Source organism: bacterium (assembly GCA_020440705.1).
Lineage (GTDB): Bacteria > Krumholzibacteriota > Krumholzibacteriia > LZORAL124-64-63 > LZORAL124-64-63 > JAGRNP01.
In genome coordinates this window covers 1-51,802 of the sequence record JAGRNP010000015.1, presented here as the reverse complement: position 1 = coordinate 51,802, position 51,802 = coordinate 1, and the positions used below count along the sequence as shown (strand labels likewise).

43 protein-coding genes are annotated in these 51,802 nt (G+C 70.4%); 15 read left to right on the top strand and 28 right to left on the bottom strand.

Features of this window, described 5'->3' with window-relative positions; genetic code table 11:
• Positions 1-107: 107 nt before the first annotated feature.
• The 5 genes from KDM41_04210 to KDM41_04190 all read right to left on the bottom strand — a co-directional run bounded on the left by KDM41_04210 (position 108) and on the right by KDM41_04190 (position 9,263).
• Complete coding sequence (locus KDM41_04210) at positions 108-1,565, bottom strand: aminoacyl-histidine dipeptidase (GenBank protein MCB1182615.1); 1,458 nt, start codon at positions 1,563-1,565, stop codon at positions 108-110.
• Between the two features lie 98 nt (positions 1,566-1,663).
• On the bottom strand, positions 1,664-3,454 hold the full coding sequence (locus KDM41_04205) for a hypothetical protein (protein MCB1182614.1): 1,791 nt from the start codon (positions 3,452-3,454) through the stop codon (positions 1,664-1,666).
• A 79-nt stretch (positions 3,455-3,533) separates the two neighbouring features.
• Entirely contained in the window at positions 3,534-5,615 is a 2,082-nt protein-coding gene (locus KDM41_04200; protein ID MCB1182613.1) for a hypothetical protein, read from the bottom strand.
• 83 nt (positions 5,616-5,698) lie between these two features.
• On the bottom strand, positions 5,699-8,443 hold the full coding sequence (locus KDM41_04195; protein MCB1182612.1) for an insulinase family protein: 2,745 nt from the start codon (positions 8,441-8,443) through the stop codon (positions 5,699-5,701).
• 49 nt (positions 8,444-8,492) lie between these two features.
• Positions 8,493-9,263 carry a triose-phosphate isomerase gene (locus KDM41_04190; GenBank protein ID MCB1182611.1) on the bottom strand — a complete coding sequence of 257 codons (771 nt, stop codon included), beginning with the start codon at positions 9,261-9,263 and terminating at the stop codon, positions 8,493-8,495.
• A gap of 91 nt (positions 9,264-9,354) precedes the next feature.
• On the opposite strand from KDM41_04190, the gene KDM41_04185 reads away from it, so the two are divergent.
• Both KDM41_04185 and KDM41_04180 read left to right on the top strand, forming a co-directional pair.
• Entirely contained in the window at positions 9,355-9,576 is a 222-nt protein-coding gene (locus KDM41_04185; GenBank protein ID MCB1182610.1) for a zinc ribbon domain-containing protein, read from the top strand.
• A gap of 95 nt (positions 9,577-9,671) precedes the next feature.
• The gene (locus KDM41_04180) at positions 9,672-10,550 is read left to right on the top strand and encodes a nuclear transport factor 2 family protein (GenBank protein MCB1182609.1); all 879 of its coding nucleotides are present in this window, start codon (positions 9,672-9,674) and stop codon (positions 10,548-10,550) included.
• Positions 10,551-10,566: 16 nt separating this feature from the next.
• On the opposite strand, the gene KDM41_04175 is transcribed toward KDM41_04180, so the two are convergent.
• Positions 10,567-11,316 (bottom strand): protein kinase, encoded by a 750-nt coding sequence (locus KDM41_04175; protein ID MCB1182608.1) that lies wholly within the window; start codon positions 11,314-11,316, stop codon positions 10,567-10,569.
• 230 nt (positions 11,317-11,546) lie between these two features.
• Between KDM41_04175 and dksA the strand changes: the two genes are divergently transcribed.
• Both dksA and KDM41_04165 read left to right on the top strand, forming a co-directional pair.
• The gene (gene dksA, locus KDM41_04170) at positions 11,547-11,972 is read left to right on the top strand and encodes an RNA polymerase-binding protein DksA (protein MCB1182607.1); all 426 of its coding nucleotides are present in this window, start codon (positions 11,547-11,549) and stop codon (positions 11,970-11,972) included.
• Positions 11,973-12,087: 115 nt separating this feature from the next.
• The gene (locus KDM41_04165) at positions 12,088-12,597 is read left to right on the top strand and encodes a hypothetical protein (protein MCB1182606.1); all 510 of its coding nucleotides are present in this window, start codon (positions 12,088-12,090) and stop codon (positions 12,595-12,597) included.
• A gap of 94 nt (positions 12,598-12,691) precedes the next feature.
• Here the strand turns inward: KDM41_04165 and KDM41_04160 are convergent, their stop codons facing one another.
• Together KDM41_04160 and KDM41_04155 are read right to left on the bottom strand one after the other, a co-directional pair.
• Complete coding sequence (locus tag KDM41_04160) at positions 12,692-13,318, bottom strand: hypothetical protein (protein ID MCB1182605.1); 627 nt, start codon at positions 13,316-13,318, stop codon at positions 12,692-12,694.
• A 154-nt stretch (positions 13,319-13,472) separates the two neighbouring features.
• Positions 13,473-14,060, bottom strand: a complete 588-nt coding sequence (locus tag KDM41_04155) for a Crp/Fnr family transcriptional regulator (protein MCB1182604.1) — start codon at positions 14,058-14,060, stop codon at positions 13,473-13,475.
• Positions 14,061-14,620: 560 nt separating this feature from the next.
• Here KDM41_04155 and KDM41_04150 point away from each other — a divergent pair.
• The gene (locus KDM41_04150) at positions 14,621-17,218 is read left to right on the top strand and encodes a protein kinase (GenBank protein ID MCB1182603.1); all 2,598 of its coding nucleotides are present in this window, start codon (positions 14,621-14,623) and stop codon (positions 17,216-17,218) included.
• A 139-nt stretch (positions 17,219-17,357) separates the two neighbouring features.
• The gene (locus KDM41_04145; protein MCB1182602.1) at positions 17,358-18,500 is read left to right on the top strand and encodes a hypothetical protein; all 1,143 of its coding nucleotides are present in this window, start codon (positions 17,358-17,360) and stop codon (positions 18,498-18,500) included.
• A 26-nt stretch (positions 18,501-18,526) separates the two neighbouring features.
• On the opposite strand, the gene KDM41_04140 is transcribed toward KDM41_04145, so the two are convergent.
• From KDM41_04140 to KDM41_04100, 9 genes are all read right to left on the bottom strand, one after another.
• A complete protein-coding gene (locus tag KDM41_04140; GenBank protein ID MCB1182601.1) occupies positions 18,527-19,423 on the bottom strand; it encodes a purine-nucleoside phosphorylase in 897 nt (298 codons plus the stop codon).
• The gene (gene add, locus KDM41_04135; protein MCB1182600.1) at positions 19,420-20,538 is read right to left on the bottom strand and encodes an adenosine deaminase; all 1,119 of its coding nucleotides are present in this window, start codon (positions 20,536-20,538) and stop codon (positions 19,420-19,422) included. Before add ends, KDM41_04140 begins: the two co-directional genes overlap by 4 nt.
• Position 20,539: 1 nt before the next feature.
• Positions 20,540-21,238: a deoxynucleoside kinase gene (locus tag KDM41_04130; protein ID MCB1182599.1), complete on the bottom strand. Its 699-nt coding sequence runs from the start codon at positions 21,236-21,238 to the stop codon at positions 20,540-20,542.
• Positions 21,235-22,029, bottom strand: a complete 795-nt coding sequence (locus KDM41_04125) for an ADP-ribosylglycohydrolase family protein (protein MCB1182598.1) — start codon at positions 22,027-22,029, stop codon at positions 21,235-21,237. Before KDM41_04125 ends, KDM41_04130 begins: the two co-directional genes overlap by 4 nt.
• A 92-nt stretch (positions 22,030-22,121) precedes the next feature.
• Entirely contained in the window at positions 22,122-23,297 is a 1,176-nt protein-coding gene (locus KDM41_04120; protein ID MCB1182597.1) for a hypothetical protein, read from the bottom strand.
• On the bottom strand, positions 23,294-24,352 hold the full coding sequence (locus KDM41_04115) for a PorV/PorQ family protein (GenBank protein ID MCB1182596.1): 1,059 nt from the start codon (positions 24,350-24,352) through the stop codon (positions 23,294-23,296). The genes KDM41_04120 and KDM41_04115 overlap by 4 nt, the downstream gene beginning before the upstream one ends.
• On the bottom strand, positions 24,349-27,261 hold the full coding sequence (locus tag KDM41_04110; protein ID MCB1182595.1) for a TonB-dependent receptor: 2,913 nt from the start codon (positions 27,259-27,261) through the stop codon (positions 24,349-24,351). Before KDM41_04110 ends, KDM41_04115 begins: the two co-directional genes overlap by 4 nt.
• Positions 27,258-28,799: a hypothetical protein gene (locus tag KDM41_04105; GenBank protein ID MCB1182594.1), complete on the bottom strand. Its 1,542-nt coding sequence runs from the start codon at positions 28,797-28,799 to the stop codon at positions 27,258-27,260. The genes KDM41_04110 and KDM41_04105 overlap by 4 nt, the downstream gene beginning before the upstream one ends.
• Before the next feature lie 17 nt (positions 28,800-28,816).
• Entirely contained in the window at positions 28,817-30,802 is a 1,986-nt protein-coding gene (locus KDM41_04100) for a hypothetical protein (GenBank protein ID MCB1182593.1), read from the bottom strand.
• A 434-nt stretch (positions 30,803-31,236) separates the two neighbouring features.
• On the opposite strand from KDM41_04100, the gene pabB reads away from it, so the two are divergent.
• The 6 genes from pabB (at position 31,237) to KDM41_04070 (ending at position 39,839) form a co-directional block, all read left to right on the top strand.
• Complete coding sequence (gene pabB / locus KDM41_04095; GenBank protein MCB1182592.1) at positions 31,237-32,613, top strand: aminodeoxychorismate synthase component I; 1,377 nt, start codon at positions 31,237-31,239, stop codon at positions 32,611-32,613.
• 5 nt (positions 32,614-32,618) lie between these two features.
• A complete protein-coding gene (locus tag KDM41_04090; protein ID MCB1182591.1) occupies positions 32,619-33,236 on the top strand; it encodes an aminodeoxychorismate/anthranilate synthase component II in 618 nt (205 codons plus the stop codon).
• A gap of 250 nt (positions 33,237-33,486) precedes the next feature.
• A complete protein-coding gene (locus tag KDM41_04085) occupies positions 33,487-35,418 on the top strand; it encodes a TonB-dependent receptor (GenBank protein MCB1182590.1) in 1,932 nt (643 codons plus the stop codon).
• Between the two features lie 158 nt (positions 35,419-35,576).
• Complete coding sequence (locus tag KDM41_04080; protein ID MCB1182589.1) at positions 35,577-36,059, top strand: YfiR family protein; 483 nt, start codon at positions 35,577-35,579, stop codon at positions 36,057-36,059.
• A 41-nt stretch (positions 36,060-36,100) separates the two neighbouring features.
• Positions 36,101-38,368, top strand: a complete 2,268-nt coding sequence (locus KDM41_04075) for a response regulator (protein MCB1182588.1) — start codon at positions 36,101-36,103, stop codon at positions 38,366-38,368.
• A 184-nt stretch (positions 38,369-38,552) separates the two neighbouring features.
• Complete coding sequence (locus KDM41_04070; GenBank protein MCB1182587.1) at positions 38,553-39,839, top strand: hypothetical protein; 1,287 nt, start codon at positions 38,553-38,555, stop codon at positions 39,837-39,839.
• A gap of 218 nt (positions 39,840-40,057) precedes the next feature.
• Here the strand turns inward: KDM41_04070 and KDM41_04065 are convergent, their stop codons facing one another.
• Genes KDM41_04065 through KDM41_04055 form a run of 3 tightly spaced genes read right to left on the bottom strand, consistent with a single transcriptional unit; the run spans position 40,058 to position 42,246 of the window.
• Complete coding sequence (locus KDM41_04065) at positions 40,058-41,266, bottom strand: M48 family metalloprotease (GenBank protein MCB1182586.1); 1,209 nt, start codon at positions 41,264-41,266, stop codon at positions 40,058-40,060.
• A 24-nt stretch (positions 41,267-41,290) separates the two neighbouring features.
• Positions 41,291-41,863 carry a LemA family protein gene (locus KDM41_04060; protein MCB1182585.1) on the bottom strand — a complete coding sequence of 191 codons (573 nt, stop codon included), beginning with the start codon at positions 41,861-41,863 and terminating at the stop codon, positions 41,291-41,293.
• The gene (locus KDM41_04055) at positions 41,857-42,246 is read right to left on the bottom strand and encodes a zf-TFIIB domain-containing protein (protein MCB1182584.1); all 390 of its coding nucleotides are present in this window, start codon (positions 42,244-42,246) and stop codon (positions 41,857-41,859) included. Before KDM41_04055 ends, KDM41_04060 begins: the two co-directional genes overlap by 7 nt.
• An 82-nt stretch (positions 42,247-42,328) precedes the next feature.
• On the opposite strand from KDM41_04055, the gene KDM41_04050 reads away from it, so the two are divergent.
• On the top strand, positions 42,329-43,441 hold the full coding sequence (locus KDM41_04050) for an alanine racemase (protein MCB1182583.1): 1,113 nt from the start codon (positions 42,329-42,331) through the stop codon (positions 43,439-43,441).
• Between the two features lie 30 nt (positions 43,442-43,471).
• On the opposite strand, the gene KDM41_04045 is transcribed toward KDM41_04050, so the two are convergent.
• The 4 genes from KDM41_04045 to KDM41_04030 form a co-directional block, all read right to left on the bottom strand.
• Positions 43,472-44,095, bottom strand: coding sequence for a hypothetical protein (locus KDM41_04045; protein ID MCB1182582.1), 624 nt, complete (start codon positions 44,093-44,095; stop codon positions 43,472-43,474).
• Between the two features lie 182 nt (positions 44,096-44,277).
• Positions 44,278-44,751 carry an MmcQ/YjbR family DNA-binding protein gene (locus KDM41_04040; protein MCB1182581.1) on the bottom strand — a complete coding sequence of 158 codons (474 nt, stop codon included), beginning with the start codon at positions 44,749-44,751 and terminating at the stop codon, positions 44,278-44,280.
• A 1-nt stretch (position 44,752) separates the two neighbouring features.
• Positions 44,753-44,956 carry a zinc-ribbon domain-containing protein gene (locus KDM41_04035; GenBank protein MCB1182580.1) on the bottom strand — a complete coding sequence of 68 codons (204 nt, stop codon included), beginning with the start codon at positions 44,954-44,956 and terminating at the stop codon, positions 44,753-44,755.
• Complete coding sequence (locus KDM41_04030) at positions 44,956-45,546, bottom strand: DUF3228 family protein (GenBank protein ID MCB1182579.1); 591 nt, start codon at positions 45,544-45,546, stop codon at positions 44,956-44,958. The genes KDM41_04035 and KDM41_04030 overlap by 1 nt, the downstream gene beginning before the upstream one ends.
• Positions 45,547-45,644: 98 nt before the next feature.
• On the opposite strand from KDM41_04030, the gene KDM41_04025 reads away from it, so the two are divergent.
• Together KDM41_04025 and KDM41_04020 are read left to right on the top strand one after the other, a co-directional pair.
• Positions 45,645-46,124 carry an N-acetyltransferase gene (locus KDM41_04025; protein MCB1182578.1) on the top strand — a complete coding sequence of 160 codons (480 nt, stop codon included), beginning with the start codon at positions 45,645-45,647 and terminating at the stop codon, positions 46,122-46,124.
• A complete protein-coding gene (locus KDM41_04020; protein MCB1182577.1) occupies positions 46,121-48,121 on the top strand; it encodes a TonB-dependent receptor in 2,001 nt (666 codons plus the stop codon). The genes KDM41_04025 and KDM41_04020 overlap by 4 nt, the downstream gene beginning before the upstream one ends.
• A gap of 19 nt (positions 48,122-48,140) precedes the next feature.
• Here the strand turns inward: KDM41_04020 and KDM41_04015 are convergent, their stop codons facing one another.
• The 4 genes from KDM41_04015 to KDM41_04000 all read right to left on the bottom strand — a co-directional run.
• Positions 48,141-48,461, bottom strand: coding sequence for a sulfurtransferase (locus KDM41_04015; GenBank protein ID MCB1182576.1), 321 nt, complete (start codon positions 48,459-48,461; stop codon positions 48,141-48,143).
• 451 nt (positions 48,462-48,912) lie between these two features.
• Entirely contained in the window at positions 48,913-49,410 is a 498-nt protein-coding gene (locus tag KDM41_04010) for a rubrerythrin family protein (GenBank protein ID MCB1182575.1), read from the bottom strand.
• Between the two features lie 143 nt (positions 49,411-49,553).
• Complete coding sequence (locus KDM41_04005) at positions 49,554-50,030, bottom strand: DinB family protein (GenBank protein MCB1182574.1); 477 nt, start codon at positions 50,028-50,030, stop codon at positions 49,554-49,556.
• 176 nt (positions 50,031-50,206) lie between these two features.
• Positions 50,207-51,802 (bottom strand): hypothetical protein (locus tag KDM41_04000; GenBank protein ID MCB1182573.1); only part of this gene is annotated, 1,596 nt, incomplete at its 5' end.

Sequence of the window (51,802 nt, the reverse complement as noted above, 5' to 3'; positions counted from 1 at the left end):
GATCGCCGCCGGACCTGTGGATAACTTGGGGACAAGCGCCGACTTTCGGGGAAAGGCGACGCCCGCGAGAACTCCCGCGGGCGTCGGATGCGTCCCTGGGCAGGGCCTCAGGCCCCTGCGAGATCCGCCAGCGTGGCTCCGAAGAGCTTCCAGATCTTCTGCACGCTCGAGATCTGCACCTTCTCGTCCGGGCTGTGGGCCCCGCGGATGTTGGGGCCGAAGCTGACGATGTCCAGGTCGGGGTACTTCTCGGTCAGCAGGCCGCACTCGAGGCCCGCGTGGATGGCCAGCAGTTCGGCGTCGACGCCGAAGGCCTTCCGGTAGTTCTTGCGGGTCACGGCCAGCACGTTCGACTTCATGTTCGGCTTCCAGCCGGGATAGCCCTCGGGCTGCTCCACCTCGGCGCCGGCCAGCAGGCCGATCTGGCGGTGCTGGGCCACGAGCTCGGCCAGGGAGCTCATCACCGACGAGCGGCTGCAGCACACGATCGACACCTTCGTGCCGTCGGTCTTGACCACGCCCAGGTTCGTGCTCGACTCGACGAGGCCCGCGATGTCCAGGCTCATGGCCGTCACGCCGTTGGGAATGGCCGACAGCAGGCCCAGGGTGGCGCGGCTGCTCTCCAGGCCGAACGAGCGCGGCGCCTGCACCGCGGCCACCTTCCAGGTGAAACCGTCGTCGATGCCGGCGAGCTCCTCCCGGGCGATGCGTTCGAAGCAGGCGTCGACCGTCTGCTTGAAGAGGCGGCCCTGGTCCTTCGGGATCACGACCTTGGCCTCGGCCTCGCGCGGGATGGCGTTGCGCATGCTGCCGCCGTTGATCTCGACCAGGCGCAGCTCCATCAGCTCGGACGCCTCGACCAGCGCCCGCGTGAGGATCTTGATGGCGTTGCCGCGGTGCTCGTGGATGTTCAGGCCGCTGTGGCCGCCCTTCAGGCCCATGACGGTGATCTTGCGGCCGCCGCCGTTCTTCGGGGCGCGGGCCGTCTTGTTCTTCAGCGTGTACTGCGTGTCCCGGCCGCCGGCGCAGCCGACGAAGATCGCGTCGTCCTCCTCGCTGTCGAGGTTGATCATCGTGCGCGAGGCGAAGAAGCCGGCCTGGACGCCCGCCGCGCCGGTCAGGCCGCGCTCCTCGTCGACCGTGAGCAGCACCTCGATGGGGCCGTGGGCCACGGATTTCTCGTCGGCCAGGGCCAGACCCATGGCGCAGCCGATGGCGTTGTCGGCGCCCAGGGTCGTGCCCTCGGCGGTGACCCAGTCGCCCTCGATCCGCATGCGGATGGGGTCGGCGGTGAAGTCGTGCTTCGTGGCGGCGTTCTTCTCGCACACCATGTCGACGTGGCCCTGGATGAGCACGGGGGCGGCCTGCTCCAGGCCCTTGGTCGCGGGGATCTCGATCAGGAGGTTGCCGACCGCGTCCTCGCGCCAGGCGAGGCTCCGCGCGTCGGCCCAGCCCTTCAGCATGGTCATGACGCCGGTCTCGTTGCCCGAACCGCGCGGGATGTCGTTCATCTGCTCGAAGATCTGCCAGACGGCGGCGGGCTGCAACTTGTCAAGCTTCCCCATGGGCTACTCCTTCTGGGTTCACGATCCGGGGCGTGCGGATCCGTTCGTCGCGGGTCAAGGAAGGTGGGACACGGGGCGGCCGCGGTCAAGGCGCACGACTAGTCGCCGTAGCGCAGCACGAGACCCCAGTACCCCACGCAGTGCAGGTCACCGCATGCATCGACGGTGACGGCATCCAGCTGGTCGTTCGCGCCGGTCGCCATGAAATTCCAGGCGCCGTCCTCGTAGCGCAGCACGACCCCGTTGAGGCCCACCGCGTAGGCGGGCCCGTCGGCGCCGCCGTTGACGCCGAACAGCGTGTAGGCGGTGCCGCTCTCGCCGGCCTCCCAGGGCACGTCGCCGTCGCCGGTGCCGTGCAGGATGCGTCCGCCGGCCCCCACCACGATAACCTCGCCGCCCGGACGCGACCACACGCCGTACCACGAGGTCGCTTCGCCGGTCGGCACCTGCTCCCAGGTGAGCCCGTCGAAGCGCACGACCACGCCGCCGAGGCCCACGGCGTAGACGTCGCCGGCGCCGCGGCCGTGGACGTCCGCGAGCGAGAGCGTGGTCGGACTCGGCATGCGCTCCCAGACGGTGCCGTCGAAGCGGAAGATGGCGCCGCCGCTGCCGACGGCGAAGATGTTGCCGTTGTCGGCGCCCCAGATGCCCTCGAGGTTCACCGGCTCCTGCAGCTCCCAGATGGTCCAGGGGCGCCCGCGCTGGTAGCGGGCGATGATGCCGCCCGAGCCCACGACGAAGAAGTCGTCGGCCGAGACGCCCCACACGCCGGCGTAGTCCACGTCTTCCACGTCGGGAGCGATGTCGAGCCAGCCGCCGTCCTCGCCGAGCAGCACGGCGCCGCCCTTGCCCACCGCGACCACCGTGTTGCAGTCGGGCGCGAAGACGTCGGTCAGCCAGTGGGTGCGGCCCCGGTTCACGGTCTGCCAGGCCGGACCGGCCAGGGTCATCACCAGGCCGTTGTAGCCCACCAGCACCAGCGCGCTGTCGCCGTCGTCCCACAGGCCGTACAGGTAGTCGCCCCGGGCGATGGTCGACGCCTGCCAGGAGCCGCCCACGCGGGTCAGGTAGGTGCCGTTGGCCCCCACGGCCACGGGCGGTTCGCCGGGCAGGCCGCGCACGGCCCAGAGCCGGTCGAGGGTGGCGCCGCTCTCGTCGGTCCAGGTGTTGCCGTCGAAGCGCAGGATGGTGCCGAGGCTGCCCACGGCGTAGAGGGTGTCGGGGCTCAGGCCCCACACGCTGTCCAGGGCGTTGACCGTGCCGCTGGTCATGGGCGTCCAGGCCGTGCCGTCGTAGTGGATGATGGTGCCGCCCCGCCCCACGGCGTAGACGTCATTCGGCGCGAAGCCCCACACCGAGTACAGGGTCTCGCCCACGCCGCTGTCCATGGCGGTCCAGAACTCGCCGTCGTAGTGGCTGACGGCCCCGTTCTCGCCGACGGCGAAGACGTCGTCGGGCGCGTGGCCCCACAGGCCGAGCAGATCGCCGTGGGTGCCGCCGAAGCGGGAGGTCCAGTCGGTGCCGTCGAAGTGCAGGCAGGTGCCGTTCTCGCCCACCACGATGACCTGGTCGGGCGCCGTTCCCCAGATGGCGCGCAGGCTGTGGAAGTACTCGAAGTTCCACTGGGTCCATTCGCCGTCGCGGTAGCGGCGCACCACGCCCCGCTCGCTCGCCACGAAGAAGTGGTTGGTGGCCAGGCCCCACACGGCCCGCTGGGTGTACTCCGGCGCCAGGTCCTCGGACCAGGCGAAGGTCGTCTTGCCGGGCCCGACCGGATCGTCGTCGTCGCTGCAGCCGGTGGGCAGCACGAAAACCCCGGCCAGCAGGAGGAGCAGGAGCAGGGAGCGCAGCAGCGGGCCGGGCGACGGCGTGTCGACTCGGTGGATCATGGCGCCATTCTAGCACATCCGGACGGCCGGATCGGGCGGAAATCGTGTGATCGGAGCGGGTTGACCATGGCGCGGCCCGCTATCTGGCGTTCCGGACCGCCACCAGCGGCGAATCGCCCGGACTCCAGTTGCCGCGCTCGGGACGTCCGTTCCCCGCCGGCAGCAGGAGCCAGCTGTACTTGCCGTAGTGGCTCACGCGTCCGGCCAGGCCGCCGAGGCGCGCCGGATCGCCGCACAGCACCACCAGGTGGGTGCGGGCCGGATCCTGCGGATCGGCCGCCGCGAACACGACGTCGAAGTCGGCGGCGGCGTAGCGGCGCCCGCCGAGGAAGATCTGCCCGCCGGCGATCTTCAGCTCCGCCGGCAGCAGGCCGCGCAGCACCTCCGGCGCCGGATTCAGCAGGATCGTGGCGTGATCGCCCGCGACCGGCCGGCCGTCGTCGGTCACCGCCACGTCGTCCGCCTCGGCCCAGGACGCCGCGAACTCGCGGGCCGCGGCCTGCAGCGGCGCCGCGCCGGGGCCGGCGGTGAAGACCGGCGCGTCGTCGCCGAGCACCTGGCTGATGGTCGCCTCGACCTCCGCGGCGTGCAGATGGCGGAAGATCTGGTAGTCCGGGTCGATGGCCACCGCGCGCGCGTCCCGGGCCGGCAGCTCGAAGCGGCCCCGCGGGCCGTCCAGATGCACGATGTGCTCCTCGGGTCCCGCGGCCGTGGTCACCACGATGGGCAGGTCCAGGTCGTAGGCCGGCTCGTCCTGGGTCACCTCGACGACGACCGCGTCGTCGCGGAACCCGACTTCGCCCAGCGCGAGCCGCGGCGCGCCCGTGCGCGTGAGCCACTGGGCCGCGAAGGCCCCGAGGTCGCGGTCGCCCGCCTCGCCGAAGGTCGCCATGAAATCGCTCCACGCGGCCTCGCGGAACTGGTGGTCGGCCGCGACCGAGCGCAGGGCGTTGAGGAAGTTCGCGTCGCCGAGGGCGCGCCGCACCATGTGGAAGACCATCATGCTCTTGCCGTAGCCCACGGCGCGGGTGGCGCCGCTGTGGCGCGACACGAACTCCGTCAGGGGGAAGTCCTTGGCCGGATCGCGCACGTAGGCGGCGTAGTCCTTCAGCGTGTTGCGCCGGTACTCCCGCGCCGCCTCCGCGCTCTCCAGTTCCTTGTAGTGGTAGTCGGCGCAGTAGGCGGTCAGGCCCTCGCACCAGTTGCCCCCCTCGCCGGCCACGAAGACCGAGTTGCCCCACCAGTTGTGGGCGATCTCGTGGCCGAAGCTCGTGTACGGGATGAAGGGCAGGCGCAGCACCGTGCCGCCGAGCAGGGTGTAGCTCGGCATGCCGTAGCCGGTGGGGAACCAGTTCTCCACCGTGGCGAACTTGGCGTAGGGGTAAGGCCCGATCATCTCCTCGTACATGGCGATGTAGGCCTTGGTGCGCTCCATGTAGGTCGCGCGCAGCCGGGCGTCGTCCTCGAGCAGGAAGGTCATGCTGACGACGCCGTCGCGCACCGGCTCCTCGTGCACGAAATAGCGGTTGGCGATGAGGTTGATGCCGTCGCTGGGATGGGGCGCGTACCAGCGCGTGACGAGGCGGTCGCCCTCGACCTGGTGCACGAGACGCTCGCCCTGGGTCACGGTCTCGAAGCCGACCGGCGTCGTGACGTGCAGCTCGTGGGTGGCCAGGGCGCCCTCCACGCGGGGCAGCCACTCCGCCGCGGACGACAGGTACACGCCTTCGTCCGAGATCGTGGCGGTGATCTCGTTGCCCACGTTCTCCCGCGAGAAGACGACGTCGGCGACCGACTCGAGGAAGGTGCCGCCATAGCGGATGATCATCAGGCCGCCGTTGCGCAGACCCATGCGGTCGATGACCAGGCGCTGCCAGGGACCGTCCGGGTCGTCGACCTCTTCCACCACCACGCGGGGATCGACCTTGGCGTTGTCCAGGACCGTGATGCGCTCGATGGTGAATCCGGCGCCGAGGCGCAGTTCCGTGAGGCCCGCGGGCAGGGTGACCTCGTCCTCGATGACGACCCCGTGGTTGGGCACGTCGAAGGTGACGATGGCGCGGTGGGCGAGCACGACGCCCTCGGCCCGGGCGGCGACCGCCGGCTGGGTCAGCAGGGCGAGCAGGACGAGGACGCGGACGAGGGCACGCGGACGGGACATGGCGACTCCTCGGATGGACGCGGGGCGGACAGCACGGCCGCGGCCCTCGGGCCGCGGCTCGTCCGCCCCCGCGACGGGGTGGCTCAGTTCACGATCACTTCGACCAGGGGCATCGTCGCGAGGTACTTGCCCGCGACCCGCTGCAGGTCGGAAAGAGTCAGGTCGTCGTAGGCCGTCAGGCCGTTCAGGTAGCCCGCGATGTCGCCGTCGAGCTCGGCCATGGCCAGGTAGTAGGCCTGTCCCATGCTCGACAGCCGGCGCATCATCAGGCGGCCGCGGCGGGCCGAGCGGATCTTGTCCATCTCCTCGCGGGTGATGGTCGCCGCGTCGAAGCCGGCCACGAACTCGCGGATCGCCGCCTGCCCCTCCGCCAGCCGCTCCTGGGGCGGATTCAGCCAGGCCGTGAATTCGGCCACGGGGCCGGTCACGTCGAGCGACGCACCCACGCTGTAGCTCAGCCCCCGCGTCTCCCGCAGGTCCATGGCCATGCGGTCCGAGAGGATGGCCACGGTCAATTCGAGGGCCGCCGCATCGGCCGGCGCCACGTCGAGCACCGCGCCGAGCCGGATGGCCGTCATCTGGCCGCCGACGGTGGCCGTGAGCTCCTCGCCCGCCGTGGTGGCCGGCGGCACCGGCAGGGTCGGGCCCGGGCGCGAGCGGCCGGGCAGGCCGGATTCGATGGCGGCCTTGAGCTCGGCGTGGGTCTGGGGTCCCACCACCGCGAAGACCAGGTTGTCCGGCGAGAAGGCCTTGCGGTACACCTGGCGCACCTGGTTGAAGTCGAGGGAGGCGAGGCTCTCGGGCGTGCCCTCGGGCGCCATCACCAGCGGGTGGTCGCCGTACAGCCCCTGCTCGAGCAGCCCGTTGGCCGTGGCGCGGGCGCTGGCCTTCTCCTGCTCCAGCTTCTCCACGCGCTCGTCGCGGACGCGGGCGAAGTCCTGGGCCGTGAACGAGGCGAACTGCAGCTGCTGGAGCAGCAGGGCCAGGATCTCGGGACCGTTCGCCGCGGTCGCCTCGATGCGCACGAAGCTGAAGCGTCCGGTGGTGTAGTAGTTGTCCATGGGGATGCGGTCGTCGTCGACGACCTTCACCACGGCGCCCAGGCGGCGCAGCTGTCGCGCCAGGCAGGCCCGGTCGCAGCCCGCATAGCCCTCGCCGATGAGCCGGTGGACCAGATCGACGGCGCCGGCCGCCGCGTTCTCCCGGTCGATGGCCGCGCGCCCCTTCACCGCCAGGTGGATGGCCATGAGGGGGCTGTCGGGGTTGGTCTGGCTGACGAGCACGGCGCCGTTGGCCAGTTCCGAGCGGTCGACCTGCAGGGGGGCCGGCGCAGCGGGCTTCGGCGCGGCGGGCTTGTCGGCTGCGCCCCCCTCCTTGCCGCCCATGGCCGCCGCCATGGCCGGCGGCATCTGCATGCCCGGCGGCATCCGCATGCCCGCCATGCCGCCCGCGCCACCGGCGGCACCTGCGGCCGGCTCGATGTACACGGCCTGGCACGGCGCATCGATGAGCCAGTTGGCCAGGGTGCGCGACACGTCCTCGGCGGTGACGGCGCGCAGGCCGTCCAGGAACGAGACGAAGAAGTCGATGCCGCCGAGCACGATGGGCTCGGCGGTGTAGATGCCCGTCATGCGCAGCTGCTCGCGCTCGAGCAGGGTGTGGGTCTCGCTGGTGCGCACGATGCCCAGGATGTCCTCGCCGGTGATGCCCATCTCCATCGCGCCGGTCAGGGCGTCCTGCACCAGGCGGTAGATGCCGTCGGGCCCGACGCCCTCGGGCAGGGTGAACTCGAGCACCAGCCGCCCGAAGCCCGGCGACTGCTCCCACCACGTGGCCAGTTCGGGACGCTCGGCGGCGGGCAGGTCGTCCAGGGCGGCGGTCAGGATGCCGGTGCCCTCGAGGTCGAGCAGGCTGGTCAGGACGAGGAAGGGGAAGTAGTCGGGCAGGCCGTAGCTGGGCGCGTCGAAGGCCAGGGCCAGCACGCGCTCGTCGCCGACGCGGCGGCTGGCGGAGGTGGCGTTCTCGATCGGCCGCACCGGCCGCAACGGGCTGCGCTCGACCGTGCCGGGCGCCACGCCGCCGTAGTAGGTCTCGAGCAGCGCGAGGGCCTCGTCGCGATCGAAATTCCCCGCCAGGGTCAGCACCATGTTGTTGGGCACGTACCACTTGCGGTAGAACTGGTAGACGTCGTCGCGCTCCATGTGCTCGATGGTGCTCTTGGTGCCCAGGGTGGGCAGCTCGAGGCTCGAACCCTCCCACAGCGCCTGCTCGAGGGCCTTCTCCTTGGCGTGTCCGGGCCAGTCGCGGGCCTGCACCAGCTCGCCGACGACGATGCCCTTCTCCTTCTCGAACTTGTCGGCCGGGATCAGCGAGTGGAAGAGCATCTGCGACTGCAGGTCGAGGCCGGTCTCGAGGGCGGCCGCCGGCACGACCATCATGAAGTTGGTGAAGAAGCGCGCGGTGTTGGCGTTGTTGTAGGCACCCGCCTGGTCGGCCTTGTCGTACAGCTCCTCCTGGGTGTACTTGTCGCTGCCGTTGAAGAGCAGGTGCTCGAGCATGTGGCTCATGCCGCTGGTGCGGTAGTCCTCCCAGGCCGAGCCCACCTTCACCTGGGTGTAGACGCCCACCATGGGCTGGCCCGGATTGCGCATCAGGATGACGTCCATCCCGTTCTCGAGCCGCAGGATCTCCACGTTCTCCGCCAGCGGGTGGATCGCCGGTTCCAGGGAGTCCCCCGCGAAGCCGCCGCCCCGCCCCTGCGAGAACGAGTTGCCGGCCAGCCCGGCCAGGGTGAGCACCAGCATCAATCCGCGCATCAGGTTCCGCATGCCGTCATGTCCTCTCGCGCCCCCGGGGGCGCCGTTGTTCCCGGCGGGCTCAGCCCGCGTTGGCCTCGGCCCCGTCGATGATCCCCACGAAGTCGGCGGCCTTGAGCGAGGCGCCCCCGATCAGTCCGCCGTCGACATCCGGCAGGGCGAAAAGTTCCCGGGCGTTGTCCGGCTTGCAGCTGCCCCCGTAGAGAATGCGCATGTAGTCGGCCGTGCCCGCCCCGAGCAGGTCGCCCACGATGCCCCGGCTGACCGCGTGGATCTCCTGGGCCTGGTCGGGCGTCGCAGTCTCGCCGGTGCCGATGGCCCAGACCGGCTCGTAGGCCAGCACCGTGTTGTAGGCGTCGGCCGACTCGAGCCGCGGCAGCACGCCCTCGAGCTGGGCCTTGACCACGTCGCGGGCCCGGCCCGCCTTGCGCTCGTCGAGCTTCTCGCCGTAGCAGAAGATGGCCTTCAGCCCCGCCGCATGCACCAGGTTGATCTTGCGGACGAAGAGGTCGTCGCCCTCGCCCTGGTACTGGCGGCGCTCGCTGTGCCCGATGATCACGTAGCGCGCCCCGGCCTCCTTGAGCAGGTTCGGCGAGACTTCGCCCGTGAAGGCGCCCTGGTCCTGGTCGGCGCAGTCCTGGGCGCCGCAAAGCACCGGATCGCCCTGGGCCACGGCGGCCACCGCGGGGATCGTCACGTAGGGCGGGCACACCAGCACGTCGCCGCGCAGCGTGCGGCCCTCCAGCAGGCCGGCGATGCCGCGCACGAGCTCGACGCCGGCGGCGGGTCCGAGGTTCAGCTTCCAGTTGCCGGCCACGAGATAACGGCGCATGGGACGGTCCTTTCGCGGGAAAGCGGGGAATATCGGTCGCGTACGGCGGGTATTATAAACAATCGGCTTTCGAAATACAGAAAGGATTGCCATGAACCGGAGTCACGTCGCCCAGGGCTACACCTGCCCGAAATGCCAGAACACGGCCTTCACCTCCAGCGAGATGCGCGCCACGGGCGGCTTCTTCACGAAGGTCTTCAACGTGCAGAGCAAGCGCTTCACCACCGTCAGCTGCACCCGCTGCCGCTACACCGAGCTGTACCAGGCCGACAGCAGCACGCTGGGCAACATCTTCGACTTCCTGGCGGACTAGTGCCCGCCCCCGGGCGCCGGCCCGGCGGCGCCCTGCAACCCGGACCGGATCGTTCCCGTATGCGCTCTTCCACCCCCACCCGCGGAAGGAAGACCATGCGCCGATTCGTCCTGACCAGCCTGCTGCTGCTCGCGGCCGCCGCGCCGCTGCGCGCCGCCCCCGCCCCCGCCCCCGAGCCCGTGACCGCCGAGGCCGTGGAGGCCGCCCTGCACGAGTACGTCCTGGCCAGGTACGCCGGCGATGAGGCCGCCGTGCGGGCCCGGGTGCACCCCCGCCTGGCCCGCCGCATGCTCCAGGACCGCTACTGGGGCCAGGAATCGCGGCAGTGGCTGCGCGAGTTCACGCCGGACCAGCTGCGCTTCACCGCCACCCCCCACAACCGGGCCCGGCTCGACGACCCTGCGGCGGGCCGGGCCGGGATCACCGTCTTCGACCTGGAAGCCCGCACGGCCTCGGCGGTGATGGTGATGGAGGACGCCGTCGACTACGTCCACGTGATCCACTTCGACGGCCGCTGGCTGGTGGCCGACTCGGCGCTGCTGCCCCTGGCTGAGGTCGGCGCGGCGCCCCCGGCCCCGACCCACGACGACGACGAGGCGGTGGCCCGCGTGGTGCGCGACTACGGGATCGGCTTCTACGAGAAGGACGGCGCCAAGGTGCAGGGCACCTGCCACTCCCAGCTCTCCAAACGGACGGTCGAGAGCCACGAGTCGGTGGACTTCAACTGGCTGGGCAGCATCTCCTGGGACGAGATCGCCATCCTGGGCGAGCGCTTCAACGCCCACTGGGGCTTCGACCCGGCCCGGGCCCGCTGCGAGGTCGAGGTGTACCGGGTGACCGACGGCATCGCCGCGGCCAAGCTCACCGGCTCGGTGTGGTTCGACTACCTGCACCTGATGCGGGTGAACGGGGAATGGCGGATCGTGAACATCATGTACGAGGGCCTGCCCGAGGAGCGGCAAGAGAAGGCCTGATCCGGCCCGCGCCGGCTCAGCGCGTGTGCCACTCCATCTGCTCGAGGTACTCGCGCAGCTGGCCGGCGGTGCGGTACTTGCGGTCGATGAGCGACTTCTTCAGGCCGCAGCAGATGCCCTTGATCTCGGGGGGATGGCTCGCGTAGAGCCGCGCGCCGCCCATGGCGTCGTAGAAGATGCGGATCATGTCGTGGACGTCGGTGCGCATGCCCTTGGCGCTGGACCCGCCGCGATCGTAGAGATCGAGCAGGCGCAGTTCGAAACTGAGGCCCCGCCGCCGGATGATGATGTTGTCGTCGTGGATGTCGCCGTGGTACTCGCCGCTGGCGTGGATCGGCGCCAGGCCCACCGCCAGGTCGTGCAGCAGGTGCAGCCCCTGGAAGAACCCGAGGCGCCGGCCCGGCTGGCGCTTGAGGAACGCGCTCAGGGGCTCGCCCTCCACGTAGTCGCTCACGAGCAGGTCGACCGTGCGGCCGGCGAACTCGATGCGCTCCTGGTTGTGGTACTGGATGAGGATCGGGCAGTGGCGCAGCTTGTGCAGCTTCTTGGCGTAGCGGCGCAGGGTGCGGTTGCCCGGATTGCGCTGGGGGAAGAAGAGCTTCAGCGAACGTTCGATGCGCGTGCTGCGCTCGCGCACCAGGTAGACCTCGCCCTCCCAGCCCTGGCCCAGACGCTCGACCACCACGTACTTGTCGGCAATGAGGTCGTCGGCCTCGAGGTCGAACGCGTTCAGGGGGCGGCGGGACGCGTCGTAGACTGGGCTCATGCGGGCTCCGGTTCGAACGGGTGCGGGCCTCCGGGGGGGCCCCGGCGCGGGGCTCCTCGCCGCCGTAATATGCCATCGATCGCGCCGGAAGCCACGCCAAAAAACACCGCCGCCCGAACGGCCCGGGGGGGATTGCCCCGGCGGCCGATCTGGCGTATATTCCGCCGACTTTCGGCCCGCCCAGGGCTGACCGAGAACCCGCATCCGGCGCCCGCGCCCGAGGTCGCACCATGAGTGTCAAGCTGCCCCAGGGCTACAAGCCCTCCGCCGACGAGCCGTTCATGAACGAGAAGCAGCGCGAGTACTTCCGGCGCAAGCTGGTCGCCTGGCGCGACGAGCTGCTCGAGGACTACCAGGAGACGCGCACCACCCTGAGCGGCGCCGACCGCCAGGCCGCCGACTTCGTCGACCAGGCCAACGACGAGATCGACCGCACCCTCGAGCTGCGCACCCGCGACCGCGAGCGCAAGCTCATCGCCAAGATCGACGAGGCCCTCGAGCGCCTGAAGGACGGCACCTACGGCTACTGCGCCGACACGGGCAAGCCCATCGGCCTGGCCCGCCTCGAGGCCCGCCCCACCGCGTCCCTGTCCATCGAGGCCCAGGAGGCCCACGAGCGGCGCGAGCAGATGAACATCCGGGGCATGACCGGCTGAGCCGACCGGATCGCGGAACAGATTTTCCCGGTGATTGCGCACTCGCCCCCCGGGCGGCGCATGTCCTTCCGAAGACCAAGTCGACCCTGAGCGACCCCGGAAGAAGGAGACCACCATGAAGACCCCGCGCCTGCCCGTCCTGACCGTCCTGCTGCTCCTCGGCCTGGCCCTGACCGGCTGCTCGAGCGACGACAACCCCGCCGCGCCGGCCGCCGGCGCCCACAATGCCAGCACCACCGATGGCGGCCTGCAGCTGACCGTCGGCACCGACAAGGCCAGCTACGCCTTCGGCGAGGACGTCGTCGTCACCATGGTGCTGCGCAACACGGGCAACGCCCCCATCGCCCTCGACTTCCAGCGCGGCGACCCGGCCCGCTACCCGAACCTGTCCGTGAACATCAGGAGCGACGACAACTATTCCCACTTCGTCGACGGCGACGGCACCCGGGACAAGACCAGCCTCGGCGCCGGCGAGTCGATCCGCACGACCCTGCTCTGGGAGCAGCAGATCTCGCGCTCGAACCGCCAGCCGGTCGCACGCGGCACCTACCGGGTGGTCGGCTTCATCGACTTCGACGACCGCGACCAGCTGAAGGTCGAGGATCTCTTCATCGAGTTGAAATAGGGCGGGGCAGCCGGCCCTGCGGAACCGCCCCACCGGCGGACGGGTGAAGGGGTGCACCCCCGTCCCACCGGTGGGGCCGCACGGGAGGCCGGACCTAGTTGTCCGGCGCGCCCGCTTCGATCCAACTGCGAAACATGGCCAGGGTGGAGTCCGCGAGCGCCTGGCCGGGCGGCATCTCGGACCCCACGCCCGCCGCTCCGCTCAGCTTCCGCATCAGCAGCGAGGCCCCGGGATCGCCCGGCACGACCCGGACGATCCCGTAGTTCGACGAGGTCACGCCGACGAGGTTCGATCGGCTGACCCCCACCCGCATGTCGAGCCCGCCGTTGCCGAAATCGCCATGACAGGTCACGCACTGGTCGGTCAGGACGGGCTGCAGGTCGGCGCCCACGGTGACGTACTCGTTCAGGGCGGGATCGAAGGCGCCGAGGGCGTCGTCGGCGCCGTTGCGGGCGGCGATCTCCTCGGGCACCAGGTAGGCGCTGGCGTAGAGGGACCGCATGCCGCCGCCCGTCGGATTCACGTGGCAGAGGATGCAGTCCTGGCCGTAGCGCGCGGTGTAGCGGGGCAGCGCGAGGGCGTGCCCGGCCATGAGGACCAGGCCGGCGATGAACGCCAGCAGGCCGAGGGCGGGCGCCAGGGGAATCCGGCGCAGGGCGCCGCGGACGTCGAACGGCCGCGGTTGGGGACGGCGGGTCGGGGTGGGACTCGCGCGGAACATCGGGGTCGAACCTCCCGCTCGGAACACGGTGAAGCGGCCACCCCTGCAATGTATTGATTTTGAAGATTGTTTTCAGTGACATAGTCACCGAATGGCCAGAATCGGCGGCGGGAAAACGGGGCGGCCGGGACGTGGTGTCCCGGCCGCGGATTCCCTAATGGGCGGCGAGCGCCTCGAGGGTCGCCCGATCGGCCATGGCGAGCCGACCCCGGCCCAGCACCACGGCTCCCTGGCGCTCGAACTCCTTGAGCAGGCGGCTGATGACCTCGCGGGCGCTGCCCAGTTCGGCGGCGATGGCCTCGTGGGTGACCTTCAGTTCGCGGGCCTGTCCCGGTCCGACGATGAGGTTCTGGCACAGGTATTCCGCCAGGCGCACATCGAGCTTCTTGAAGGCGATCTCCTCGACCAGGCTCATGACGTCGACGACACCGCCGGCCACCACGCCGAGCACGTAGTTGCGCAGGGCGGCCTCGGTGCCGATCCAGCCGCGGAACCGGTCGTTGGGCACGAGCAACGCCGTCACCTGCTCTTCGACGCGGGCCGAGGCGGGCGCCGGGGCCCCGGTGAGCATGGCCAGCACGTTGAGCAGGCAGAGCTGCCCCGCCCGCACCTCGTAGAGCGTGATCTCGCGGCCCGAGCTGCTCGACTTGTAGACGCGCAGGCGCCCCTTGCCCACGATGGCGATGCCGTCGAGGGGGCAGCCCTCGTGGACGAAGTACGAGCCGGCATCGAGATTCACCACGTTGCCGCCGTTGAAGAGCAGGTTGCGCAGCTCCGGGGTCGCGTCGCGGTAGAAGTCGAATTTCTCGAGGATCTCGGTCTTGGTCGTGATGTCCCGATCGCGTCCTGATGGATGGAAGGGCGCAGGCGGCGCCGAGCCCCCGCGGGCGCCGCGTCGTCCCGGGCATCATACCACAATCGATCCGGGATTCCATCGTCCAGACGCGGGATTCCCGGACCAGGCGGCTCCAAAGCGTGACATGGCGTCGCTTTTCGGCGGCAACTGTGACGAAAGTCACAGAAGACCGGGCGCGGATCACGGAACCTCGCGCGGGGGATTGGGTCCGGCGCCGGCATCGCCGGGCCCCGCGAACCCGGCGGCGATCAGGGAGCGATCGACAAAGGGAATCTCGCCCGGCAGCGGCGACCAATGGGCCGCCGCTGCGCCTTCCCGTCCCCCGGACGCCCGGCGCCCCCCGAATCCGGTTGGTCCCCCTCCCCATTCGATGGTAGCTTCGGTGACGTCACGCGGCGCACCCGCACCGGGTGCGCCACCGCGGAGATCGCAGGGAACGGGGCGCCATGAAGCTCGAGTCCGGCAGTCGGCTCAACCAGTACCGCATCGAGAAGGCCATCGGGGCCGGGGGCATGGGAGAGGTCTACCAGGCCCGCGACACGAATCTCGAGCGCGACGTGGCGGTGAAGGTGCTGCCGGCGAGCCTCGCGGACAATCCGGCCCACCTGGCACGCCTCGAGCGCGAGGCCAAGGCCGTGGCCGCCCTCTCCCACCCCAACATCATGGCCGTGTACGATTTCGGCTCGGCCGACGGGCACGCGTTCATCGTGACCGAGCTGCTGCGGGGCGGATCGCTGCGCGCGCGGCTGGCCGACGGGGCCCTGCCCCCGCGCAAGGCCACCGAGTTCGGCCGCCAGATCGCCCGCGGCCTGGCCGCCGCCCACGACAAGGGCATCGTGCACCGCGACCTCAAACCCGAGAACGTCTTCCTCGACGAGACGGGCCGGGCCAAGATCCTCGACTTCGGCCTGGCCTCGGTGGGCGCCGACCCCGAGGAGGGCTCGGCGGCCGAGCTGGCCACCATGACCAACATCACCGCCCCGGGCACGGTCATGGGCACCGCCGACTACATGGCCCCCGAGCAGGTGCGCGGGCGGCCGACGGACAACCGCTCGGACATCTTCTCCTTCGGCTCGCTGCTGTACGAGATGGTCGGCGGTCAGCGCCCCTTCCACCGCGAGACGCCGGTCGAGACCATGACCGCGGTGCTGAAGGAGGAGCCGCCGGAGCTGTCCGGGCTCGTGCCCGACGTGCCGCCGGCCCTGGCCACGATCATCCGGCGCTGCCTGGAGAAGGAGCCCGGCGAGCGCTTCCACTCGGCCCACGACCTCGCCTTCGCCCTGGAAGCCCTGTCCGGCTCGGTCGTCTCGACCGGCAGCGCCGCCGCCCTGCGCGACGTGGCGCCGCGGCGCCGGGCGGGTCCGGCGCTGATCGCGGGCCTCGTGTTGGCCGGCGTCGTCATCGGCGCGGCCGCCGGCTGGTTCGGCCGCGGGCCGGACGCGCCCGCCGTGGTCCCGGACTTCACCGGCCTCAGCTCGCGGCGCGGCGTGATCACCAACGCCCGCTTCACGAGCTCGGACGGGGCCGCCATCTACGCGGCGGCCTGGGAGAAGGAGCGGATCGATCTCTACGCCGCCACGCCGGGCTTCCCCGTGGCCCAGTCGCTCGACATGCCGGGCGCCGACCTCCTGGCCGTGTCGCCGTCGGGCAAGGTCGCGGTGATGCTCGACCGGCGGCAGGGCGTGGGCTGGGAGGCCAGCGGCACCCTGGCGATCATGCCCCCGGGCGGCGCCGCGCCGCGCCCGATCCTCGAGAACGTCATGCGGGCCGACTGGGCCCCCGACGACGTGAACCTGGCCGTCGCCCGCGAGGTCGACGGGCGCGTGCAGCTCGAGTACCCCATCGGCAAGGTGATCTTCACCACCTCGGGCTGGATCAGCTGCGTGCGGGTGCATCCTGACGGCGACCGCGTGGCCATCGCCGAGTGCCCGACCCGGGGCGACAACATCTCCTTCATCCGCGTCGTGGGCCGCGACGGCGAGGTCGAGGACCTCGGTTTCGGCGGCGTCTGGGGCGTGCTGTGGGATCCGGACGGCCGCAGGCTGTGGAGTTCGAGCGGCAACACGCTGCGGATCCACGAGCCCGGCCGCGAGGCGCGGCGGGTCTACGAGGCCCCGATCGGGCTCAGTCCGGTGGACATGGACGACCAGGGCCGCATGCTGGTGCTCACCGGCCTGAACCGCCGGGAACTGATCGGGCGGGCGCCGGGGGCCGCCGCCGAGACGAACATCAGCTGGCTCGACTGGTCCACGCCGCGCGGGATCACCCGGGACGGGCGCCTCGCGGTCTTCGAGGAGGGCAACTTCTTCGACCAGGGCGGGTACGCCATCTTCGCCCGGCCCCTGGACGGCGCGCCCGCGGTGATGCTCGGCAACGGAAGCGTGATCGCCCTTTCCCCGGACGGCAGGCATCTGTGCGTCGGGCGGTTCGCGGGCGAGGGCCGGCGGACCGTCGAGATCATGCCGGTCGGGGCGGGCGAGGTCCGCGCCGTCAAGTCGGGCGCGACGCAGTTCACCGCCGCCACCGGGACCTGGATCGGCGGTTCCGGCCCCTGGGGCCGCATCGTCACCCCCGTCACGGAGGCCGACGGCAGGCGCACGATCGCGCTGTTCGACCTCGACGCGAACGCCGACCCGGTGCCCCTGATCGGCCCGGACTTCGCCCTCTCGACCCGCCGCTTCGCCGTGGCCGCGGACGGGTCGCGTCTCGTGGTCAGCGATGCGGACGGCGGCGTGGCCTGGTTCGGGCTGGACGGCTCGGGCCCCCACCCGGTCAACGGGATCGCTCCCGACGAGGAGGTGCTGGGCTTCACGGCGGACGACCGCGAGCTCTACGTGCTCGCCGCCGCATCGCTGCCGGCTCGGGTCCACGTGGTCGACCCGGAGACCGGGGCGCGTCGGCTGCACCTGGAGATCATGCCGCTGGATCCGTCGGGCGTCTTCACCATCGACCGGGTCTTCATCACGCCCGACGGCGAGGGCTACATCTACTCCGTGCGGCGGGCCCAGGGCCGGCTGCAGATCATGGACCCGTTGCCGCGCTAGTCCGGCGGGACGGTGGACGGATCCACCCCGCATCGCCTATGCTGAAGTCCGGCGTCGCACGCGGCCTGCCGCGGAGGGAGCAGGCGCCCCCACCCCAACGGAACCGGTTCGCATGTCGCATCCGACGCCAGCCAGGATCATGCCGCATGCCTTCCCGTTGTCGGGCGCCCGCCTGCAGCGGGCATGGGCCTGCGTCGGTTGGGCGCTCCTCGCCACCACCGTGCTGCAGGCGCTGCGGGCGGGCGCGGCCTTCGCCGACGGCCACCTCTTCTCGACGGAGAAGGTCATCGGCTTCGTCGCCGACCCCTCCGTCTACACCAATTTCATCTTCGGCTGGCTGATCTTCACCTTCTACCTCTGGCTGCCCCACGGCATCGCGGCCGTGTTCCGCGGTCTGCGCGACAACGAGGTGCTGACCGACCCGCTGGGCCGTTGCGGCGCCGCCGGCGCGGACGGCGCGGGCGATGCCGACGACGCGGCGGCTGACGGGGAGGCCGGCGCGTGCGACTGGGTCGCCGCGATCATCGCGCGCTTCGACCGCCGTCGCGTCTTCCTCGGCGCCCTGGCCGCCTTCGTGATCGTGCTCGTCGCCATGGGCCTGAAGTACCGGGCCATGCCGGCCGGCATCTGGTACACCGCCGGACCGGCGGCGATCGTCGCGGCCCAGGTCTGGGCGGCGCTGCTCATGTTCTGCATCGTCTCGGTGCTGCTCGCCTGCTGGATGATGATCGTCTGCCTGCGGGACGTCTTCCGGGGCGGCGCCAACGTGCGGCCGCTGCACCCGGACGGGGTCGGCGGGCTGGCGCCCCTGGCCGAGTTCGCCCTCGGACTCGTCTACCTGATCAGCGTCGTGGGCGTCATGCTGTGCGCGGTGACGCCCTACACGCGCAGCCTCGCCGCCGGGTCGGTCCTGTCGTACACCGTCTCGGTGGACATCGTCGTGGCGGCGATCCTCTACGCCATCGCCTCCCCGCTCGTCTTCTTCCAGGTGCTCGCCACGGCGTCCAAGGCCATGAACGCCGCGAAGACGGACTGGTTGGCGCGCATCGCCGCCCGCTGGGACGCGGAGTACCCCGACAGCGTGCACCTGTTGGAGTCACCCGACGACCCGGCCCCCGCCATCGAACGCCTCAAGGCGATCCGGGAGCTGCACGACGCGACCCGCGCGTTTCCCGTCTGGCCCTTCGACCAGGCGAACATCCGCAAGTTCGTCGGCTCCTACCTGGCGCCGATCGTCATGGGCGTGTTGATCGAGTTCGTGGTGGGCGTGCTGAGCCGCTGAGGACCGGCCATGCCGGTCCGGCGCCGTCAGCCCGCCACCCGCGGCAGGAAGTCGAGCAGCAGCTTGGCCATGCGGTCGCGCACCATGGCGCCGACCTCGACCACGTCCTGGTGCGAGAGTTCGGGCTGGCCGGTCTCGCGGGCCGGGTTCGTGATGCAGCTCAGGCCCACCGGCGCCACCCCCAGCCTTTTCAGCAGCACCGTCTCCGGTGCCGTCGACATGCCGACGGCATCGCAGCCGATGCGGCGCAGCAGGCCGATCTCGGCCTTGGCCTCGTAGGCGGGGCCGGGCATGGACGCGTAGGTGCCCGCGTGCATGGGCACGCCGCAGGCGGCGGCCGCGGCCACGAGGTGGTCGGCGAGGACCGGGTCGAAGAGGTCGGGTACGCCGCCGGCGCGGCCGATCGCCGCCAGCCGGGTGTGGGTCGCCTCGTCGGTGCCCGCCGCCGGGGCGAAGGGCTGCGCGAGCAGACCGCGCAGCGGGTCGGCCAGGTGCAGGTCGATCTGGTCGCGGATGACCATCAGGTCGCCCGGCCGGTAGTAGCGGTTCAGTCCGCCGGCCGCGTTGGTCACCACGGCCACGTCGATGCCCAGGCAGGCCAGCACGGCGGTGGGCAGCAGCAGCTCGGCGGCCGGCAGGCCCTCGTAGGGGTGCAGCCGCCCCTGCATCACCACCACCGGCACGCCGCCGGCGGTGCCCTTCACCAGCCGCCCCTTGTGCTCGGCCACCGAGGTCGTCGCGTAGCCCGGGATGTCGCCGTAGGCGATGGCCTCGGCGTCGTCCACGGCATCGACGAAATTGCCCAGGCCGCTGCCCAGGACCAGCCCCACGCGTCCGGTGTAGCCCCGGTCGGCCAGGAAGGTGACGGCGGCGCCGACGCGGTCGCGCCACGCGCCGGACAGGCGCTGCAGGCGATCGTTCATGAGAAGTCCTTTCGCGGATCGGCGGCGGCGTCGAGGCCGTGGCGGATCCGCAGCGCCGCGAACTCCTCCAGCGCCGCCACGATCAGCTTCGCCCGCTCCTGGTTGGGCAGGAAGGCGCTCTTGAAGCCGTTGAGCAGCAGGTTCTCGGTCTCGAGCAGGGTCAGGTCGAAGGTGTCGACGGCCAGCCGCAGCTCGCGCGCGGGCGAGGTGCGCGCGAAGAGGGTGTTGTCCGTGTTCAGGCACACGCGCAGCCCCTCGGACAGGTAGTAGCGGAACGGGTGCTCGGCCAGGTCCGACACGATGCAGCTCTGCAGGTTGCTGCTCAGGCAAACCTCGAGCGGCACGCGATTGTCGGCCACGTAGGCCATCAGGTCGGGATCCTCCTCGAGCCGCACGCCGTGCCCGATGCGGTTGGCCCCGCAGCGGTGCAGGGCCTGGTGGATCGAGGCCGGGCCGAAGCCCTCCCCCGCATGGATGGTCACGTTCTGGTTGTTGTTCATCACGTGGTAGAACGCGGCCAGGTGGCGCTTGGCCGGATGGTCCTCCTCGGCGCCCGCCAGATCGAAGGCCACGACGCCGCGCCGGCGCCAGGCGGTGGCCAGGCGGGCGAGGTCGAGCGAATCGGCCGGATCGATGGTGCGGATCCCCGTGATGATGATGCCGCCCCGGATGCCGGTGCTCGCCTCGGCCTGCCGCAGGCCCTCGCGCACGGCGGCCACGGCGCCGTCGGCCGTCAGGCCCCGCGTGGTGTGCTTCAGCGGGCAGAAACGCACCTCGACCCAGCGCACGCCGTCGGCCGCGAAGTCCTCGGCCAGTTCCCGGGCCACGCGGACGAGGTTCGCCTCGGTCTGGAGCACGGCGACCGTGTGGTCGAAGTGGGCCAGGAAGTCGTCGACGACGCAGGCGCGCTCGGCCGGGAAGTAGCGGGCCCGCACCGCGGCCGGGTCATCGGGCATGTCCATGCCTTCGGCCCGGCCGAGCTCCATGAAGGTCTCCAGGCGCAGGGAACCGTCGAGATGGACGTGCAGGTCGGTCTTGGGCAGGGCCCGCAGCAGGTCGTCGCCGATGGCCGGGCCCCGCAGCAGGTCGCTGGGTCGGTAGTCGCCGGTTCTCACGTCAGCTCCCGTTGCCGTTCTGGCGGTCGTGCTTCTCCTGGTGGAGCTCGCGGATCAGTTCGAGCAGCTCGATCTGGGCGGCGCGATCGTCGCGCAGGTTCACGACCTCGGTGTCGATGGAGCGCACCGGGCAGAGCGCCGGTGCGCGCTCGATCCAGTCGCCGTAGGCCGCGTGCAGGTCCTGCAGGAAGTCGAGGGGAATGTCGGACTCGCAGCTGCGCCCGCGCGAGCGGATGCGCTCGAGCACCGTCTCCGGCCGCGCCTGCAGGTAGATGATCAGGTCGGGCGGACTGAGGAAGCCGACCATGTTGCGGAAGACCTCGCGGTAGTTCTCGTAGTCGCGGTCGTCCATGCAGCCCCGGCGGTGCAGCACCGGGGCGAAGATCTCGACGTCCTCGTAGATGGTGCGGTCCTGCACGGCGCTGGTGGGTTTCTCCAGGATCTGCTTCTGCACCTCGAAGCGCTGGCTGAGGAAGTACACCTGCAGGTGGAAGCTCCAGCGCTTCATGTCCCGGTAGTAGTCGTCGAGGTAGGGGTTCGTGATCACCGGCTCGAAGAACATCTTCCAGCCGAAGACCTCGCCGATCATGGTCGTGATCATGCTCTTGCCCACGCCGATGTTCCCGGCGACCGAGACGAAGAACGGCGTCGCCGGCTCCTCGCGGCGGGGGAAGCGCTGCTTCAGTTCGCGGTTGCTCACGCGTCGTCCTTCCCGGCGGGCGGCGCCATGTGGGCCTCCTCGAAATCGGCCACGATCTCGGCCAGGTGGATGGGCAGCATGGAGCGGGCGCGGTCGGCCAGCGGCGCGGGCACGCCGCCCCAGAAGGCCTCGCCCACGGCGCCGGCGATGCAGGCCATGGTGTCGGCATCGCCGCCGAGGGAAACGGCCCGCCGCACGGCGTCGAGCCAGTCGTCGGCCTCGAGGAAGCAGATCAGCGCCTCGGGCACCGAGCCCTGGCACGACACGTCGAAGGCGTAGCAGGGCCGGATCTCGTCGGTGGCGCGATCGAGGTCGTAGCCGAAGCGGCCGCTGATCTCGGCCCGGATGGTCTCCTTGTCGGCGCCCTGGCGGGCCAGGAAGACGGCCAGGGCGGTGGCCTGGGCGCCCTTGATGCCCTCGGGGTGGTCGTGGGTCACGGCGGCCGAGTCGCGCGCCGTCGCGAGCACCGCCTGCTCGGTGTCGAAGGCCCATGCCACCGGCGCGACGCGCATGGCCGAGCCGTTGCCCCAGCTGTTGTAGGGCCCGCTGCCCCCTTCGGCGAGCCACTTGCGGAAGCTCGCGCCGTAGCCCGCGAGCGGATAGAGCCGGCCGAAGAGCCGGTAGTTGGCGGCCCAGTCGCCGTCGGTGAGCAGGCTGAACGCCGTCGCCACCGTCAGCACCGTGTCGTCGGTGAAGCGGCTGCCCTCGGGGAAGAGCGGAAAATCGGGCGACTTGGTGCGGTTGAACTCGAAGGTCGAGCCGATGATGTCGCCGGTGATGGGGCCGAGCATGGGCTCTCCAGCCGGTTCGGGAAACGGATGATCGGGTGTTCCAGACTACCACAGAATCCGCGCCCGGGAACCCGGGGAAACGGGCGCCGGGATCAGGGCAGGTCTTCCGGCGGCACGTCCTCGTCGAGCTTGGCCTGGTACTCGGTCGAGATCAGCTTGATGACCCGGTTGCTCTCGCCGAGGTGCACGAAGACGTACGCCGCGTAGAAGGGCGGCGATTCGGAGGTCACGTCGAAGAGCCCGATCGAGACGGGGTCCGGCAGCGTCTCGTCCGAGCCGAACTGGAACTCGTACAGCCAGTCGCCGTCGTCGCCGGAGTAGCCGAAGACCTGGAAGCGGTCGTTGCCGCGGTCGACCGCGAACAGGCGGCCCTGGCCGTCGCGGGTCAGGGCCGAGGGCCGGTCGAACTCCCCGGCCAGGCTGCTCGGACCGCCGACCCAGCCGCCGTCGCCCGTGCAGGCGGTCGGCGCCGAGCCCAGCACGAAGTCGCCGGCCGGCGGGTTGATGCAGCCCGAGTCGCGGAAGGGATAGGTGAGTCCGCGCAGCGGATCCTGGTCGTTGGGATCGGGCGTGACGTCGGTCTCGTCGGGCGTGGCGTCGAAGCGGATCACCCAGTTGCGCAGGGAGTCCTGGTCGCAGACCAGCATGCGGCCCTCGGCGTCGGAGAGCAGCCCCGCCGGGGCGTGGGCGAAGCGGGCGCCGTCGCCGCTGTTCGTCGTCAGGTAGCCGAAGGTGAGCAGGCCGTTCAACTCGTCGAAGGTGTAGCGGTGCACCACCTCGGCCGCCGGATCGGAGAGATAGAGGAAGGTCTCGGCCCAGGGCGCCTGCTCGAGGCCGGCGGCGTTGGTCGCCATGTCGGCGACGGCGGTCACCTCGGCCAGGTTCACCGAGCCCTCGAGTTCGAGCGACGCGGCGTTGTGCCAGCTCAGGGTGCTGCTCGCGCCGTCCCAGACGAAGACGAGGAACTTCTGGTCGTAGAAGCAGATCGCCGTGGCGTCGCCGAGCCCCTCGTACGTCTGGAGCTCCTCGAAGTCGTTGTTGTACCGCACGAGCCGTCCGGGCTCGAGGATGTAGAGGCCGCCGATGCCGTACTTGAGCTGGCGGATCTCGCCGGCGGGGGCGAACTCGTCCTTGTACAGGTAGTCGTAGATGCCGAACTGCCCCTCGGGCACGGGCAGGGCGATCTTCTCGCCGCAGCCGCCGAGGCAGACGATCCAGGCGCCCAGCAGGGCGGCGGTGGCGAGGCTGGTCCGCAGCAGACGTGTCATCGGTCCCGCCTCCGCCACGCATCCGGGTCGCGGCGCTTGTGCAGCGGCGACAGGTCGATCGAGAAGTAGTGGATGGTGCCGAAGGCGCCCATGTCGCTGTAGGCGTAGTCGATGCGCAGGTTCATCTGCTTGCGCACGAGCTGCAGCCCGAATCCCGCCGAGAAGCCGCCCTCGACCCGGCTCGTCTCGTAGCCGGCGCGCAGGAAGAGCATCCGGCGCAGGCCCAGCTCGCCGCCCATGCGGAAGCTTTCCTTGGCGTCGGAGGGATGGCTGAAGTCGGCCGTCGTCAGGAAGCCGATCTCGCGGCCGAGCTCCCAGGTGCGGGCGGCGCCGAAGATGCCCTCGGTGGGAGCGGCGAAGCTCTGGAACTCGGTGCCGGGCACGTAGCCGTCCGACAGGGTCGGAGGCGTGCCGCCGGGGCGCAGGTCGCCGCCGAAGTTCCGCGCCGAGAACCCGACACGCGTGTCGCCGAGGCCCAGGAAGTACATGATGCCCACGTCGAAGAGCACCGACTTGAGCTGGTACTCGTCGAGATTCTCCTGGTAGTACTTGCCCGTGACGCCGACCGAGAAGCGGTCCGTCATGGCGCGCGAGACGGTCAGGCCGGCGAAGAACTGGTTGGCGTTGAAGTACTGGCCGGTGCCTTCCTGGTGGAACTCGTCGGTGCGCTCGATGTCGCCCGACCGCAGCACGCCCATGGACAGGGCGAAGGCGAAGTTCTGGCGCCGGGTGTGCCAGGCCAGGTGCTCCAGGTCGATGCCCGCCGCGTACTCGCTGTGGCTGAAGAAGAAGTTGTGGCGTCCCGGCGTGTGGTTGATGCCCGCCGGATTCCAGAACGGCGCCGAGCCGTCGTTGGCCAGGGCCGAGTAGGCCTTGCCGAGGGCCACGGCCCGGGCACCCACCGGCACGCGCAGGAACTGGCCGCCGGCCGCCCCCACGTTCTCCTCGCCGTACAGGCGCAGCAGGTCGCCCGCCCGCGCGACCGTCGCGCACGCCAGCCCCGCGGCGAGCAGGAGACCCGCCAGGACGATCCGGTAATGCCGCACCGCGCTCACCACGAGTAGCTCACCCCCCACAGCAGCAGGCGGGGATTCTCGATGTAGCTCGGGTTGACCACCGTCTTGGCGTAGGCCTCGCTGTTGGTGTCGGCCCAGACGCCGCCGATCTCGTTGTTCTTGCTCCAGGTCGGGTTGTAGTCGCCCAGCTCGTAGCCCTTGCCCGTCCAGGGGTTCACCCGGCGGTAGTTCTTGTGGTTGAAGATGTTGCGGGCCTCGAGGTAGACCGTGACCTTGCCGCCGCCGGCGTAGCGCCAGAACTTGTTGAGCCGCAGGTTCACCGAGCTGCGGTAGGGCCCGATGGCGCTGTTCAGCTCGCCGTCGATGGCCTTGCCGTTGATAGGGTCGTCGTTGGTGAAGCCCAGGTACGGCGTGTAGCGCTGCCCCGACTCGGCCGTGACGAGCAGGTTGGCGCTCCAGTTGGCGGGGGTCCGCCAGCCGAAGATCTCCGGGCGCTCCTTGTCGAAGACCGAGAAATCGACGTTCAGGCTCATGGCCCACGGCTTGTCCCAGATCAGCGGCCCGCGCGTCAGGGCGGCGCTGCTCTCGATGGTGTCGCCTTCCTCGTATTCCGAGTAGCGCGCCTGCAGGTAGGCCTCGTCGGCGCTGCTGTTGGTGCCGGTGGTGCGCTGCAGCTCGAGACTCGCCGAGCCCGAGAGCCAGCGCGTCGTCCGCTTCACGATCGACAGCTCCATGCCGATGCTGCGCGCCGAGTCGCCGTTGAAGTAGCGCACCGGATTGACCGGCAGCGTGCTCGAGTCGTTGGGATCGGGCGTGTCCTCGGCCGCGATGTAGACCTGGTTCAGCCGCGTCGACTTGGCGTAGCCGTAGATGTCGCGGTTGAACATGGTCAGGCCCAGGCTCCACAGGCCGTCGAACTCGTGCTGCATGCCCGTCTCGTACTCGACCGTCACCTTGGGGTCGAGGTTCGGGTTGCCGAGCAGCTGGATCGCCGTCACCGTCGTGGCCTGCAGCTGCGGGTACACGTAGGCGAAGCGGGGCCACTGGTTGAAGTGGCCGTAGTTGAAGAAGAACTTGTCCTTCGGCGTCACCGGGAAGCTCAGGCCCAGACGCGGCGAGATCCGCCCCTTCCAGCGCCGGCCGAACATGCTGAAGGTCTTGTCGTCGTAGGACGCCGCCATGTCCGGATCGATCCAGAGGAACTCGTCGTCGTGGGCCATGGCGTAGTCGACCTCGGGGCCGGGCGCCCACACGTCGGCGCGGATGCCGGCGTTCACGACCAGCCCGCGGTACTCGATCGTGTCCTGGAAGAACGCCGCGGCCGTGACCGGACTGGCCCGGAACATGTCCTCGTAGGTCGCCAGGCGGCCGGCGGGCGGCAGGCCGGTCTTGCCCTGCAGGTCGACCAACTGCATCTCGGTGAACGAGAGCTCGAAGCCGGTCTTGAACTTGTTGGTCGTCGAGCCCATGAAGGAGTAGGTCCCCTTCGCCGTGTAGGACTCCACGTAGTGGTCGTGCCAGCGGTCGGCCGAGCCCTCCGCCTGCCCGAGGATGTCGTTCTGGCCGACGTTGTCGTCCCAGCCGTTGTAGGGCTCGTAGGTCGTGAAGTCGTCGTTGCCGTTGACGTTGTTGTGCATGCGGCTGAAGTTGCGCCCGAGGGTGAGCTCGAACCACGAGTTCTCGCTGATCACCTCGCGGTAGTAGGCCTGGGTCAGGATGTTCTCGTTGGTGAAGACGAGGTAGCGGTCGAGGCCGTCGATGAAGTCCATGGGGTAGCCCTCGCCGGGCAGGGAGAAGCCCTGGCTGACGATGACGTTGCGCGAGGCGGTGACGCTGAACTTGCGGCGCGTGGACATGTTCCAGGTCCACTTGAGCATGCCGTTCCAGTTGTTGCTCTGCCGCGGCGCCCAGAAGCGGTCGGTGTAGATGGGCGACTCGAGGCGGTTCTGCCGGCTGTAGATGGGCAGGTAGCCGTCGCGCATGTCGACCGAGGCGCTGGCCAGCAGGTACTGCTTGCCGGGCAGGTTGATCCCCAGCTTGCGCAGCCCGGCGCTGATGGGATCGGGCCCCGAGAGCAGCCCCTTCAGGACGTCGACGTTGTGGGCCTCGGTGAAGTCGGTCAGGGTGTCCCAGCCGCGGTAGTCGTTCTTCGGGATGGTGTGCAGCAGGTAGTCGCGCTTGACCGAGAAGTTGCCCTCGAGGCGGTCAGAGCCCTCCTTGGTCGACACGTTCACGACGCCGCTGACGGCCTGGCCGTACTCCGCGTTGAAGCCGCCGGTGAGCACCTCGACCTCGTTGATCAGGGCTGGATCGATGTTGTAGCCGTAGCCGCCGCCCGCCAGGGGATCGTTCACGCTCAGGCCGTCGACGATGAACATGGTGTCGTCGGCGCGGCCGCCGCGGATGTGGATCTCGTTGTCCTGCAGGGTCACGCCGGGCTGCAGGGCGATCATGTCGACGACCTGGTCCAGGGGCATGGCCTCCATGGCCTCGCTGCTCAGGAAGTGGGCGCTGCCCGTGCGGTCGACCTCGACCAGGGCGCGCTCGGCCTCGACCGAGAAGGGCTGGGCCATGATGGCGTGGACCACCAGGTGGAAGTCGAGGTTCACGACCTCGCCCGGACCGAGGGTGACCGTCTCCTCGCCCACGTCGTACGAGATGTACGAGGCCCGCACGGTGTAGGTGCCGGGCGGCAGGCCCCGCATGATGTAGAAGCCGTCGGTGAAGGCCATGGTGCCGATGTTCGACCCGCTGATGTACACGTTCGTGTACGGCATGGTCTCCCCGGACTCCTTGTCGAAGATCCGGCCCTTGATGGTCACCGGGGCCTGGGGCGCCTGGTTCTGGGACGCGTGGGCCTCGGCCCGCCGCGTCTGGGCGGAGGCGGGCGTCCCGGCCAGGGCCAGGGACACCGCGCAGGCGACGACCAGGAGGGCGCGGCGCATCATGGCGCGGGCACCCCCAGTTCCTGGTCGAAGAGGGCGCCGAGGGCGGCCACGACCTGGGCCCGGTCGAAGTACTCGAGCTGGGCGCTGACGGTGACGGTCCGGGCCGTCGCGGCGATGTCCCGCGCCGGCGACCGCACGCCCACGACCGGGTCGAAGGGCGGCCGGCTGTTGTAGCAGCGCAGGCATTCCTCCATGCGGTACAGGATCTCGGTGCCCTGCATGGGCTGGATCCCGATGCCGCGCGCGACCGAGGCCGCGGAGGTCATGTCGGGTACTCCGGCCCACTGGCCCAGCGCCGAGCGGCCCGACGGCAGGGTCAGGGCCGACACCGGCGCGGCCGCCGAGGTGACGCCCAGGAAGGTCGACCGGAAACCGGCGCCGACGCGGCTCGTGTTGCCGACGACGCCCGCCGACACGAAGAAGAGCTTGCCGCCGTCGCCGAGGTAGGCCTCGAGGGCGCCGCCCACCGAGGTGGCCGCCGTCACCAGGTCGGTGGTCGTGGGGGCGTCGGCCCACAGCACCGCGTCGTACTCGTTCATCACGGCGGTCAGGATCCGGTGGCGGTCGGGGTAGCCCATCCAGAAGTCGTAGGAGTCCCAGTTGCCGGCGCCGAAGCGGTCGTCGAGGAATTCGCCGTAGCAGGCATCGGCGATGCTCGACGAGGTGCCGATGTAGAGGATGTTGCTGCGCGGGTCGCGCACTTCCCAGGTGTAGGTGAAGCGCGCGTCGGAGTCGCCCTCGTCGCGGACCGACACCGTGAGCGTGCGGTCGCCCGCGGGCAGGTCGAAAACCGTGATCTCGAACTCGCGGCCGTAGCTGGTGGGGTCGTCGCCCGCCTCGGCGAAGCGCACGCGGACCCAGCTGGTCAGGGGATCGGCCCGCGGATCGTTGCGGTCGTAGGTCGAGTCGGGCTCGGTGTCGGCGAAGGTGTAGCGGAAGAAGTCGTCCATCGTGTCCTGGCCGTCGCCGTCGGACGCGGTGAACTTGAAGTTCCCGTGGCCCCAGTTCCAGTACAGGGTGTCCCCACCGGCCGTGAACTCGCGCTGCAGGTTGGAGTTGGGCTCGAAGTCGGGATCGAAGTAGATCTCCGGCGGCGAGTTCTGCAGCGGGAAGTACACCTGGACCGTGTCGCTCAGGGCGCCGCGGTTGTCGCGGGCGACGACGAAGAAGGTGGCTTCGGCGCGCCCCTGGTCGTCGGTCGCGAAGGTGACGGTGGTGTCGGTGCGCGTGGTGGTGATCCAGGGCGCCGGCACGACGGGATCGACCTGCATCGACATGTCGAAGTTCACGACCCAGCCGTCGGGATCGGTGCCGTGCCAGTGGAAGGTGCGCTGGTAGTAGCTCGTGACCGGGAAGGTGCCGCTGTCGGGCGGCGCCACCGACATGCCGGCGATGGGCCGGATGTTCTCGACCGTGGCCGGGTCGAACGGGTCGTTCGGCGCGCAGCCCCCGGCCAGCGCCGCCAGCGCGACCAGCAGCGCGCACGCCGCCGCCGCGCGGACCATGGCCTCCGGGTGCCGTCGCGTTCCGTCCGTCATGCTGCCGCTCCGGTTGCTCACTTGATGATCACCAGCTTCCCGCGCCGCACCTCGCCGGTCGTCAGGTCCTCGACCGAGAAGATGTACAGGCCGCTGGCGATGACGCGGCCGTAGTCGCTCAGCACGTCCCAGTCGTGCTGGCCCGTATTCGGATCGTCGTGTTCGATGGTGCGGACCACGTCGCCGGCCACGGTGTAGATGCGGATCCGCGAACGCGCCGGCAGCCCCGTGAACCAGATATGACGGCCCTTCTCGACGCTGCGCCCCGTGCGCTCGTCGAACAGCGACGCTGCCCGGTAGGGGTTCGGATACACGCCGACGCCGCCCCAGTCGGCCGGATCGGCCGGTCCCGGGCCGGGATACACCTCGACCAGGTTGTCGTGCAGGCTGCTCGACAGCTCGCCCAGCCCCAGCACGGGATTGGCCGCCGAGTACGAGATGACCGAGTAGACGTAGGGGAAGCCGTCGGTCAGGCCCGTGTCGATGAATTCGCGCCGGCCCTGGGCGTTCAGGGGCGGCAGGCCGGTGTCGAAGCCGATGCCGTCGACGAGGTCGAACTCGGCGACGAGCTGCATCGTCTCGTAGGGGTCGCCGACCTGGCCCTTGGCCAGCCGGGCCCGATACACGCGGTAGCCCTGGAAGTCGGGCAGCTGGTCGAGCTCGCCCAGGTGGTGCTCAGGCATGCGGCGCGCGTCGTCGGCCTCGAGGGGGTCGCCGTTCTCGTCGACGGGCACGCCCGGCTCCCAGGTGAGCCGGATCGAGTTGTCGATGGTGCCGACCTCGAGCAGCGGCGACGGCGGCCCGTCGAGCTGGTCGAACCCGTTGTCGTAGGCCTGCTGGGCCAGGCGGCTGTTGGCCAGGAGCGCCAGCGAGTCGGCCCCGGCCACGATGGCGTAGGTGACCGTCAGGGTGTCGTTGGGCACGAGCAGGGGAAACGGCCCCGTCGAGAGCAGCGCCACCCAGTCGCTCGGGATGGTGTAGTCGCGCTCCTGGGTCTCGCCCACGGTGAAGGCGCCGTTGCTCATGATCTGGTACTTGCCCTCGAGGATCTCCCCGGGGTCGTCCGGGTTCGGATAGAAGTCGTCCTCGGCCGGCACGTGGCGGAAGGCCCAGGCGTTGTACGACACCGGCGCGGTGCCGGAGTCGGGCTCGGCCGTGCGCGACGAGCCCAGCAGGCGACAGCCGATCCAGCTCGTGGCCAGGCCGTCCTCGCCGTCGTCGTCCCGCTCCCACATCATCCAGATGTCCGGATCGTCGGGCACGGTGTAGGCGGGCGGCACCCACGCGGCCGGGCCGAAGGCGCCGTTCACGTCGTCGTAGTAGTTCCAGCCCACCGGCGCGTTGTCGTCGTAGGGGTCGGTGTTGTCGGTGTTGCCGATGGTGGTGTCGGTCCAGTAGCCCACGTAGAGGTTCTGCAGCACCGAGCTCGACTGGTTGATGATGTTGTACTCGAGGATCACGTAGTCGTCGGCGAACTGGTTCGACCAGGCGAACGCGCGCAGCACCACCTTCAGGCCCAGCGGCGTGTGCGACGAGTTGGGCAGGCTGATGGCGTCGGTGAACGGCATCTCGATGTGCATGTTGGCGATGGCCGCGGCGTTGTAGTTCAGCGCGTTCTGCTGGTTCGACCAGACGTTGACCGGCTCGACGGTCTCGAGGTAGTCGCCGAACTCGCGGATCTCCTCGCCCGCCGAGAGGGTCGAGGCGTCCTGGGCGCCCGTCGAGACGCGGCGGTCGCCGTCGAGGGTCTCGGCGCCCACCCACAGCCCGCCGAGGAAGATGTGCTCCACGTTGGAGTTGATGGGGTACTCGCCGGAAGGACGCGTGGTCTCGAAGCCGTTGCCCACGTAGCCGAGGTTCGTGACCGTCAGCCCGAGCAGCCCGACATCGGTATACAGGCCCGTGATCGGCCGCGCGAGAGCGTCCGGACCGACCACGCCCAGGCACACGCCGGCGATCGCGGCGAGCAGGACGAGGCGCGTCAGGCGGTGTTTCAGAGCCATGTCACTTCCCGCAGGGGAGGAAAAACCGGGCCGCGGCGTCTCTCCCACGCCGGTCGGTCCGGTGACGTCGCGCCGATGGTCTCGGGGGGGCGGGCGGCGGGCCGGTGATGGTGGTCCGGCGGGCGGCTCGAACCCTTGCGCGAATCGATCCTCGCAAGGAACTTGTCACTTCGTTGTCAGGGGATCGAAATCTAGATCACGGGGTCCGTTCCTGTCAATCCGGGATGGCCGATGCGCGGGACTTTTTACCCGATGTTCACGCTCGAACGCACGATTCCTCAAGACGCTTCGGTGCCCGCTCTCGCGGGCGCCGGCCGCGCGCTCCGGCTTGACGAAACCGCCGGCGGCGCGGATCGTGATCCGCTCACCCGGCGGGGCCCCCACCCGGACGCCCGTGCCGCCCGCCCCGACCCCAGCCGCCGGATGGCCCGTTCATGACCGAAAGTCCCCGCAGCCCCGCCGCCGACGCCTTCTGGCGCCGGGCCGCCGTCCTCGGCGACGACCGCCCCGGATTCCTGCTCGACAGCGGGCTGGGCGCCGGCGGCCTGGGCCGGCGCTCGTGGTTCGGCACCGACCCGTCGGCGCTGATCACGGGTCGGCGGCGGCGCGGCGACCGAGCCCCGGAAATGGACTTCGAACTGACCACCTGGCGCGAGCCCGGCGGCGGCGAGCGGCGAGCACCGACGGTGCGGCGCTTCGCGGGCGATCCCTTCGCCGTGCTGCGCGAACTGTCCGCGCGCTACTTCCCGCGGGGCGGTGCGGCCGGCCGCCTGGAGGCGGGCCTGGTCGGCTACTTCGGCTACGAGACGGCCCACGTCGTCGAGCGGCTGCCGGACACCGGCGCCGACGATCTCGGCCTGCCCGACCTGGCCTTCCTCGTGTGCGAGGACATCGCCACCTGCGACCACGGCGAGCCCGGCGCCCCGGCGGCCGTCGCGCCCCCGGCCCCTGCCGCGGGCGAACCCGGCCCCGACGTGCGCGCCCACTTCGACCGCGCCGCCTACATGGCGGCGGTCGAGACCTGCCGCGGGCACATCCGGCGGGGCGACGTCTTCGAGGTGTGCCTGACGCACCGCCTCGAGATGGACCTGCCGGGATCGCCCTGGGAGCTCTACGCGGCCCTGCGGGAGATCAATCCGGCGCCCTTCGCCTCGTTCCTGCAGTTCCCGGGGTTCGCGGTGGTGGGCGCCTCGCCCGAGCGCTTCCTGCGCCTGGACGCCGACCGCACCGTCGAGAGCCGTCCCATCAAGGGCACGCGGCCCCGCGGCGCGACTCCGGCCGCCGACGCGGCCATCGCCGCCGGGCTGGCCGCCAGCGAGAAGGACCTGGCCGAGAACGTCATGATCGTCGACCTCGTGCGCAACGACCTGGGCCGGGTGTGCGAGATCGGCAGCGTGCACGTGCCGGAGCTGCAGGTGGTCGAGACCTACGCCACCGTGCACCAGCTCGTCTCCACGGTGCGCGGACGGCTCAAGCCGCAGCACGACGCCTTCGACCTGGTGCGGGCCTGCTTCCCGGGCGGCTCCATGACCGGCGCGCCCAAGATCGAGGCCATGAAGATCATCGACCGGCTCGAGCCCGTGGTGCGCGGCGTGTACAGCGGCGCGGTGGGCTTCATCGACGCGGGCGGCGCCATGGACCTCGGCATGGTCATCCGCACCCTCGTCTGCCGCGACGGACGCGCCACCTTCGGCGTCGGCGGCGCCGTGGTGGCCGACAGCGATCCCGGCGCCGAATACGACGAGACCCTGGACAAGGCGCGGGCGCTGATCGCGGCGGTCCGCGGCCTGGCCGCACGGAGGGCGCCGTGAGCGACATTCCCCGCACCGTCATCCTCGACAACTACGACAGCTTCACCTGGAACCTGTTCCAGTACGCGGCCGAGCTGTGCGACGGGGTCGAGCCGCAGGTCTTCCGCAACGACGCGATCACCGTGGACGCACTGCGCGCGCTCGCGCCCGAGCGCATCATCATCTCGCCCGGGCCGGGCTCGCCCGAGGACCCGGCCTACTTCGGCGTGTGCACCGACGTGATCCGGCAACTGGGGCCGACGGTGCCGGTGCTGGGCGTGTGCCTGGGCCACATCGGCATCGTGCACGCCTACGGCGGCCGCATCGTGCGGGCGCCCGAGCCGCGCCACGGCAAGACCTCGCTGATCCTCCACGACCAGTGCGGCCTCTTCGGCCACCTGCCCGAGCCGCTCGAGGTGATGCGCTACCATTCGCTCGTCGCCGACCGCGAGGCGCTGCCGGCCTGCCTGGTGATGACGGCCTGGACGGACGAGGGGCTGGTCATGGGCGTGCGCCACCGCGAGCACCCCATCGAGGGGGTGCAGTTCCACCCGGAGTCGATCGGGACCGAATACGGCAAGCAGGTGCTGTGGTCGTTCCTGCGCGGGGACATGAACATCAGCATCGTGGACAGGGACGTGTAGGCGCGCAGACCTTGGGCAAGCACACGCAGAGACCGGACTGTTCCGACCCTCCCGCGGTACCGGCACCGAGGCCGCCCGCGGGAGTCGTCGTCCGACGGGACCCCGGCAATGAAGATCAGCGGTGACCAGACAAAGGGGCGATCTGCGGTCAAGTCGGCGGGCGTACGGCCGAAAACCTACATGAAGGTAAGGACTTTACGCAGCACCTCATGGCCGTCACCGCTCCACGAGGAGGCCCCGCTTGTTGTGCATGTCGCCGAATCCACCCAGGTGGGCTGCCATCGCGGCCCTGACGGCCGTTGCCGTCGGCGCCGGACTGCCGTCGGTCGTCCGCGCCGACAACCAGGTCGAGTACTCCGACTTCAGCGAACTCGACCTCGAGTCGCTCCTTAACCAGACCATCGTGACAGCTTCGAAGTACGCCCAGAAGGTGAGCGACTCGCCGGTTGCCGCGACGGTCATCACGGCCGAGGAGATCGCCGCCAGCGGGGCCCGCAACATCCCCGAAGTGCTCGACCGCGTACCGGGCCTGGATGTCGCCCAATCCACGAGCTCCGGCTACGACGTGTCGGCGCGCGGGCTGAACAAGGAGGGTTCGAACACCATGCTCGTCATGATCGACGGGCGGGCGGTGTACCTGGACCTCTACTCGATCACCCCGTGGGACCAGCTGCCCGTCGCCCTCGAGGACATCAAGGCCATCGAGGTGATCCTGGGCCCGGGTTCCGTGATGTACGGTGCCAACGCGTTCGCCGGCGTGATCAACATCATCACCTTCACGCCGGACGAGAAACCCGGCACCACGGCGCGCGTGATGGCTTCGGATCTCGGCGAGGCCTACGGATCGCTGCGACATGCCGAGCGGCGCGGCGCCTATGCGTGGAAACTGACCACCGCCTGCGATCGCTCCGACAGCTGGCAGACCGGCGAACTCGAGACGGAGATCTGCCGGTTCACCGGCAGCGTCGCGCGTGATCTCGGCGACGACGGGCAGATCGCCCTGAGCGCGGGCATCACCGGCGGCCGGAGCGAGATGATCCCCTCGGGAACCCATCTCGCGACGCGAGGCAACACGTCCTACCTGCGCGCCGATTTCCGGCGGGGCGGCCTCGAAGCGCGCTGGTACCTGAACAGCATCGGGGCGGACCTTTCGTCGCCGAGCCTTTTCTCCACCGAAAAGGCCTACTTCGAGAGCGACATGCACGATATCGAGATCCGGCACTCGTCGCGTCTGGCCGAGCGCCACTTCTTCCTCTACGGGGCCAGCCTCCGGCACCAGAGCGCCGACTTCGAGGACAGCAGCGACCACGTCAAGACCGACAGCTACGCCGCGTTCATCCACGACGAGTGGCGCGTCGACGCGAAGCTCACGGTTTCGGCCGGCGTTCGCTACGATCATCACCCGCAGGTGGGGGGCCACTGGGCGCCCCGCGGCGGCCTGGTCTTCAAGCCGCATCCGGACCATGCGATCCGCGCCACCTACAGCCGCGCGTACCGCGATCCGACCTACATCGAAACCTACCTCGACACCTCGTTCGAGGTGCTGCCCGGCTTCCCGCAGGTGATCCGGGGCGACAGCGGGATCCAGAGCGAGACCATCGGCGCCTTCGAGATCGGCTACCAGGGGCTCGTCGGCCGGGACGTGCTGCTGCAGGCGGCCGCCTTCCGCAACGACCTGAACGATCTGATCAGTCCGATCCCGCTGGCGTTCTATCCGCCGCCCCTGCCGGCCGGCGTGCCGGCGGAGATCGCGTTCCAGAATGTCTACTCGTGGACCGCCACCGGCGGCGAATTCGGTGTGCAGGCCGATCCCTGGCCCTGGCTGCGACTCGGCACCTGGTACGCATACGTGTGGCTCGTCGACTCGGACACCGAACAGCAACAGGGGGACGCTGCCGTCCACCACGCCAACCTCTCCGCAGCGGTCAAACCCGGCGGCGGGCACAATCTCCAGGTCGTTGGCCGGTACCGGTCGGCCCCGCCTGACCCGAGCGGCGACTTCGGCGTGGTCGCGGCACCGGTCGCGGAACAGTTTCTCGTCGACCTGACCTGGAGCCTCGTCGCCGAACACCGCCGTCTCGTGCTCGGTGCCCAGAACCTCTTCGACGAGCGGGTGCACGACTCGGTATCCGCCGGCGCGCACCGGCGCCGCATCATCATGAGCCTGGCCGTGGATTTCTAGGAGTCATCCTGAAGACGTCGAACGGCATCCGAAACCTTCTGCCGCGGTCCAAGGCACGCGGTCGCGTTCCGCGCGGCGCCACCGTCGCCCTGTTCGTCCTGGCCTTCGTGGCCTGGTCCACATCGGCCCGGCCGCAGACGATCCCCGAGGACGCCCAGGTGCCGATCTTCCTGAAGATGCTCACCTATGACCGCACGCTGTGGGAGGCCCCGAACCCGAATCTCCGCATCGGCGTCCTGCACCGGTCCGGCCGCCCCGAGTCCGACGCGAACATGACGGCCATCGTCGACGCCCTGTCGCGGTCGGCCGACAAGACCGTCAACGACGTGCACTTCGATTTCCGCACCCTCAGCTGGAGCGATCCCGACGAGATGGCGCGTAAGATCGCTGCCGCCGACGTCGACGTGGTCTACGTCACCGCCGGCCACGAAGACGTGCTGGGCGAAATCGTGGGCGCCACGCGCACGGCGGGCATCCTGACCATCACGGGGACGCCCGGGCTCGTGAAGGCCGGCCTGTCCGTGGGACTGCGCCTGGATCGCGATCGACCCCGACTCGAAGTGAATCTCGCCGCCCTCGACGCCGAGGGGCATCAACTCGATGCGCGCGTCCTGCGCCTGTGCGAGGTGGTGGACCGATGATGTCCCGCTGGCACGCATTGAGCATCAGGACGAAAGTCTCGTTGACCATCGTCGCGGTCTCGCTCATGGGAGCCTTCTCGATCGCCTTCTATTTCCCGCCCCGCATGGAGCGTCTCGTTCGCGCCGCCCTCGAGACCAAGGCCGTCGGCGTGGCCGAGGTTCTCGCCTACAATCTCGTGGCCTCGCTCGAGTTCGAGGACGTCCGCGGCCTCGAGGAGACGCTGGCCAGCGCGACCCACGATCCGGGCATCACCGGCGTGCAGGTCATCGATGCGCACGGCCGGACGGTGGCCGGCCGCGAGCTCTGCCGGGACCACGCCCGTCCCGTCGGCGAGACCCGCGTGAACCAGCACGGCGACCATCTCGAGGTCGTCGCCCCGATCGGCCCCCGCGACCGCCTGCTCGGGACCCTCGTGCTGCACGTGGACACCGTGGGCATGAAGTTCGAGGTCGAGCGCAACCGCATGGCCACGATGGTCGTCAGCGCCCTGGTCGGGCTGCTCGGGCTGGCCGCCGGCACGGCCGTTTCCCGCCGTCTGACGCGACCCATCGCCCAGTTGAGCGAAGCCGCGGCCGCCATGTCCGAGGGGCGCCTCGACGTGCGCGTTCCCACCGAGGCCGGCGACGAGCTCGGCCAGCTGGGCGCCGCGTTCAACACCCTCGCCCGCAGCCTGGCCCAGTCGCGGGCCGAGCTCGAGGAACACAACCGCACGCTCGAGTCGAAGGTCGCGCAGCGCACGATGGAACTGCAGGAGGCGGTCGAGGAGGCCGATCGGGCCAACCAGGCCAAAAGCCTGTTCCTGGCCAACATGTCGCACGAGATCCGCACCCCCATGAACGGCATCATGGGCATGACCGAACTCACCCTCGACAGCGATCTCGACATCGAGCAGCGCCGCAACCTGATGATCGTCAAGGACAGCTCCGAGGCCCTGCTGAACATCATCAACGACATCCTCGACTTCTCGAAGGTCGAAGCGGGGCGCCTCGAACTCGAGTCGTTGATCTTCGACCTCTACGCGCTGCTGGACGGGATCACCGACACCTTCGGCCTCGATGCGGCCCGCCGCGACGTCGAGTTCGTCTGCGACCTGGATCCGGCGGTTCCGCGGCACGTGACCGGAGACCCGGGACGGCTGCGTCAGATCCTGGTCAACCTGCTCGGCAATGCCGTCAAGTTCACCGCCGAGGGCTCGGTCGTCCTGTCCGTGGCCCCGGGGCCGTCCGCTCCCGGGGCGATCTCGTTCACCGTGCGCGATACGGGCATCGGCATCGACCCCAAGGCCCAGACGACGGTCTTCAGGGCCTTCGCCCAGGCCGACGCCTCGACGACGCGCAAGTACGGCGGCACCGGCCTCGGCCTGGCCATCTCGCACCAGCTGGTCGAGCTCATGGGCGGCCGACTCGCCCTGCACAGCGAGGTCGGCGTGGGGACGACCTTCTCGTTCTCGGTGGCGCTTCCGCCCGTGGGCCACGAAGACGGCATCTGGCCGCGGGGCGCCGGCGCCCCCGTGCTCGTCTACGCGCGCTCGGGCCTGGCGGTCGAGACCCTGCGCGCCCAACTCGTCGCCCTGGAATGGGACGTGGAGATGCTGGGCCCGGAAACCGACCCTTCCGAACTGGTCGCCCGCATGACGGACCCCGGGACGCGGCCCTCGCTGTTCTTCTACGAGGTCGAACTGGCGAGGTCGTTGGCGGGAGGCTTCCGGCCGGCCCTGGACGCGGCCCTGGCAGCCCCGGACACCCGCACCCTCGCCCTCGCCGCCCTCGGCCAGGGCGGCGACGGCATGTGCCCCCATTGCGAAAACCTCGTCACGCCGATCAAACCGACCCGGCTACAGACCGTGCTCACGCCGCCCGGCGAGCGCCCGGCCCGGCAGGAGGACGAAGCCGCCCGCAGCCGCGTCGGGCCCTCGCTGCAGGGACTCTCCGTCCTCGTCGTCGAGGACAACCCCATCAACCAGACCTTCGCGCGCCTGCTGCTCCGCAAGCTCGGCTGCAACGTCACGATGGCGGCCAACGGCCAGGAGGGTCTGGTCGCCTCCCGACGCGACACCTACGACGTGATCCTCACGGATGTGCAGATGCCGCTCATGGACGGCCTGGAGATGACCCGCAGGATCCGGCGCGATGAGGCGGTCGCCGGGCGCCATCTGCCCATCATCGGGGTCACCGCCCACGCCCTGAGCTCCGACATGGATCGCTGCCTGGATGCGGGCATGGACGGGTACGTGCCCAAGCCCATCGACAGCGAACACCTGTGCGCCGTGCTGGCGGACCTGCTGCCCGGGACGGTGGACGCCACGTAGTGCGGTGGCTGCGCGGATCGAGGCCGTCGACGCGGGCCGCCTCCGGCCGCGGCTCCGACCCGTGTCGTCGACTCCCGCCAGGACCGGTCCGCAACCTTGTCCAGCCCCGTTGACACCGCCGATCTGATTCAGATAGAATGACTCCGGTTTCCGCTGCGCTCCCTGACCACAAAGGATGTGCGCCATGAAGTCACTCCTGATCGCGATCTGCGTCCTGCTCTTCGCTCTTCCCGCCCAGGCCGACACCATGACCGAGATGCACGACTGCATCCAGGACTGCCTGGGCAGCTACAGCGACCTTTCCTGGGACTTCTATCTCTGCGTACGGGACTGTCTCAAGAAGTGGGACGCGCAGAAGGGCGACATCAACGTCGCGGTCGCCCCGTCGAGCAGCGGGTACGGCCGCCTGCTCGGGCTGCCCTTCCTGCGGATCGCGGCCGGCGACATGGTCACCGTGGACTTCGACATCGCAAGTGCCGATCCGCTCCTGGGCATAGACCTCTATCTGACCCGCGGCGAGGACCTGCCGCCATCGCCTGAGTTCGGCGAACTTCTCGGATCCGACACCGACCCGACCGACGGCTGGGCCGTCAGCTTCGACACCGATGGCTACGGCGAGTTCGGCGGCATACTGGTCGCCCGCGCCCACTTCGCCGGCCACGACGAGGAGATCGACGGCGACCAGGCGGTGGTCTTCATCGCCACCGCAGCGCCTGCCGGGCTGCCGACTGACCCGCAGTTGGACTTCACCGCCACCGCCCTGACGCTGACCGTCGAGGACGGCGTGGCCACAGGCGTTCTCGAGTATCACCTTGCCGTGGGCCAGGACTTCTCGCCCTCGGTGGCAACGGAAATGGCCGTTGAAGTCAACGGCATCCTGGTCGACGCGACGGACGTCGAGACGGAAGTGGTCGCGGGCGGCCTGAGTTGCTATATCGGCTCGGCGCCTCCGTGTGACGGCGGCTGTCCCACCGGCGAGTGCAAGACCATTCGTGTGGAACTGGGGGATTTCCTCTTCGACAAGTGCGCGTGCGACCTGTTCGCCTCCGTATCGTTCTCTGTTCCGGCTGCCCCTGGCGATCTGGTGCTCGTCCGCCTCGACGCCGGCGACGACGCCGCCGAATTCGACGAATTCGACAACGTGGTCGGCAGCTGGATCCCCTACGTCGCCGACGCTCCCGAGGTGCCCGGCAGTCGGATCTCGCACGTCGCCAACCATCCCAACCCGTTCAACCCCCGCACCGTCCTGACGTTCGTCCTGGCGGCGGCGGCCGACGTGCGCGTCGAGATCGTCGATGCCCGTGGCCGCAAGGTCCGGAGCTTCGGCTCGCGTCGACTGGCGACCGGCCCGCAGGAACTGGTCTGGAACGGATGCGACGACGCCGGGCTGGCGGCGCCCTCGGGCGTGTACTGGTACCGCGTGATCGCCGACGACGAGATCGCTACCGGCGCCATGGCGCTCATCCGCTAGGAAGAAGTGCTGGGAGGCCGGAGGATCGGTATTCCATCCGTTTTCACCGGATCTGCTCCCCGAACCACTGCGCCGACCCGATAGGCGGCAGACCGTTAGGGCACCCGAGGCGGGGCGGCGGGCCCGCTTCGCGGCCGAGCCGAAAGCGGGTCTGCCCCGATGGATCCGGAGGGAAGCCGCGGGCACTGGATCTTGTGAACCGTCCCGCACCGCGGTCCCTAGATCTTGTGCACCGTCCCGCACCGCGGGCACTTGGCCCCCGGCGAGGCGAAGCCGGGCGGGATCTTCAGGACGGTGCCGCAGGCGCACGGGATGCGGCGGTAGCCTTCCTTGCCGTAGAGGAAGTCGTCCACCTCGCGGGCGCGCACCTTCCGGGCCGCCGGTTCCGGCCGCGGGGCCTCCCGGCGCGGCGCGGCTGCGGCGCCGGCATCGTCCTTCAGCGCCGAGCCCGGGATCACGCCCCCGCCCCCCCTCACCTTGCGGTAGCTCTCGTCGTAGGCCCGGAAGCTCGCCCCGCCGCCCATGCTGCGCAGGATGCGGATGCGCTCGTCGATGGGCGGGTGGGTGCTGGTGGCGTTCGCCGCCATCTTTCCGCTCCGCTTCAGCGGGTTGATGATGTAGTTCGGCGCAGTCGCACTCGTCACGTTGCCCAGCTTGTGCGAGTCACCGGCGATCTTCTCCAGCGCCCGGGCCAGGCCCTCGGGGTAGCGCGTGAAGGTGGCCGCCGAAGCGTCGGCCAGGTACTCGCGCTTGCGGCTGACGGCGAAGTAGATGAGCTGCGAAAGGATCGGGGCCAGGATCATCAGCACCACGGCGATCACGGCGAAGATGGCTCCCGAGTCGCCGCCGCCGTCGCGCCGGCTGCGGCTGCGGCCGCCGCCGAACCACATGCCGCGCAGGCCGATCTCCGAGAGGATGACGATGGCGCCCGCCAGCACGCCCGCGAAGAGCATGAGCTGGATGTCGCGGTTGCGCACGTGGGCCATCTCATGGGCGATCACGCCCTGCAGCTCGTCGCGGTCGAGGGTGCGCAGCAGGCCGCTGGTGACGGCCACCGCCGCCGTCTCGGGCGTGCGCCCGGTGGCGAAGGCGTTGGGCGCGGGGTCGTCGATGACGTACAGGGCGGGGATCTTCGGCAGGCCCGCGGCGAGGGTCATCTCCTCGACGATGTTGTGGAGCATGGGCAGGTCGCCCGGCGCCACCTTCTTCGCCCGCGCCACCGACAGCATCACGTTGTCGCCCTGGAACCAGGCCGTGGCCGTCATGATCGCCCACACCACCAGGGCCAGGACGAGGCCGGCGAGGCCGCCCCCGTCCCGCCCGAGGAAGGCCACGCCGCCGAAGAAGCCGAGGGCGCCGAGCAGCAGGCCCATCATCGTCACCAGGACGATCGACTTGCGCCGGTTGGCCGCGATCTGTTCCCACATGTGTGTCGCCGCGCTTTCGGAAGACTACTTGTCGAAGCTGACCTTCGGGGCCTCGCGCTGGGCCTCGTCGGTCACCTCGAAGAACTTCTCCTGCTGGAAGTTGAACATGCCGGCGATGATGTTCCCGGGGAACATCTGCACCTTGTTGTTCATGTTCATGACGCTCTCGTTGTAGAACTGGCGGGCGAAACCGATCTTGTTCTCGGTGCTCGTCAGTTCCTCCTGCAGGGCGAGGAAGTTCGTGCTGGCCTTCAGGTCGGGATACGCCTCGCTCACGGCGAGCAGGCGGCCGAGGGCCATGCCCAGCGCGCCTTCGGCCTGCATGCGGGCCCCCACGTCGCCCGAGCCGGCTCCGGCCACGGCCGCGCGGGCCTGGGTCACGGCCTCGAGGGTCTCCCGCTCGTGGCTCATGTACCCCTTCACCGTCTCCATCAGGTTCGGGATCAGGTCGAAGCGGCGCTTCAGCTGCACGTCGACCTGGGCCCAGGCCTCCTTGACCCGGTTGCGCAGCCCGACCAGGGAGTTGTAGATCCCGATCACCCACACCACGACAACGACGATCAGGCCGAGGATGATCATCAGGGGCACTGCTAGCATGATTCTTCACCTTTCTGGGGAAACATCTCGCTCAGGAAGCGCCGGACGTCCGGCGGGACCTGCCAGCCGCTGGCCGCCAGGTCGGCCGTGAGGTCGCCCAGCTCGTGGGCGTCGAACCACAGGCCGCACCCGTCCGGGCAGCTGTCGATGAGTACACGGTGTCCGGGGCCGATATTCACCTTGTCCATGCGGCGGCGACAGATGGGGCAGTCGCGGCCCGCCTCGTCGGTGTCGGCCGCCGCGAGGACGGCGTGGCGGTCGTCGAGCAGCAGCTCGAGCTCGCCGGCGTCGAACCACACGCCGTCGCAGCCGGCGCAGAGGTCCAGTTCGATGTTGTCGTACTCGACCACGAAGGTCGGCACGCGGCAGACGGGGCATTTCATGGGAACCCTCCTGCGCCTCAGGATCGATCAAGCGCGGCGAATTGGCAACGGTCAAACCCGCCGGACGTGCTAGACTGCCTTCATGTTGCGCACCACCAGCGAAATCCTGCAGGCCCGCGGCGTGACCCGCCCGACCCTGCTTCTCGACGAGGCCCGGGCCCGGGCCAACATCGCGCGCATGGCCGCGCGCGCCCGCGCGGCCGGCGCCGCCTTCCGCCCCCACTTCAAGACCCACCAGTCGGGCGCCGTCGGGCGCTGGTTCGCCGACGCCGGCGTCGACCGCATCACCGTCTCGAGCCTCGACATGGCGCACCATTTCGCCGACCTCGGCTGGCGCGACATGACGGTGGCCATCCTGCACAACCCGCTGGAGACGCCGCGCGCGCTGGCCCTGGCCCGGCACCTGCACGAGCAGGGCGGCCGGCTCGGGCTCCTCGTCGACGATCCGGACGTGACCGCCGCGCTGGCCGCCGTCGCCGACGTGCCGCTGGCGGTGTCGGTGAAGATCGACACGGGCTACCGCCGCTCCGGCCTGGCCTGGGACCAGGGCGAACGCCTGGACGCCGTGCTGGCCGCCTGCACCGGATCGCTGGCGCCGGCCGGCCTGCTCACCCACGCGGGGCACGCCTACGAGGCGCGGAGCCGGCGGGCCGTCCAGGCCGTCTACGACGTGGCCATCATGCGCCTGCAGGCGATCCGTGCGGCCGCGAACCGCCCCGATCTGCCGCTCTCGTTCGGCGACACGCCCTGCTGCAGCCTGGTGGATGACCTGTCGGCCTGCGACGAGATCCGGCCCGGCAACTTCGTCTTCTGTGACCTGATGCAACTGGCGATCGGGAGCTGCGGGCCGGGCGACCTCGCGGCGGCGGTGGCGTGTCCGGTGATCGGGGTGTACCCGGAGCGGCGCGAGATCGTGATCCACGGCGGGGCGGTGCACCTGTCGAAGGAGAGCCTGGCCGGTCCCGACGGGAAACCCTGCTACGGGCGGCTCGGCACGGTCGCCGGCGACGGGTTCGGCGAGGTGCTGTCCGGCACCGTCCTGACGGGCCTGTCCCAGGAGCACGGGGTCGTGCGCTGCGACGCCGGCCTCGCCGACGGCCTCGTGCCGGGCGATCTGGTGCTCGTCTGGCCCGTGCACTCGTGCCTGAGCTGCGACCTGCTGCGGAACCGGATGGAGGCGCCGGTGACGTTCTGACGCCTCGGGGTCGCGCGACTCCGCCGGGAATCAGTGATCGCCCCGGGACCCGGCCTCGCACGAGAATCCCCGCCAGATGTCGCCCATGGTCGACCACACCGCGTGGCTCGCGGGCTGCGGAGAGACCGCGATGGAGATCACCCGCCGGTCCTGCTGCTCGCACCTGTCGATGCGGATCTCCAGATACAGGTCCAGCGGGCGTCCGGTGACGAAGGGTTCGAAGATGTGGGCCGTACCGCTGATCTGCATCGGACCGACCGACTCGGGGTCGGGTTCGGTGCGGAGTCTCACCGTCGATTCATGCTCACCCATCTCGAAGCCGCGGCCCGGCCCGACGGCGGCGGCCAGTCCGTCCCAGTAGGCGACAAGATCCCCTTCGAGACGGCTGACCGAGAAGTCCGCGTCGGGCTCGACCCACCACACGAAGGTGTAGGTCCAGAAGTCCACCGCCGTCGAGTCGAACATGCCGGGGGCGAACCGCAGCTCCTCCAGTCCGGCGTAGTCCAGATCGGGCGCGAAGCCGAGGGGGAAGGGGATCGTTTCTGTTTTCCAGCCCTCGGGTGTCGGCAGATGGAACGGCAGCGACCCGGTTTCCTGGGCGGCGGCGGGGAAGGCGGCGATCGACACCAGGAGCAGCAGGGCTATGCGGAGCATGGAGACAGTCCTTCGTGGGGGTGGCCGGCGAGCCGCCGCGATGCCGGTGATCCCGGTCGCGAGGCGGGGTGGTCGAAAGGCGGCTCCTACACGGAAGGCCCGAGCGAGGTTCCCCACAAACGGCCCGGCGCCCGTTCTGGCGGTCCCGACGCGCACCTGCCGACCGGACGGACGCAACGAGCCTACAACCCCCGCAACCGCTCCCGGTCCTTCGCCGGCAGACTCGCCACGATCAGCTCGTACCCCTCGTCGATCAGCGCCTTGGCGAACTCGAGGTCGACCGAGCCGTCCATGGTGATGCTGTGCCAGTGCTTCTTGTTGAGGTGGTAGGCGCCGGTGATGCCGCTGTACTGCTCGCGCAGCTCGACCGAGCGCTCCGGATCGCACTTGACCGACACGTAGACCGGACGCGCCTCCCAGGCGAGGAAGCCGAAGATCTTGCCGCCCACCTTGAAGACCATGACCTGGTCGCCGAAGGGATAGCCCTCCTCGGCGCCCGGCTTGGCCAGCAGGTAGTCGCGGAGGGGCTCGCAGTGGGGGTCGAGGGGGCGGGGCTCGGCGGCCGTTTCCTTGCGGGCGAGTTCCGCGGCCTCCTCGGCCCTGCGTTCGAGGCGGCGCTTCAGGGCCGCCTTGGTGCCGAACTTCCGTTTCGCCATCTCATTCCTCGTGGCCGTACCCGCAGATGGGGCACAGGGTCATGCGTTTGGCGCCGAGCGGGATCACCGGGACGAAGAACAGGGTGATCCAGTTGCGCTGTTCCCAGCGCCGCCACGTGCGGCGGTTGTGGCAATGCGGGCAGTCGCGCTCCCCGTCCGGACCCAGGTCCTTCGTGCGCGGCCCGAAGCCGAAGATGAAGAACATCAGTCGGCCTCGCGCGGCGGCACGTGCGCCGAGGCCCGGGCCGCCCAGTACCACACGGCCTCGGCGAACTGCTCGGCGGAGTAGGCGCAGAAGGTGCCGCCCGGCTTCGCGAGCATGTTGCGGGCCATGGTCAGGGGATCCATGGGCTCGTCGGCCGAGGGGCCGGCGATGAGGCAGACGACCTCCCAGGCGCAGTCGGTGCTGCGGGTGCCCCCGTTCTCGAGCAGGGTATCGGCGGAATAGAGCACGACCGAAGCGTGAACCGCCGGCTCGCGGGGACCTGCGGCCGTCACGCGCACGTAGCCGTCCTCGTGGGCCTGGCGGCGCTCGAAGGCGGCGTGCAGGGTCGTCGACTCGTCGACGCGCACCGTGCTGGACACGAAACCGGCCGGATCGACCGGCACGACGACGACCTTGTCCAGGCCCGTGCGGCCGGCGCCCGGGCGGCGCTGCGACCAGTTCGCCCGCACGCGGTCGAGCAGCTCGTCCGGCGTGCCCCCGAACCAGGTGTGCTTGCCGCCGGGGCGGTGGCGGCCCGCGGCGAAGTCCGACCAGCCGAGGCTCGGCGCCGGGTCCGGATCATTTCTCAAGACGATTCCTTCCACGTGTATTAACTTGGGGCACCGAAATCCGGCCCGCCCGCCCGGGGCGGGGCCCGCCCACCGGCGACCGCCGTCAAGGAGACATCATGACCTACCCCGTCAACGAAAAGCAACTCATTCGCGACTGCGAGATCGGCGAGGGCACGAAGATCTGGAACTTCGTGAACATGTACTGCTGCAAGGTCGGCCGCGACTGCATGGTCGGCCACTTCGTCGAGATCCAGGAGGGCGTGACCATCGGCGACCGCACGCGGATCCAGAGCCACACCTTCATCTGCGACATGGTGCACATCGGCAGCGACGTCTTCGTGGGCCACGGGGTGATGTTCATCAACGACACCATGCCGCCCCAGCCGGAGAAGGAGAAGTGGAAGCCCACCTACATCGGCGACCACGCCAGCCTCGGCTCCAACTGCACCATCATGCCCGTGAAGGTGGGCGCCCACGCGGTCATCGGCGCCGGCGCGGTGGTCACGAAGGACGTGCCCGACGGCGCCATCGTCGCGGGCAACCCCGCGCGCATCCTGCGCTACAAGGACGGCTTCGGTCCCAAGGAGTCGAGATGATGTTTCCCCGCTGCGCCCGCGTCTGCGCCCTGCTGGGCCTGCTCGCGGCCACCCCCGCGATGGCCGCCGGGCCCGAGGGCGCACCCGCCGACTCCCTGACGACGGTGCTGCCCGCGGTGACCGTCAGCGGCGAGAAGGCCGAACTGCCCAGTCCGGACCGGACCCGCATCGACGCGCCCCGCCTGGCGGTGCAGGACCCCGGCTCGCTGGCCGACGTCGCCGGCCTGATCCCCTCGGCGCGCGTGGTGACCAACAGCCGCGGCGAGACGCCGCTGATGATCCGCGGGGCGCCGGAGCGGCACGTGCAGGTCTTCCTCGACGGCATTCCCCTGAACCTGCCCTGGGACGAGCGCGCCGACCTGCGGATCGTGCCCGTCGTCGGCACGAGCCGGCTCGAGGGCACGCGGGGCCTGACGACCCTCCTCGACGGTCCCGGCGTGCTGGCCGGCAGCGTGAAGATCCTGACCCCGACGCCCGAGCCCGGGGCCCCGCGCAACCGGGTCGCCTTCACGGTGGGCGAACACGTCCTGGGCAGCACCGAGCTCGAGCACAACGGCCGCCTCGGGGCCTGGGACGTGCTGGCCGCCGGCGGCTGGCACGGGCGCAACGCCGTGAACCTGCCCAGCGACACGGTCGAGCGCGACGGCTCGGACCGCCGCCTGAACAGCGACCTGAGCCAGTATGCGGCCCTCGTGCGGGGCAGCCGCGCCGTGCGGGAGGTGGGGCGGCTGAGCCTGCTGGGCACCTACTGGACGGCCGAGCAGGGCGTGCCCGCCGAGCTGCACCTGCCCGATGCCGACGCCCGCTTCTGGCGCTACCCCGTGCGCGAGCGGGCGCTGCTCGGCGCGACCCTCGAGGTGCCCCTCGATCGCGAGGGGCGCTGGGATCTGGCGACGGCCCTGAGCGCCGACTTCTTCCGCCAGGAGATCGACCCGCGCGGCCCCGACGGCTGGGACGCCGAACTGCAGACCGGCGACGACTACGAGAAGAACTGGGACCGCACCGGCTACGGCAAGGCCCGCCTGACCCACTGGCTGGGCGACACGACCCAGCTCGCGGTGCAGGGCACGGCCCGCTACACCCACCATCGGGAGATCCTGACCGTGGGCGGCCCCACCGACGCCTACAGCCAGTGGCTGGCCTCGCTGGTGGCCGAGTTCGAGTTCCACCCCGTGACCGACTGGCAGGTTCGCCTGGGCGCGGGCATCGACCACGTGGCCACGCCCGAGTCGGGCCCCCAGCCGGCCAACGAGGCCGCCAGCCACGGCACCTGGAACGCGCGCCTGACCCGACCCCTGCCCGGCAACGCCGAGGCGCACCTGGCGGCGTCGCGCCGGACGCGGGCCCCCTCCCTGCGCGAGCTGTACAGCGGCGCCCTCGGGCGCTTCGTGCCCAACCCCGACCTCGCGCCCGAGCAGCAGGTGCTCTACGAGGCCGGCTACGCGCGCGTGGCCACCCGCTGGCGCATCGAGGCGGCGGCCTTCCTGCTCTATCTCGAGGACGGCATCGAGCGCATCAGCCTGGACAATCCGGCGCGCCAGTTCCAGCGCGTGAACCGGACCGAGATCCGGGTGCCGGGCATCGAGCTCGCCGGTTCGTGGGGCCTGGGCCCGGACCTCGACCTGGCGGCCCAGCACACCATCCTGGCCGCGCGGGTGAAGGACGACGCCGACTTCGACCGCCCCGCCGAGGACCGGCCCGACTACCTCTCGCGGCTCGGCCTGAACTGGGCGCCGCCGCGCGGGCCCAACGGCCTGGCCGAGGCCGTCGTCACCGGCCCCCGCTGGAGCGCCGACGCCACCGACCCGTCCGGCCTGCGCCGCCTGCCGGCGGGCGTGGTGTGGAACGCGCGCCTGGGATGGCGCTTCGACCGCCCGGCGCGCGGCCTCGAGGCCCACCTGCGGCTCGACAACGTCTTCAACACGCGGGTCGACGACCAGGTGGGGCTGCCCAACGGGGGGCGCACCTTCTCGGGCGGGCTGGCGGTGCGGTTCTGATCCGGCGCGGCCGGACGGCCTAGTAGACGGGCATGTCGGGATCGACGTCCCGCGCCCAGGCGGCCACGCCGCCGGCGAGATTGATGACGCGCGTGAACCCGCTGCGTTCGAGGAAGGCCGCGACCATGCGGCTGCGGATGCCGTGGTGGCAGATCACGACTGTCTCCCGCGCCGGCTCCAGATGGGCGATGCCCGCCGGCAGGCGCCCCATGGGCAGCAGCAGGGAACCCTCCAGGCGGCAGATCCCGTACTCCCACTCTTCGCGCACGTCGAGCAGCAGCGGCGGTTCGTTCGCCGCGGCCAGATGGTCGCGCAGTTCGCTGGCGGTCAGGTCGCGCACGTTGCTCTCCTCGTTGGCCGCGCCCGCCTTCGGGCGCCGCGGGTTCCCACGATACGACAAGGCGGGCCGCACAGCGACCCGCCTCGTGTGGAGGAACGGCGCCCCACCCCGGCACCGCCTCCGTCGAATCCCGGCCGCCTAGCGGACGGCCTTGTCCAGGGCCGCGTCGTCCGCGCAGCCCGCACCGACGACGCCGACGGCGAGCAGGGCGCAGATCATGAGCAGGTTCTTGAGAGTCTTCATGGTGCTTCTCCCGATGGTCTATGGTCGAACGGCGCCAGAGTCGTGACCCCGTGGTGTTCGCATTCCGTACAATTACTGTATAGGACATTGTATATACAAAATTCAGGGTGTCAAGACCGGAATGGCGGAAGACCCCCTGCTGGGCGCAAAAAAAGGCCGGATCTCACGGTGGAGACCCGGCCTCGAAAACCAGAAGACGGTGCGGCTGTTAGACCTGCACGTACTTCGACGCCGGCACGTTGCAGATCGGGCAGCGCTCGGGCGCCGCGCCGAACTCGATGTGGCCGCACACCGGGCACAGGTAGAAGTTCGTCTCGGCGAGGTCCTCGCCCTTCTCCGCCGCCGCGAGGGCCTTGGCGTAGAGTTCGGCGTGGATCCGCTCGGCGTCGACCGCGAAGCCGAACATGCGCTTGGCCTTGTGGTCCTCCTCGATGGCCTTGGCCAGCATCGGCGGGTACATGTCCTCGAACTCGTAGGTCTCGCCGCCGATGGCCGCCTTCAGGTTGGCCACGGTGTCGCCGACGCCGTCGAGGGCCTGGAAGTGGCCCGCGGCGTGGATGCGTTCGGCCTGGGCCGTGGTGCGGAACAGGCGGGCGATGTTGGGCATGCCGTCCTTCTCGGCCTTCTCGGCGAAGGACGTGTACTTCTGGAACGCCTGGCTCTCGCCGGCGAAGGCTTCCTTGAGGTTTTCGGTCGTGTTGGGCATGACGGTCCTCCGGCTGGGGTTCGATTCCACCCGTCAACCATGTCCAATCGAACACATAAAATCAAATTGAAAAGATTTTCAAAATCTTATGTTGCAGGGTGTTACAGACAGCCAGGGGACTTCCTGGCCCTTGTTCCCCGGATTCACGAACCGCCCAGCAGACCGAACTGGTTGGCGTGGTGCGCGGTGTGGTGCCGGATGAGGTTGACGACATCCCCGGCGTCCATCCGGCCGTAGAGCGGGTGGTCATGGGTTCCCGACAGGGCCGCCACCTCGTCGAAAGCGGCCAGCAGTTTCGTGCGCTCGGCCTCGAATTCCCCGGCGGGGGTTGCGCCGGACCGGATTCCCGGCAGGGTCTTCAGGTTCCGGGGCGTGGCGGTCGGCGACTTGGCCAGCGCCCGGCGCAGGAACAGGGGGCCCAGCAGGCGGGCCAGCAGGCGCATGGGCAGGGGGACGGCGACGCGCCCCAGGTACAGATCGATGAACTTCCGGCAGTGCCGGACCATCTGGGTGCAGGTCATGCTGCCCCAGCGCCCCGGGGTGTCCGGGCCGGCGTGGCCGAACGCGGTGCGCAGCTGGTCCAGGGTCGGGGTGTCGGGTGCGGGAGCGGGAAGTCTCATCGAAAACGGTCCTCGTCCGGGGTTCCGGTCACGTCGTCCAGTGCACCAACGTGATCCGGAAGCCGCCTCGCCGCAACTCATCCCATCGTGCGGACCAGGCGATCCCCGGAATCTGCGACTCGCGGACCCTTCCGGCAGACGGTCGTCCCGGCGGTGGCGGAGACACCCCCGCCGGCCTACTTCACCAGGCGGCACCCCAGTGCGATGCTCAGGAACTTCGACTCCTCGCTGTCGGCCCGGCTGGTCAGCACGCAGGGCGCCGAGGTGCCCACCACGGCCGCCGCCAGCCGCGCCCCCGCCAGCAGCGTGCTCGCCTTGTAGAAGACGTTGCCCGTCTCGATGTTCGGGAACACGAGCACGTCGGCCTCGCCCCCCACGCGCGAGTCGAGACCCTTGATGCGGCAGGCCTCGGCCGACAGGGCCACGTCCAGGGCCAGGGGGCCCTCGACGATGGCGTCGCCGAAGCCGCCGGCCGCCGCGATCTCCGCCGCGTCGGTGGTGGCGGGCATGCGCGGGCTCACCTTCTCGGTGGCCGCGATGAGCGCGGCCCGGGGCGCCTCCACGCCGAAGCTGCGCGCCGCGTCGAGGCAGTAGCCGAGGATCTGGCGCTTGGCCTCGCGGTCCGGCGCCGGGATGATGGCCACGTCGCCGGCGAAGAGCAGCTTGCCGCAGGCCGCGACGTAGGCCGGCAGCTCGAAGACGCTCACGTGGGAGAGCACGTTCCCCGGCGGCAGCAGGCCGCGCTCCTTGTCCAGGATGAGCTTCATGTAGTCCGAGGTGGCGATCAACCCCTTCATGAGCACGTCGGCCTCGCCGCCGCGCACCATCGCCACGGCCCGCGCCCCCGCCGCCGCCACGTCCGGCTCGTCGACCACGCGCACGGCCGCGAGGTCGAGGTCCTGGGCCGCGCCCAGGGCGGCGGCGATCTTGTCGGGATTGTGGGCGAAGTCGTCGATGACCTCGACGCCGCCGGCCACGCCCACGGTCTGGAAGCGCCGCGCCACCCCGCCGAAGCCGGCCAGGGCCCGGGCGGCTGCGTCCAGCGGCACGCCGGCGGCCCGGGCCGCGGCCACGGCCGCCAGGGCGTTCTCCACGTTGTAGGCCCCGGGCACCGGCAGGCCGAAGGCGGTGTCCTCGATCGTGAATCGCGCACCGTCCCGCTCGAGCACGACGTCGCGGGCGCGCAGGCCGGGACCGTCGCCGAGCCCGTACACGAGGGCGCCCCCGCGCAGGTCCGCCAGCTCGGGCCGATCGGCCACGATGAGCGGCCCCTGCACGTTCTCCCGGAACGTCATGAACATGGCCATGATCTCGGCGGGCGGCTTGTGGTCGAGGCCGAGGTTCAGCACCACGCCGGCCCAGGGTCGGTAGCGGACGAGGCTGCCGTCGCTCTCGTCGGCCTCGATGACGAGCCACGGCGGGCCGTCGGCCGCGGGCGCGGGCGCCCAGGCGTTGCCCAGATGGCCGGCCGCGACCAGGTCGGCCAGGCCCGCGCCGGTCAGCAACCCGGGCCCGAGGCCCGCCTCGCGCAGGATGGTGAACACCATGGCCGTGACCGTCGACTTGCCGCTGGTGCCGCTGACGGCGATGGTGCGGTGGGAGGCCACGTGGCGGGCCAGCAGCTCCGAGCGGTGCAGGATCGGCACGCCGGCCTCGCGGGCGGCGCGCACGTCGGGCACGCGGTCCTCGACGGCGGTGCTCACCACCACGGCGTCGGGCCGGTCGCCGGCCGGGTCCAGGGCGAGGAAAGAGCCGTCCTGGGGCACGAGGGA

Excerpts from the sequence above, each read along its gene's own strand:
- KDM41_04140 (MCB1182601.1), bottom strand. The coding sequence starts at position 19,423 with ATGAACGATCGCCTGCAGCGCCTGTCCGGCGCGTGGCGCGACCGCGTC.
- KDM41_04055 (MCB1182584.1), bottom strand. The coding sequence starts at position 42,246 with ATGAAATGCCCCGTCTGCCGCGTGCCGACCTTCGTGGTCGAGTACGAC.
- KDM41_04070 (MCB1182587.1), top strand. The coding sequence starts at position 38,553 with ATGAAGTCACTCCTGATCGCGATCTGCGTCCTGCTCTTCGCTCTTCCC.
- KDM41_04200 (MCB1182613.1), bottom strand. The coding sequence starts at position 5,615 with ATGTCCCGTCCGCGTGCCCTCGTCCGCGTCCTCGTCCTGCTCGCCCTG.
- KDM41_04100 (MCB1182593.1), bottom strand. The coding sequence starts at position 30,802 with ATGGCTCTGAAACACCGCCTGACGCGCCTCGTCCTGCTCGCCGCGATC.
- KDM41_04010 (MCB1182575.1), bottom strand. The coding sequence starts at position 49,410 with ATGCCCAACACGACCGAAAACCTCAAGGAAGCCTTCGCCGGCGAGAGC.
- KDM41_04210 (MCB1182615.1), bottom strand. The coding sequence starts at position 1,565 with ATGGGGAAGCTTGACAAGTTGCAGCCCGCCGCCGTCTGGCAGATCTTC.
- pabB (MCB1182592.1), top strand. The coding sequence starts at position 31,237 with ATGACCGAAAGTCCCCGCAGCCCCGCCGCCGACGCCTTCTGGCGCCGG.
- KDM41_04175 (MCB1182608.1), bottom strand. The coding sequence starts at position 11,316 with ATGAGCCCAGTCTACGACGCGTCCCGCCGCCCCCTGAACGCGTTCGAC.
- KDM41_04165 (MCB1182606.1), top strand. The coding sequence starts at position 12,088 with ATGAAGACCCCGCGCCTGCCCGTCCTGACCGTCCTGCTGCTCCTCGGC.
- KDM41_04020 (MCB1182577.1), top strand. The coding sequence starts at position 46,121 with ATGATGTTTCCCCGCTGCGCCCGCGTCTGCGCCCTGCTGGGCCTGCTC.
- KDM41_04190 (MCB1182611.1), bottom strand. The coding sequence starts at position 9,263 with ATGCGCCGTTATCTCGTGGCCGGCAACTGGAAGCTGAACCTCGGACCC.
- KDM41_04150 (MCB1182603.1), top strand. The coding sequence starts at position 14,621 with ATGAAGCTCGAGTCCGGCAGTCGGCTCAACCAGTACCGCATCGAGAAG.
- KDM41_04110 (MCB1182595.1), bottom strand. The coding sequence starts at position 27,261 with ATGATGCGCCGCGCCCTCCTGGTCGTCGCCTGCGCGGTGTCCCTGGCC.
- KDM41_04125 (MCB1182598.1), bottom strand. The coding sequence starts at position 22,029 with ATGCTCGGCCCCATCACCGGCGACATCATCGGCTCGACCTTCGAGTTC.
- KDM41_04005 (MCB1182574.1), bottom strand. The coding sequence starts at position 50,030 with ATGAGACTTCCCGCTCCCGCACCCGACACCCCGACCCTGGACCAGCTG.
- KDM41_04105 (MCB1182594.1), bottom strand. The coding sequence starts at position 28,799 with ATGACGGACGGAACGCGACGGCACCCGGAGGCCATGGTCCGCGCGGCG.
- KDM41_04085 (MCB1182590.1), top strand. The coding sequence starts at position 33,487 with ATGTCGCCGAATCCACCCAGGTGGGCTGCCATCGCGGCCCTGACGGCC.
- KDM41_04160 (MCB1182605.1), bottom strand. The coding sequence starts at position 13,318 with ATGTTCCGCGCGAGTCCCACCCCGACCCGCCGTCCCCAACCGCGGCCG.
- KDM41_04185 (MCB1182610.1), top strand. The coding sequence starts at position 9,355 with ATGAACCGGAGTCACGTCGCCCAGGGCTACACCTGCCCGAAATGCCAG.
- KDM41_04035 (MCB1182580.1), bottom strand. The coding sequence starts at position 44,956 with ATGTTCTTCATCTTCGGCTTCGGGCCGCGCACGAAGGACCTGGGTCCG.
- KDM41_04060 (MCB1182585.1), bottom strand. The coding sequence starts at position 41,863 with ATGCTAGCAGTGCCCCTGATGATCATCCTCGGCCTGATCGTCGTTGTC.
- KDM41_04195 (MCB1182612.1), bottom strand. The coding sequence starts at position 8,443 with ATGCGGAACCTGATGCGCGGATTGATGCTGGTGCTCACCCTGGCCGGG.
- KDM41_04045 (MCB1182582.1), bottom strand. The coding sequence starts at position 44,095 with ATGCTCCGCATAGCCCTGCTGCTCCTGGTGTCGATCGCCGCCTTCCCC.
- KDM41_04205 (MCB1182614.1), bottom strand. The coding sequence starts at position 3,454 with ATGATCCACCGAGTCGACACGCCGTCGCCCGGCCCGCTGCTGCGCTCC.
- KDM41_04120 (MCB1182597.1), bottom strand. The coding sequence starts at position 23,297 with ATGACACGTCTGCTGCGGACCAGCCTCGCCACCGCCGCCCTGCTGGGC.
- KDM41_04065 (MCB1182586.1), bottom strand. The coding sequence starts at position 41,266 with ATGTGGGAACAGATCGCGGCCAACCGGCGCAAGTCGATCGTCCTGGTG.
- KDM41_04180 (MCB1182609.1), top strand. The coding sequence starts at position 9,672 with ATGCGCCGATTCGTCCTGACCAGCCTGCTGCTGCTCGCGGCCGCCGCG.
- KDM41_04040 (MCB1182581.1), bottom strand. The coding sequence starts at position 44,751 with ATGGCGAAACGGAAGTTCGGCACCAAGGCGGCCCTGAAGCGCCGCCTC.
- KDM41_04145 (MCB1182602.1), top strand. The coding sequence starts at position 17,358 with ATGCCGCATGCCTTCCCGTTGTCGGGCGCCCGCCTGCAGCGGGCATGG.
- dksA (MCB1182607.1), top strand. The coding sequence starts at position 11,547 with ATGAGTGTCAAGCTGCCCCAGGGCTACAAGCCCTCCGCCGACGAGCCG.
- KDM41_04050 (MCB1182583.1), top strand. The coding sequence starts at position 42,329 with ATGTTGCGCACCACCAGCGAAATCCTGCAGGCCCGCGGCGTGACCCGC.
- KDM41_04025 (MCB1182578.1), top strand. The coding sequence starts at position 45,645 with ATGACCTACCCCGTCAACGAAAAGCAACTCATTCGCGACTGCGAGATC.